The organism is Microcoleus sp. CAWBG58, assembly GCF_020883045.1.
GTDB lineage: Bacteria > Cyanobacteriota > Cyanobacteriia > Cyanobacteriales > Microcoleaceae > Microcoleus.
In genome coordinates this window covers 1-48,089 of sequence record NZ_JAHRFA010000055.1, presented here as the reverse complement: position 1 = coordinate 48,089, position 48,089 = coordinate 1, and the positions used below count along the sequence as shown (strand labels likewise).

The window sequence follows — 48,089 nt, the reverse complement described above, 5'->3', positions numbered from 1 at the left end:
GCTATACTGCCACTAATTATTATACCTTAAAAAAACCTCAAATGATTGCTATACAACCATTTGAGGTTTTAAAAATTATGATCTTTTTGAAAATTAAATCCGATCGAATATCTGCGGAATGTGGGATTTAAACGATTCACCGGATTTTACCCTGAATCAATTCATGTAGATCGGATATATCAAACGCGAGAAAATAGAGCTTGGTGTAAAGAACTCGGCATCAGAATGAACGGCTTTCTTCCAGGAAGACCTCCGAAAAATCCGAGCAAATCAATGAAAAAACAAGCTCGATTAGACGAGGCAATTCGGAACTCAATTGAGGGAAAATTTGGAGAAGCCAAAAGAAGATTCAACCTCGGTAGAGTGATGGCTAAACTTGATAATACTTCTGAAACAAGCATCGCGATAACTTTTCTGGTAATGAATCTTTCTGCCCTGCTACGGCAGGCTTTTTGGCTTTTTTTCGGTCTATTTCAGACCGAAAAACCTTTTTCGATGTTTTTGGGCTTAAATCATTGGTAAAAGTTATGTTGTGCTATCATAAAATTTATAAAATTTATATTACCAAGACGATCTCAAATTCACTCATTTTTACTAAATGCTGTTTTCTGACTTTTTCAGCAAGCCCTACCTAAAAGTCAGAGGATTGGAGTAATGAATAGTCTGATTTTAATTTCTCCCTCAAAGGGAGAGGCTTTCAACCAATTCTTTCTGGTAAAGATGGTGATAAAAAAGACATTTATTCCATCCTCCAAAAACTGTTAGATATCTAACAGAATTACCTCCCAATCCATAAGTCCTGAGTTAGAAATAAGGCAACTTGTGTTGCCACACTCCTCCTAAAACCCCAAATCCACAGCAATTCGATGGGCACAAGCAAACCCAGAAAATGCCACCGCATTTAAACCTTGTCCGGGAAATGTACTATCGCCCACACAATACAAACCAGGCATAGAAGTTCGATTAAACGGCATCCCCAACAAACCCATTAATTTCTGGCGGGGAATCGGCCCGTAAGTTCCATCTTCCCGGCCCAAAAAGCGGCGGTGAGAACGCGCCGTCCCAACTTCCATATAATCCAAACCAGCATCTAAACCCGGAAAAATCTTTTCTAATCTGTCAATAATTCTGCCGCCTGCCTCTTCTTTTTTCTCCTCGTATTCCTGCTGAGAAAGTCCTTCCCATTCTTCCATCCAGCTAGAAGTAAAAGCATGAACGATATGATATCCTGCCGGAGCTAAATCTGGGTCGAGTACCGTTGGAATTGATACTAAAATAGTTCCTTCTGGGGCTTCCATTTTGTCCCAATCTTCTAACAAAATGTGGTGGCAGGCAGTACCAGCAGGGATGACGCTGGCTTCTACTCCTAAATGCAAGCTCAAGAAACTGGGGGCTTTTTGATAGCGCTGCTGCCATTTCTTCTCGCTAGCTGGCATCTCTTCGGCAGGCAACAATTTCTCGAAAGTATCCCAGCGCGTGGCGTTAGAAACTATCCGCTTTGCTCGGTAAACTTCGCCGGTTACTAGCTCGACTCCAACAGCGCGGCCGTTTTCTGTGATAATTTTTTTTGCTTTAGCTTTGTACTGAATTGTCCCGCCACATTTTTCTAATCCTTCTACTAATTTTTGGGCAATTTGACCGACTCCGCCTTTGGGATAATTGATACCGCCGTAATGCCTGTCGGAAAATACCATTCCGGCGTTAATCATGGGGGTTAAGTCTGCGGGTACTACAGACCAGTAGTAGCATTCCATGTCGATAAATTTTAGCAAAGTCGGGTCTTTTATGTAGCGCCGCGCAATGTCGCCAGTATTTTGAGGGAGATATTTTACTAATCCCAAACAGGCTAAGGGATTCTGAAAAAAGACTCGAACTAGATAGCCCGGTTCTTCTAGGGATAGCAATTCCATGCCGTTGAGGCAGTTGAATACGCTCCAGCATTCGCCGTAAAATTTCTGGATGCCTTCGCGCTCGTGAGGAAACCTGTCAATTAATTCTTGCAAGTATTTGTCATAAGGCTGGGGAACTTCCAGATCCAGACCTGAGGGTAAGTGATAGTGAAGCTGTACCGGGTCGGGAATTGTTTCTAGGCTGACGTTGACGGCTTTGAGGGCGCGGGTGAGGAGGTTGGTGGTGCCGCGCTGTCCGAACCCAAATATCATGGAGGCTCCAACATCAAATCTGTAGCCTTCTCGATCGAAATATCCAGCACTACCCCCCGGAATTGTGTAGCTTTCGAGCACCAAAACTTTGGCTTTCTTGGCTGCTAGCTGGGTTGCTGTCACGAGTCCGCCAATGCCGGAACCGATGACTATCACATCAAACTCTTGCTCTGTCGGGCGGGAGTTGGCGGAAAATAACTGGGATTGGGTAGGAGCTGACATTTGGTTAAAAATCTTAATATTTATACAATTTTACAGTCGATCGCTCCAGAAGGAAGAAGGAAGAAGGAAGAAGGAAGAAGGAAGAAACTATGCCCTATGCCCTATGCCCTATGCCCTATGCCCTATGCCCTATGCCCTATGCCCAATTCCCTATGCTCCTACGTCAAAAAAATGCGGGAACAGTCTACCATTGCCGACTGCCCCCGTCTGCCGATCCTTTGAGAGGAGAACACTAAAAATTACTATAGCCTTGTTGCTAATTTATGTCAATACTGTTGAAAAAATATTTCAATAAAGTGACGAAGGTCTACAAACAAAGAGACTTGTAGGATTTGAGATTTTAGATTAAACAATGGAAGATTGTGATAAGTTGCACAGAGCGATCGTTAGCGAAGCCTGCCCTACGGGGGCTACGCCAACGAAAACGATCGCACCGCATCAAATCCTTCAAATCTAGCAATTTCGCCAATTTCCTCATGCCCCTGCAACTGCGCGTTTACGTTCCGCCCCACCCGTTAATTAAACATTGGCTGGCTGTCGCCCGCGACGCCGCCACCCCATCGGTACTTTTTCGTTCTGCGATGACAGAATTGGGACGCTGGCTCGCCTACGAGGCAATTCGAGATTGGCTACCGACAGTGGAAACAACGGTGCAGACGCCTTTGAGCTCATCTCCGGCGACTTTTATCAACCCGGAAGCTCCGTTAGTTGTGGTACCGATTTTGCGGGCGGGTTTGTCACTGCTGGAAGGAATTCAGACGGTTGTGCCGCTGGCTTCGGTTTACCATCTGGGTATGGCGAGGAATGAGGAGACGCTGGAGCCGACTTGCTATTTGAACAAATTGCCGGCGCAGTTTAACCCCCAAACGCGGGTGATAATTAGTGAGCCGATGCTGGCGACTGGCGGGACGATTGTGGCGACGATGCAGGAATTGATTTCACGGGGAATTGACCAGAGTTTGATTCGGATTATTTGTGTGGTGGCTGCTCCTCCGGCTTTGAAACGGCTGAGTACGGAGTACCCGAGTTTGGTTCTTTACACGGCAACGATCGACGAAATAGTCAACGAACAGGGGTTTATTGTACCTGGTTTGGGTGATGCGGGCGATCGAACTTACGGCACTTGAACCAGGGAATTTTGGATTTTGGATTTGAGATTTTGGATTTTGGATTTTGGATTGACAGATAACTGTGGGGCTTCTATCCGTGTTTGGGTGAGGTGAGCAGTTTCTGGAATTGGTTGCGGAATCTCCGGGAAAAAAAGATGGGCCTGGTTTGGTAAAAGCAGGTACAGAGAAAGTTAAAATCCAAAATAGAAGTCAAAAATAAATAGCGTTTAGCACTCATTGCCCGTGAAACTTGATTCTGTACCGCCAAACTTGTCTGATTCTGACTCAGAAACCCCCAATTCTGATTTGCCACCACAAGTACAACTACAAAAACTTAAAGATACTTCTGAGATTTGTGCTGCTTTAACCCCTGAGCAGGCAGAAATTTCAGTGAGTGCAAATCCCGATATCTGTCAGGAAGAAAAGCAACTGAAGCCGAAGCATTGGGCAATTTTTGCTTCGACTTTTGCCACTATTTTTTTTGCGGAAGTTGGAGATAAAACTCAAGTTGCGATTTTGTTGATGACTGCTGAATCTCGGAATCCGTGGATTGTGTTTGCGGGTGCGGGTTCGGCTTTGATTGCAACAAGTTTGTTGGGAGTTTTGCTGGGAAGGTGGCTGGCTACTAGAATCGATCCGAAAACTTTGGAGAAGGCTGCGGGAGTGATTTTGCTGGCGATTTCGGCGGTTTTACTTTGGGAAGTGCTGGGTTAAACGATGTGCGTTTGTAGTGCGGACTTCAGTCCGCTTCGGCGGTTTTACTTTGGGAAGTGCTGGGTTAAACGATGTGCTTTTGTAGTGCGGACTTCAGTCCGCTTTATTATGCTGCGGACTGAAGTCCGCACTACAAACGGTTTTTGTGACGGTAATCAACCGGACACGATCTGACTGATAGTTAACAACATGGGTATGTGGAAAGAAATCGGGTTTCTCGAAGTTTGTGAGTAAGTTGTAAATTTCTAAATACCTAACTAAGAACTAAAAAAAATATGGATTGGCAACTTTTAGGAATAACCTTTATTACGGTGTTTTTGTCAGAATTGGGTGACAAAAGTCAATTAGCTGCGATCGCCCTTGGTAGCAGTTGCAACTCGCCGCGGGCTGTATTTTTCGGTACGGCGTCGGCGCTGCTGCTGGCGAGTTTCCTTGGTGTTTTGGTTGGACAAGGTACGGCGGAGGTGTTACCGGAGAGGTTGGTAAAGACGATCGCTGCGATCGGATTTGCGGTGATGGGCTTGCGCCTGCTGTGGCCAAAATCAGATGAGGCTGAAGCTTCCGAGTAGGATTTGCGATCGGGAAACTTGATATAGTTGACGATCGCTAAAATTCCCAAAAATTAACGGCGGGCGTAAATTCACGCCCGCCGCTACAGATTGAGTTTTTTCTCAATTCAACCTTTGAGGATTGTGTGAATTAAACTTGGTTTTGGTAGCACCAGCCCAGCAGCGTACCGCCGACAGCCAACTTTAGCGCTTCCAAAACAAAATATCCTTGGTGCAGTGAATTCATTCCAGCGGGCACTTCTGCTGCGGAGTCGAACAGATTTAGCTGAATTCCCAAGGCGCTCATTTGAGGTGTGAGGCCGTAGGTGTCAATCAGGGCGATCGCCAGAAGTACCAAAGATAATACGATCGCTGTGCGGCTGCGCTTGCCCGAGTCACCCATTAAATTGCTCAAAACCATCAAACCCGTTGCTACCAAGCCCGAACAGATTAACTCAACGCGGTTGAATCCCCAGAACATTAAATTTCCGGCTGCTGCAAAATCAGAAGATACCATCATGCCAGATACATAGAGACTGGGCATAATAACTAGATCGATAATCAGGCTACCGCTGAGCCAGAAAATTAAGGCTACCATGACAATTGCTTGCCAGCGGGGTCTGATTGATTCCACTCTCGACGATGTAATAGCTGTCATATAAATTAGACCCTCTAAAATTTTCTTCTGCCTTTTCTAGAGCTTAACTAACTTTTTTCTCAAATCGTGTTAAGTATTTTTAAATTAATGGTAACTTTTGTGTAACTGAATTAGAAGAATTGTTAAGCTGGTAGGTGTTTCTGTTGGAAGGCTTCGGTAGCCTGCGATCGCACAGCAATAGTTTAAACGTTGTGGCGATCGCAAACAACTATTGATAATTACTCATAGCAATATACCGATAAAATTTATGTGTTATTATTACAGTTAAATTGCCAAATATCAAAGATATTAGCCAATGATTGAAATAAACAAAATTCTGGAATTGAGTGCGGCAATAGCCAATCAATTTAAGCCAGAAAAAATAATTTTGTTCGGCTCTTACGCCTATGGGAATCCCACGAGCGATTCGGATGTTGATATGTTGGTAATTTTATCTTCAGAAGGTAATAATTTTCGCAAAACTTGGGAAATACTAAGTAAAACTCAACCGAAATTTGCTCTAGATTTATTAGTGCGAACTCCTGCTGAAATAGAACAACGGCTAGCTTGGAATGATTTATTTGTCAGGGAAATTAGCGAAAAAGGAAAGGTGATTTATGAATCCGCTGACACTTGAATTCATCGAAAAGCTTGCAAACAAATACGGTTGAGGTTTGGTTTGACTCGACAATACCTAAATTATGCTTTAATTTTATTTTAATTCTTCAGTCTGCGGAGGCAGACATCGTTTATACATACCTGGTTTCAACCACAGACTCTTATAAATATAGCCTTTCTCAAAAAAGTGATGTATGCCCGCTAATCCTATGCCCTATGCCCTATGCCCTATGCCCTATCCCCATGAGTACCTCATCTTTCTGAGAAAGGCTATAATATATGCCTAAATTTCAATTCTCATCTTGGCTTCCCCGTCTCCCTACTCAAGTGTGGATTCTCGCCGCCGGCAGATTCCTCTCCCAAAGCGGTAGCGGCTTTACTTTATTTTACGCGCCGATCTTTTTTGTCGATCGCGTCGGCTTGTCTGCAACTGCTGTTGGGATTGGTTTGGGTAGCGGTTCAATCTCGGGAATATTCGGCCGCATTTTGGGCGGTTCTTTTTGCGATTCCTTATTTTGGGGAAGGCGGCGAACTTTATTGCTGGCGGCAATGATTTCGGCTGTCGCTTCTTTTCTGTTGGCGGCGACTCATGATTTTCCAGGTTTAGTTGCTGCTAATTTATTGATGGGTTTTGGTGTGGGTTTGTATTGGCCTCCAACCGAAAGTATGGTTGCGGATTTAACTGAGGGCGCACAGCGACAGGAGGCTTTTGCTTTGACGCGGCTGGCTGATAATTTGGGTTTGCAAGTTGGGATTATTTTGGGCGGTGTTTTGATTGCGGTAACGGGGAATTATCGATCGCTCTTTATTATCGATGGTATCTCGTTTTTAGTGCTGTTTGCGGTGGTTTGGGGCGCAATTTCAGAAACCTACAAACCAGCTAACTCAACGGATACAAGCAAAAAAAATCTCAAAAATGGCTGGATGGTGGCGCTGGGCGATCGCACTTTGCTAGTCTATGCTTTAGTCAATACTCTGTTTACTCTCTACATTTCCCAAATTCAAACCACGATGCCGTTGTATTTTAGTAAGTTTGTGCCGGCGGGGACATCGGGAACAGGCTTTTCTACGGGTACAATTACGGTTTTGTTTGCTTTTAGCACATTTTTAACTGTGGCTTTGCAGATGCCGGTGGTTAAGGCTTTGAGGCGGTTTTCTCATCCGCAAGCTTTGATGATTTCGGCGCTGCTGTGGGGAATGGGGTTTATTGCGATCGGCTTGACGGGAATGGCTGCAACTGGCAATCTATTTTTAGCGGTTGTTGGCTTGACTTTTTTGTCGGTTGCTACTGTTGCTTATACGCCTTTTGCTTCGGCTTTGGTGGTAGATTTAGCGCCGGAGTCTTTGCGCGGCGTGTATTTAGCGGTTAATTCTCAGTGTTGGGCTATAGGCTATTTAATCGGCCCGCCACTGGGCGGTTTCGCTTTGGATCGAGGTAAATGGGGGGCGGATAATTTCTGGTTGGGCTTGGCTATTAGTGTGATACTGGCGATCGCAATTTTGCAAAAGGTCGATCGAATGTTAAAAAGTAGCAGTCATTAGTCATTAGTCATTAGTCGTAGGGTGCACCGCCACAAAGAATCCCTTAAAAAAATAGATGAGCTCACAGCGACGCACCTTACCATTAGTTATTATTTGTTGGAAATAACAAATAATTAATCACAAATAACTAATAACAACTAACTCATTTATTTTCTCCGATCGCCCAATTTGCGGTAAACCGCCCTCAAATCAACCTGATGGTGAGCCAAAGCAACCAAAGCGTGATAAAATAAGTCCGCAACTTCCCCGGCGATTCCGTCTTTATCGTCATCTTTGCAAGCCATCACAACTTCCGCCGACTCTTCACCAATCTTCTTGAGAATCTTGTTATCCCCGCCCTCGAACAACTTGCAAGTATAAGAAGTTTCGTTAGGATTGTCGCGTCGATCGCAAATTACGTCAAATAATTGAGATAACATATCCCCCGGCGGCGCCACAATTTCCCCGTCAACTTGGTGAAAACAACTTCTTTCACCCGTGTGACAAGCAATATCTCCCACTTGTTCGACAGTCACCAGCAAAGCATCGCTATCGCAGTCGTAACGCAGCCCTTTGACATTTTGAACGTGTCCCGAAGTCGCCCCTTTCGGCCACAATTCGGCGCGAGAACGACTCCAGAACCACGTTTGACCGGTTTCCATCGTTTTTTGCAGCGACTCCCGATTCATCCACGCCATCATCAACACTGTCCCGTCTAGGTAATCTTGGACGATCGCAGGCACTAAACCGCGATCGTCGTAACGGATCTTTTCAATTGGGATCGATCGGCTCAAACTAGACACATCATTAACAGACATAATTTTATTGCAGCTTTTCATATAAATTAACGCTTTCGTGTCAGATATTTTTTTTAAATTAACCGCAGAGAGCGCAGAGGACACAGAGAGAAGAGAGGAGATTAGGTAAGTGATGGGCAAATTGTCAAGAACTATTTTACAATTTATTACAATTGAGAGCTAGGAGTGCTAGTGCGACAAATCCTAAAAAACCCGAGCTAGTATTGCTACTGATTGGTTTGTATCCTAAAATCTACTACTATAGTTTCCTTGAATCGGCTTAGCCTTTAACCAGAAGTCGCTATATTAAGTATCCTACCAACAACAGACCTTCACTAAGGAGAAAACATTGGTTTCTACAACCTTGAAAACCACCAAATCAGAAGAAATTTTCGCCGCTGCCCAGAAGTTGATGCCCGGTGGCGTCAGTTCCCCCGTGCGCGCCTTCAAATCCGTAGGCGGACAGCCCATCGTCTTTGACAGGGTAAACGGAGCCTACATTTGGGATGTTGACAGCAACCAATACATTGACTATGTAGGTACTTGGGGCCCGGCTATCTGCGGCCACGCCCACCCGGAAGTCATCAAAGCCCTCCACGAATCCTTAGAAAAAGGTACGAGTTTCGGCGCACCCTCGCTGTTGGAAAACGTCCTCGCCGAAATGGTCATCGATGCCGTTCCCAGCATTGAAATGGTGCGATTTGTCAATTCCGGTACCGAAGCTTGTATGGCCGTTTTGCGGCTGATGCGAGCCTTCACCGGGCGCGACAAAGTGATTAAATTTGAAGGCTGCTATCACGGGCACGCCGATATGTTTTTAGTAAAAGCCGGTTCCGGCGTCGCAACTCTCGGGCTTCCAGACTCTCCGGGCGTGCCGAAATCCGTTACCGCCAACACCCTCAACGCTCCTTACAATGATTTGGAAGCAGTCAAAGCTTTATTTGCCGAAAATCCCGGCGAGATATCAGGTGTAATTCTGGAACCAGTTGTAGGAAATGCTGGTTTTATTACTCCAGATGCAGGTTTTCTTGAAGGTTTGCGCGAAATTACCAAAGATAACGGCGCTTTGTTGGTGTTTGACGAAGTAATGACTGGTTTCCGCATCGCCTACGGCGGAGCTCAGGAAAAATTCGGTGTCACCCCAGATTTGACAACTTTGGGTAAGGTTATCGGCGGCGGTTTACCGGTGGGAGCTTACGGCGGAAGGCGCGAGATTATGGGAATGGTAGCTCCCGCAGGCCCGATGTATCAAGCTGGTACGCTTTCGGGAAATCCTTTGGCGATGACTGCTGGGATTAAAACTTTGGAATTGCTCCAAAAACCCGGCACTTACGAACAGTTGGATAAGGTTACAAAAAAACTGTCGGAGGGATTGCTAAAAATTGCCAAGGAAGCGGGACACGCTGTTTGTGGCGGTCAAATTAGCGGGATGTTTGGCTTATTTTTTGCGGCGGGCCCGGTTCACAATTACGAGGATGCGAAGAAGTCAGATTTGACGAAGTTCAGCCGTTTTCATCGCGGAATGTTGGAACACGGTGTTTATCTGGCTCCTTCTCAGTTTGAGGCTGGGTTCACTTCTTTGGCCCATACTGATGAAGATATCGATCGAACTTTAGCAGCCGCGCGCGAAGTGATGGCTAGTATTTAAGGTTTGTAGTCAAGAATGCAAATGCTTAAAACTCAGAGATAAAAATTAAAGTCCTGACTGTTTTTTGCAGTCAGGACTTTAATTTTTAACGCATACCCAATCCGCGTTAAAAACCTCTCGGGGCTGATATCATTTCTGGTTGCACCGTCAGGTGATTTTACCGCAGATAACGCAGAGGACACAGAGAGAGAAAGAGAGATTAATACAGGACGATGCAATCCGATTTAATATGACCAATGACAACTGTCAACTGTCAACTAAAGAGGGCGGGCCCGCACCATCCACCACCCCTACAACTGTCAACTGATTACTTTACTCATTAAGAAATTCACCTTCACAGATAATCGAGTCTCTGTTCTCCAAATCTTCTTGATTCCAAATTGCATTTAATGCTGCCGAACTTAAGGAACTTGAGATCGTATTTAATGTGGTGTTGTAGTATTCCACAGCATTATTAAGTTCCACCTGTGGGGCTTCTTTGAAATAGGAATTAATATCAGGCGTGCAGCGTTGAGCTTGATAGTATAAATAAGCTTCAGCATTAATACACATTACGTGGTAAAAATCCCTATTTGCTGTTGCAATATCTCCCAACTTGTACAGCGCTAAACCCCGGTTGAGATAAGCTTTAACGTAGTTGGGATCGAGTTCCACTGCTTTGTTAAAGTCTTCAATTGCCAGCTCCATTTGTTTTAATTTATAGCGAACGCATCCTCTGTTATAATAGGCATAAACATTGTTGTGGTCGATGCCGAGTGCTGTGTTGTAATCGGCGATCGCCTGGGTGTTGTCTCCTAATTGGTGATAACAGAGTCCGCGATTTATGTAAGCTTTGATATATCTTGGATTTAACCGTAGCGTTTCGTTAAAGTTCTCCGTTGCTGCTTGTTTTTCTCCCAAAAGGTAGTAAGCGCGGCCTCGGTTGTAATAGGTTTTATAATTTTGCGAATTGATAGAGATAGCTCGATCGTAGTCTTCTATTGCTTCTTCGTAATGTCCTAAATTAGCAAGTACGAGTCCTCGGTTGTTGTAGATAGCGTGGCTGTCAGGCTTGTTTACTAAAGCACAGTTGAGATCGTCAATGGCTTTTTCATTTTCTCCGAGATGGCGCCAAGCATTACCGCGATTTAAATATGCCTCGAACAAATTAGGATTGATATCTAGTGCTTGGCTGAGGTCTGCGATCGCCTTTTGGTAATCTTTCATATAATAGTAAACCAAGCCCCGATTGTTGTAAGCTTTGGCATCGGCGGGATTGACTTGCAGTATCTGATGGAAGTCCTCCAGTGCCGCTTCGTAGTTGCCTTGTTTGGCGCTCTGTAACCCGCGCTTATAAACATGGTTGAGCTTCGATTCTTTGATGTTCATAGGTCAACTTTTATTCCTTGCTGGATTCTGGATTGATTCCTTTGCATTCAGTCTTGAGTTGGACAGGGGTTAATCTGTTGACAGAGCATCCACACAGCACCCAAATTAACTCTTAACTGATTCCAGGAAATCTAGCGGAAACAGGATTTTAGGTTTATCTTAACAGGAATTAAATCCTGTTAAAAGAGCCTGTACCTCGGCTGCATTTACTTGGTGAGTTCGATTTTTTACCGGATAGACTTCAATCTAAAATTGAGTTTTTGTTGGCGCTCTCTGTCTCTCGACGGCTGTGCCATACACCGATCGCTAAATTCAACTTGACGCGGCCGCGATCGTACACATCGCTCCACGTAGTTCATCAAGAGTAAAATTTATATCTTGATTGTCAAAATCAGTCTCAGTATTTCCCGCACCCAGTCTCTACAAACTTTTGGTGGGTAATTACCAATTCTAGATTACCAATTAACGATTGATTTCCTCTTCCACATAAACTCTCAATTTCTCCAAATCTGGAAGTTCGACCAATTCTTTTTCCTTTTCCTGAACAGAGATCGGCACCCTCACAGGTGTGCGCTGTTCTATCCAACAACTCGCCAGCGGCAAAGTTTGTTCCAAATCTTCCAAAGGCCTGGGAATTACCATCACGGCGTTCAACTCGCCAATGCGCTCGGCTTCGTACATCCCGGCTTCTACGGCTACTGCGACATCTGCGACTGCACCGCGAATAATTGCCGTGCACAAACCGGCGCCAATTTTCTCGTAGGCGGCCAAGTGTACGTCGGCGGATTTGAGCATAGCATCGCAAGCGCCGACCATTGCCGGAAATCCCCGCGTTTCGAGCAAACCGATCGCCTGATTGCTCAGTCGAGAAAAACTGCCACTTTCCGACAGTTCAGTCAGGCGAAAGCCGATCGGCAAAACCACTTCCAAATTAGCCAAAGGCCGAGGAATCACCAACTTAGAAACAAACTGTCCGAATTGTTCGGCTGTCTGAGCTCCAGCTTCCACAGCCAAACGCACGTCGGAAATTCTGCCCCGGACGATCGCCGTACAGTGACCGGAACCTATTTTCTCGTATCCTACTAAAATGACCCCTGCGGACTTCAGCATCATGTCAGCAGTCCCGACTATTGCCGGAAAACTCTTGGTAGATACCAAACCCAAAGCGGTGTCTTTGAAATATTCCTGGCGCTGCGATCGCTCGGAGTGACTGCTGTTACGATCTATTTGTCCGTCCATCTTCGATTACCCTTAGAAACTTCCAAACATAAAATTTTGTTGATAGTTTTAGTGTCTCAGATGAGAAGACAAACTGCACGAGCTGCAAGATACATATTTATGCTGCAAGACCTTAAAAATTGCTGAGCTACCAATAATATGAGCTTACCTATTTATATTTTTTGATTCTGCCTTCAGCATAGCTGCCTTTTGCACAAATGACCACGCCCCAAAATTAATACCAGCCCGACGCCATTCGTGGAGAGCAAAACAATTTATACCTCAGTTCAACCTCCCAGATGCAATGCTGCAAGTAAATCTCAAATTCTTCAATTCTTCAATTCTTCGATCGACCGATCGCTATCCGGTACCGCCCGAGAGAGTTTGACCGTTTTCCTGCGATCGATTAAAAGCTTGTCGGTGCGGAAACAGCGTCCCCAGCAACTGATTGATGTGAGCTTGACCGTACAGAATTGTTGGGACTTCTCCTGGTTGGGGCGGCGGATTTGCCGCAGTTTCTGGTGATGGATCTGGGGCTGCCTCGGGGGGTGTTTGAGGCTGTGTTTGGTCGGGTTCTGGCGGGTCTATCGGGCGATCGACTGTCGGTTCAACTGGTGGCGTAGTGGCTGTCGTGGTTTCCGGTGCTGCGGTTTGGGCTTCTGCGGTTTCTGCGGTGGGTTCTGCGGTGGGTTCTGCCGCGACTTGGCGGCTGGTATCTCCGATCAGAGAACCTGCGGGCAAAATTTGCATTTGGTCGATCGCAGGATTAATTAGCGTTGTTCCGGCCCCAATACAGGCATTTGCGCCGATCGTCCCCGCACCTACCACCAACACTCCTGCACCCAGCATTGCGCCCGCCTCGATTTCGAGAGTACCTTCACGGGCGTGAAGAATCACTCCCATACCGATACAGGCACCGTTGGCGATCGAGATCCGGCTACCCGGTTCTGCTTGCAGGATGACTCCTGGGGCGATCGCCACACCTTCATTCACAACTACATCGCCACTCATGAAAATCTGAGAGTTGCTACTTAATTGCAGTGGCGATAAATACATTCAACTTCACCTTGAAATGAGCTATGATTTTAGCTAAAAAAATACTTTAATTTATCGTTTTATCTAACGATTGATTTAACTCCATCGATCTAATAAACGATTATTTATTAATAATCAAAAGCTCGATTTAGACTTACACATGACCAGAAAGAATTGGTTGAAAGCCGCAACTATTTTAATGACAACTTAAAATCCGACTATTCATTACTCCAATCTCCTTCCTTCTTTTGTCAACTGTCAACCGTCAACTGTCAACTGTCAACTGATTCTCCCGCTAGCCCAACGCGAGCACTTAACGGGAGAAAGCAGCTAATTACCTGACAAATTATGGGCGTTGGATAATTTCTTCGAGTACCCGGCGCTTGGCCTTGGAGTCGATACCGAGCAAGCGGACGTAATCGCCACTGTGTTCTGTCATACAGCTTTCGAGAGCCGAAATTACTTCGGATTCGCGGCTGGTGGCGATCGGCGCGCAACTGCTCCAAGAACCCGTGCGGAAACGGCGCGCGTCGGCGTGTTCCGTGCCAATTTTGTAGCCTTGGGAGAGCAGGTTGCGGATTTGGTCGATCGTCTTGCCGGTCAACTTGCCACTTCCAGCCGAACCAGTCGTCGTGGCTTTGAATCCTGATGTTGCACCCGGTTTAGCCGATTGAGCCACAGGGCCGTCGGGACGCTGAATCAGTTCTTCAACTACGCGGCGCTTAGCTTTCGGGTCAATCCCGATCAAGCGCACATATTCGCCCGGATATTGGCTCATCACAGATTCTAAAGCGGCGATCGCCTCAGATTCGTTTCTGACTTGCAGCGAAGCCCCGCTTTGCCAAGAACTGGTACGGAAGCGGCGCGCGTCGGCGTGTTCTGTACCCACCTTGAAGCCTTGAGCTAGCAAGCCACGAATTTGAGCCACTGTTTCGGCGCTCAATTTGCTGGATGCAGAACCGCCATTTTGGTAAGCAGCTTGTCCAACTTTACCGTTAGATTTATGAGTTGTGGCGCCGTTACCGTTAGAGCCGTTGTCTCCTGGTCTTTGGACGATTTCTTCGAGTACGCGACGCTTGGCTTTGGTATCAATCCCGATCAAGCGGACGTATTCTCCTTGGTGATCGGCCATACAAGCCGACAAAGCTGCGATTACTTCAGAGTCGCGAGTTGAGGAAATGGGGCCGCAAGTGCGCCAAGAACCGGTACGGAACCGACGGGCGTCGGCATATTCCGCTCCCACACTGTATCCTTGGGCTAGCAAATTGCGGATGCTATCGGCTAGAGAGGAACTCAATTGGGTGCCGGCATAGGTAGAATAATTCATTTGAGTGATATTTGAGTTTTTAGCTTGCTCGTTGCGAATTGGTGCTAGACAAGCGATGTTGTCAGCGCAGCGATAACCCGTTCTCAGAGCGTCATTGATGCCGATGACGTGGGTCGCAAATTTAACATCTGAATCTTGAACGTCAGGCAGGCGATCGGCTTGTTGCTGATTAGTGATGATGGCTCCCGAAGGTATGTACTTACCGGGGGGAATCTCCACATCTTGAATTAATACGTGCATCATGACAATGCAGCCGTTGCCCACTCTGGCATTGAACACCGTAGAGCGAAAGCCGATAAAGCAATCGTCGCCCACGTAGGCCGGGCCGTGAATTAAAGCCATGTGGGTGAGGGAAGTATTTTTCCCCACCCAAACGGAATAGGAGTTGTTGTCGTCGCCTGTGACTCGGCCTTGTTCTAGGCCGTGAATCACTACTCCGTCTTGAATGTTGCTTTGTTGTCCGATATGAAACGGAGTGCCTTCATCAGCGCGGATAGATGTCCCGGGGGCAATCATCACATTTGAACCGATATGCACATCCCCAATAATGTTAGAAAAGGAATGTACGTAAGCGGTGTCGTGAATTTTGGGCTCAGCCAAGTTTTTCGACCAAGGCGTCGGGGGAGCCGCAACGCTGCGGACTGCCATAAATTAAGTTCTCCTAAACTGAAATTTTTTTGTTAGTTGTTAGTTGTTAGTTGTTAGTTGTTCACTGTCAACTGCTCTCGGAGTCAACTGCCAACTGTCAACTGCTTTCTGAGTTAACTGTTAACTGTCAACTGTCAACTGTCAACTGTCAACTATCAACTGCTTTCCTAGCGGTACGGGTCGTCTTTTTTACTGTAAATGAGGCGATTTTCTACATTGACAGTATCTATAATGCCTACTACTAGAGCATCTATCGGACGGTCTTCGCTCCCGGGCGCGATCCGGGCTCCGCTGCCGCGGGTGACTAAAACCCATTCATCTATACCAGCGCCCACACAGTCAGCGGCTACTTCATAGCCGGGAACTGTCGAACCTTCCTCATTGATGAATTGCAGCAGTAGAAATTTCGATCCTCTCAGCGTCGGCTCTTTTTGGGTACTGACAACTGTGCCGAGAACTTTGGCCATTTGCATTTTAGGTAATTGGTAATTGGTAATTGGTAATTGTCATTTTTTTACCAGAAAGAATTGGTTGAAAGCCCGCCCGCCCGATCGGGAGAAATTAAAATCAGACTATTTAATTTATTACTCCAATTCTCGGACTTAAGGGTAGAGGTCAACTGTCAACTGTCAACTGTTGAAAGTCACTTGTCTTTTTTAAACTAGGTTTATTCAGTCCCATGTCTTAATTGTAGAGTTTTTCGTCTAGTAACTAATGACTAATGACTAATGACTAATGACTCGTGACTTATGACTAATAACCAATATCCCATGCTTACCTCAATTAAAAATTAAAAATGCTAAATCAAAAACATCGCGATTTTGATTTTTTGATTTTTAATTTTTAATTACCAAACCCCCCAAACAGCCTTGAGCTTATCTTAAGATCTGTTGAGAGGACGAATGCCGCTCACGCCTTCGCGGAATTGTTCTACAGCTTCGGTGTAGCGAATTGGTAGGACGTACTCCAAGTTTTCGTGAGGACGGGCGATAATGTGGGTGGACATTACTTGTCCGCCGTTAACGCGCTTCACTGATTCTACTCCTGCGGCTACGGAAGCTTGCACTTCCGAGACATCTCCTCTTACAATGACAGTAACGCGAGCGCTACCGATTTTTTCGTATCCTACCAAGGTGACGCGGGCTGCTTTGACCATCGCGTCAGCGGCTTCTACGACTGCGGGGAAGCCTAAGGTTTCGATCATGCCAACTGCAATTGCCATTGGTTTTACTCCTAGTTAAATATTTGGGGAACTAAACTGTTAATTTTTGACGATCGCGCTGCTTTTCGTCAAACGTTTCGTCAAACGAGTTTTCAGCGCACTAAGAACTTAATAGCCTCGGAACTGCTCTACTGCTTCTGTATAACGAATTGGTAGAACGTATTCTAGGTTTTCGTGGGGGCGAGCGATGATGTGGGTAGAGACGACTTCTCCGCCGTTCACCCGCTTGACGGATTCCACTCCTGCTGCAACTGAGGCTTGGACTTCCGACACGTTGCCGCGCACAATTACGGTGACGCGAGCGCTGCCGATTTTTTCATAGCCCACGAGGGTAACGCGAGCAGCTTTGACCATAGCGTCGGCAGCTTCCACAACAGCGGGAAAACCTTTTGTCTCAATCATTCCCACGGCAATTGACATTTTTGAATCTCCAAGTTGAGGATTAGCGGAATTACCGTAACAAATCTTTGAGAAATCTAAAAATTTGGACGGGGAGGCCCACATTATTTAGGAATGCAGTCTAAAGCTTCCTATCCTTATAGAATAGGGGAAGCTGTCCACCTTGACAATATAAACTAACATCATAATGTTTAATAACAAAAATTAAATTTTTTTATGTTACTTATAATAATTTAATATTTATTTAATAATCTTAATATAAAGCGGAGCAGATGCGAACAGCGAGCTGGAAGCGAAGTAAGTATAAATACCTTTAAACTAGAGTTCGGTGGGTGGGGCTGGGGATCTGGAGTGTCAGTCAACTTGAGGATTTCCCAGGAGGGATCGCGGGTAAATAGATAAAAAAGACAGTCTTGGCCGAGATGCGGGCTTTTTTTTTTGAGTGCCGACCCCCAGCAACATTTAATTTTGTATTCAGAAAATACTAAGTTTTGGTGCTTTAATGTATAGTGAATTTTGGGTGCAAATTATTTTGCTAAAGCTATACGATCGGGTTTAGTCAAAGTTTTACGGTGTGGCGCGATCGCCCGGAACTGCCTTTGTATAAAGGTAGCCGGTAATTTGAAGTTTAATGGAATAAATTAAGTCAGTAACTCAGCCCTAAAGGGACTGAGCTTGTAAGAGAAATCGACCAAGCTGTGCTGACCAGCCTAAGACCTTAGAGGTCTACGTTATTTGAGTCACGACACCGGCGAATGCGACGCTAGTTTTGGGCTCTGTCATCTGCAATTAAACAGTATTAAAGTCACTGATACAGTGTTGCAGGTCTAAAAAGCTCTTATAACATTGGCGAAGCGAACATTACCCCGAAAGGGAGGCTCCACCAGAGCAAACATTATGCGTACAGGGTTGTGAGATTTGAGGTGGTAACTGTCCCGCCGAAAGTACATTACAAAAGTACACCAAGTCAAGCAACTCCAAGGCGGTAATGGATAAAAAAAAGATTCAAGGCGGTTGAAACCACCGGGTCGTTTCCCTCTCAGGTCTGAAGACACTGAGTTTCCCACTTACCGACTTTATTTTTATGACAGAATTTCTCCTCCAAACCTGTTGGTGGATACCTTTATATGGCTTAATAGGCGCCATTCTAACTTTGCCGTGGTCTACGGGAACGGTTCGCACAACAGGGCCAAGACCTGCGGCTTACTTCAATTTAATGATGAGCGTGCTGGCTTTCATCCACGGGTCAGTCATTTTTACAGCAACTTGGGATAGAGCACCCCAACATTTGCTCCTCCACTGGGTGCAAGCAGCAGATTTAGATTTGTCTTTTGCCATAGAAATCTCCGCGACCAGCGTCGGAGCAATGGAGCTAGTGACTGTTCTGAGTTTGCTAGCACAAATTTACGCACTGGGCTACATGGAAAAAGACTGGGCGCTAGCTCGATTTTTTGGGCTGCTCGGTTTTTTTGAAGCGGCAATTAGCGGGATTGCGATTAGTGACTCGCTGCTGCTAACTTACGGTTTGCTGGAAGTGCTGACGCTTTCAACTTATTTGCTAGTCGGATTTTGGTACGCTCAACCGCTGGTAGTGACGGCGGCTAGAGATGCGTTTTTAACTAAGCGTGTAGGAGATGTACCGCTGTTGATGGGAGTAGTAACGCTTTCAACTTTAGCCGGAAGTTTAAATTTTTCGGATTTAGAAGAATGGGCGGAAACTGCAACTTTATCTCCTTTAGTAGCGACTCTTTTAGGCTTGGCTTTAATTGCCGCACCTACAGCCAAATGCGCTCAATTTCCGTTCCACTTGTGGCTCGACGAGGCGATGGAAGGGCCCAACCCGGCTTCGATTATGCGGAATACCGTAGTTGTGGGTGGTGGGGCTTATGTTTTGATTAAACTTCAGCCTGTTTTAGCGCTGTCGCCGGTGACTGGTGTGGTGCTGGTGGTTTTGGGTGCGGTGACGGCGGTTGGGGCTTCCTTAGTGGCGATCGCCCAAATCGATATCAAAAGAGCACTATCGCATTCTACCAGTGCTTCTATGGGTTTAGTGTTTATCGCGGTGGGGCAGAATCACGTTGACATTGCATTGCTGCTGCTGTTCGCGCACTCGATCGCCAAAGGACTATTATTCATGAGCATAGGCTCAGTAATTGTCACAACTAACACTCAAGATTTAACAGAAATGGGTGGGTTGTGGTCAAAGATGCCCGCCACAACAATGGCTTATTTAGTAGGCGCTGCGGGGATGGTAGCCCTATTACCGATGGGCAACTTCTGGGTAATGCGACGGTGGCTGAACGGTTTTTGGACAGTGCCATTGTGGTTGGTAGTTGTGCTGCTGTTAGTTAACGGTTTAACTGCGCTCAATTTAACTCGCGTATTCGCCTTAGTATTTGTCGGAAAACCGCAGCCCAAAACTCGCAGAGCTCCCGAAGTCGGTTGGCCGATGGCTTTGCCGATGGTAATTTTGACGGTGATTGGGCTGTTGGTGCCTTGGATGTTGCAGCAGTGGCAACTTTTAATTAGTTGGACTGGGCCTTGGGCAGAAACTGGGGATTTTGATACTTTAAATTTGCTGCTGAAGACTCTAGATATTCCGCTGTTGGTGTTATCTGGCTTGATTGGGGTTGGCGTTGGCGTGGCGATTTATTGGTACAACGTTTTACCTCGACCGGTACGACTGCCGGTGCCAGCGGTGCAGGATTTGTTTGCTTACGACTTTTATATCGATCGAGTTTACCGCTTGACTGTGGTTTGGGCCGTGGCTTCTATTGCGAAAATCAGCGCTTGGACTGATAAGTATGTAGTAGACGGGGTGGTGAATTTGTTTGGTTTTGCCACAATTTTCAGCGGTGAAGGTTTGAAGTACAGCGGCACGGGTCAATCGCAGTTTTATGTGTTGACTATTGCTGCGGGAGTTGCTGGGTTGCTGGCGCTGATTATTTGGCAATTCTAAACCGCAGGTGTTGGTGGATAGACGGGGATTAATGCAGATAAATTGTTTTTGGTTTGTCTGCTTTGTCTCTAGTTTTATTCAAAGTCGATCGGCCACAATTCAATAACCGGAACTTCCCAACCGGGTAAAAGTTCTGGTATTGAAATCGTGTCGCCGTCTCTCAATACAACTGGCTCGGCTTTCGGACTGTAAATCGTTACTGTGCGTTTGTCGGGGTCGATTAATATTCCTACTTTTGCTCCCATTTCGATAAATGATATAATTTTGTCTCGGAGTGGTTTTAGGCGATCGGACTGAGACTTGATTTCTACTACTAAGTCTGGAACCAGTTCGGCAAAATACCGCTTGCTTTGTTTGAGACGTTCCGCTACCACAAAAGAAACATCTGGTGCTGTCAGATTTGAATTAGGAAGAATAAACCCCCCGCTGGACTCAAAAACTCGTCCAAGTTTCCGGGGTTTAACCCAATTTAGTAACAGTCTGCCAAATTCGAGTCCAATTTCGCTAGATATAATGTCTGATGGGCCCATAACAATAATCTTCCCGTCAACCAGTTCGAGTTGGTAGTCTAGATGTGCTTCCGAGAGTATAGCTTGCACTTGTTCCAAGCGAGCAACTGTTAGCCGCGTGGAAGGAGAAATCGATTTAATTTGCAAATCTTCTCGATCGGTAATAATTGAGGTCATAGGAGGATTCCAAAGACATTTGCATCTATGTTAACAAGAAAATTGGCCGATCGCTTTTTTATGCAGTGGCTTTGCGTTAATCTTAAATATAGTTCTAAATATTGTGTAATAAGGGAAAGTTTTAATTAATGCTCAGTGCTTTAATCTGGATACCAATGTTGGTCGCCGCCCTGATTGGGTTTTGGCCCGGTGCGATCGCCTCTAAAATAGTTCGGAATGCCGCGATCGCCATTGCGGGTGTAACTTTTATTCTATCGGTGTTTGTGGCAGCTCAGTTTGATGCCAACAGCAGCCAATTACAGTTTTCGGAATTTATTCCTTGGATCGATGATTTGGGATTTAATTACAATCTCGGCATTGATGGTTTGTCTCTGCCCTTGGTAATTTTAAATACCCTACTTACAGGTGTAGCGATTTACGCTACGGATGAGGCGATCCGCAGACCTCGACTTTATTATTCTTTGATGCTGTTAATTAGTGGTGGCGTCACGGGAGCTTTTTTATCTCAAAACTTGCTGCTATTTTTCCTGTTTTTCGAGGTAGAACTAATTCCGCTTTACCTGTTAATTGCAATTTGGGGAGGCGAGCGCCGAGGCTATGCAGCGACTAAGTTTTTAATCTATACGGCATTTTCGGGAATAGTATTGCTGGCTGCTTTCTTGGGTGTAGTTTGGCTGAGCGGTGCTTCTAGTTTTGATATGGTTGGTGCAGCCGGTGCATCGCATTTGGAAGGAGGCTCGCCGTTGCCTTTGGTCAGACAAATTGTATTGCTGGCTGGGATATTGCTGGCCTTTGGGATTAAAATTCCCTTAGTGCCTTTTCATACTTGGCTTCCGGATGCTCACGTAGAAGCTTCGACTCCGGTTTCAGTGCTGCTGGCGGGGGTACTTTTGAAGCTGGGAACCTACGGGATGCTGCGCTTTGGTATGGGTTTGTTCCCGGATGCGTGGGCGGTGGCTGCGCCTTGGTTGGCGAGTTGGGCGGTGGTGAGTGTGCTTTACGGGGCTAGTTGCGCGATCGCCCAAAAAGACATGAAAAAAATTGTAGCGTACAGTTCGATCGCGCACATGGGCTACATTTTGCTAGCTAGCGCCGCAGCTACTGAGATTAGTATGATAGGAACTGTGTTGCAAATGGTTAGCCACGGTTTAATTTCAGGGCTGCTATTTTTGAGTGTCGGGATTGTTTACAAAAAATCCGGCAGCCGCAACATAGATGTGCTCAAAGGTTTGTTCAATCCAGATCGCGGTTTGCCTGTAATTGGCAGTTTAATGATTGTCGGTGTAATGGCGAGTGCCGGCATTCCCGGGTTGTCGGGATTTATTGCTGAATTTTTGATATTTAGGGGCAGTTTACCAGTGTTTCCCATCCAAACTTTGCTCTGCATGATCGGGACTGGTTTGACTTCAGTTTACTTCTTAATTATGGTCAACCGTGCCTTTTTCGGCCGCCTTTCCGATTTGGTAGTCAATTTACCGCAAGTGCGCTGGGGCGATCGCATTCCTTCGCTAGTTTTAGCAGTAATCATCGCCATCATGGGAATACAGCCCGGAGTTTTAGTGGCTTTGAGTGAGAAAACTGCGATCTGCTTAGTATCGACAGTACCCGCACAAGTTCAACAAGTTGCTCAAAACTTGGAGTGATATCTTCCATAGGTTCGTAGTGAGGACTTCAGTCCTCTTCATAGGTTCGTAGTGAGGACTTCAGTCCTCTTCATAGGTTCGTAGTGAGGACTTTAGTCCTCTTCATAGGTTCGTAGTGAGGACTTCAGTCCTCTTCATAGGTTCGTAGTGAGGACTTTAGTCCTCTTCATAGGTTCGTAGTGAGGACTTTAGTCCTCTTCATAGGTTCGTAGTGAGGACTTCAGTCCTCTTCAAATTCTGAGGACTGAAGTCCTCACTACGAACCTTTCTCTGGATTCTGAATTTCTCGGCAATAAAACAGTTATTCAATTAAGGTTCAAATCAAATGACAAGTACCGTATTAAAACCATCTTCCCATCCTCTAGCAGCCTACATTGACATCTTGGAATCAGGCAAAGCTTTGCTTCCAGAATCTACCGAAAATGTAGTAGAAGTTGTCGGCGTTCTCAAAAGTTATGGCGTAGTTCTAGATGCCTATTCTCGCAATTTAAACTACATCGCTGAAGAACAATTTTTAGTGCTTTTTCCATTTTTCAAATATTTCAACGGAGAAGTGACTGCGCCGAAATTAATGCGCTATTTGTGGCACGATCGCATAAATTTTGAGTATGCCGAATATTGCATGAGAACCATGATGTGGCACGGCGGCGGCGGTTTGGACAGTTATTTGGATACTCCAGAATTTAGCAATTTGGCCGAAAAGGCGATCGCAGCTAAACTCAAAGGTAACTTTTTGATGCAGGGACTGCACAAAGCATTCCCCGAGTTTTTGCCCGAACAAGTGCGGATGTTGGCTTATTACACGGGTTTGGGGCAGTTTTGGCGGGTAATGAGCGATTTGTTTATCGATTTGTCCGATCGCTACGAAGCCGGTACAATTAAGTCGATCGCAGAGATAGTAGATTTCGTCTTAGCCGGTTTAGTAAGCGCCGCAGCGTTACCAATCACCTACAGCGTCAAGATTCGTGGCGAAGTCTACGATATTCTGCCCGCATCTGCCAACTTAACCTTTTTAGCAGATGTAGCAGTACCTTATGTAGAAGCAGTTTTCTTTAGAGGAACAGCTTTTTTTGGCACAGTTTCCTACAACGCGCAAGCACATCAAATCCCAGAAGAACAAAAAGAATTTGCCTACGGGGCTTTGTTTGCAGATCCTTTACCCATAGGAGGTGCAGGAATTCCGCCAACTCAATTGATGCAAGATATGCGGCATTATCTCCCCGATTATTTGCACGAAATTTACCGCACTAGCTGTCGCGGCGAAGACGATTTGCGCGTGCAAATTTGCCAAAGTTTTCAGAAGTCAATGTTTTGCGTAACAACAGCGACTATTTTCGGTTTAGCACCTCATCCCATGAACACCTCCGATCCTGAGGAAAGAAAGGCTAATCGGGCTTATTTAGAAGGTTGGATGGATAGATTTGGCACTTCTCGCTTAGATTGGGCAAATCAGCCAACTATCAGGGCTTGTCAGTTGTTCCCGGAAAGATGAAAGAGGCTGGGTGTCTGTTGCGACGATCGGGAGCGGAGGCAATCTCGATCGCACTCCAGCACGCCACATCTATCAAAGGCTGAGGTTCTTGCTGTTAGCTCTTCTTGAACCTCTAGATTCACCTTGCCAAAGGTTGTAGCATTGATTAGTATGATAATACAGTCATACTCGTCAGTCGCATGAACTTAATAAGTTATGAGCAAAAAAGTCAGTATTACTTTGGATGACACAATTCTAGATTTTGTCGATCGGCTAGCAAGCAATCGTAGTAGTTTCATAAATGAAATTCTCTGGAAGGAAAAAAGGAGGATTATGATGGAAGAGCTGGAAAATGCTTATAAAGAGCAGGCTAACGATCCTGATTTTCAAGAAGAGATTTCTGTTTGGGATGTTGCGGTAGGCGATGGTTTAAATGCCTAACGGGACATTAACTTATAAACGAGGAGAAATATGGTGGATCGATCTAGAACCCACGACCGGTCATGAAACCGGTAAGCAGCGTCCTTGTCTAATTTTGCAGAATGATGTTGGCAATCAAAATGGGACAACTACAATAGTTGCCCCTTTATTGCCTGGGAACAAAACTTTTCCATTCGTTGTGAATGTTGTTCCAACCCCGCAAAATGGACTAAACGGAGAACGGCACATAAACTTAAGTCAAATGAGAGCTGTAGATGCTCTGAGAATTAAAAACAAACAGGGAGTTTTAGAAGATTTTTATTGGGAAGAAATTGAGAAGGCTGTCGGTATTGAGCTGGGTTTTAGTTGGGTATTTAAAGAGGGATGATTGAGGTTTCGTTTTCTCGCTCGTTTAGGAATGAGAATTAAATAACTTACCATTTGATGATTATTGTGGGATGGGCGTCCCGCCCGTCCTCATCTGGACGGGCGGGACGCCCATCCCACTTTCAAAAGTATAAATTATTTAATTTGCGATTCTAAGTAGTCAAGTTATTAATTTTTTTTCCTAACCAAGGTTTGTAGTGCGGACTTCAGTCCGCTTTATGCTGCGGACTGAAGTCCGCACTACAAACGACTGCTTCTCCGCAGTGAGGGCAGTCATAAAATAGATACCAAACAAGTCGTTTGTCAAAGACAGACTGACCGAAAAACATCTGTATGTCTTTGCCGCAATTCCCGCACAGTCCGTATAAATCGCAATTTATAATTTCCAAATTATCTAAATTCGGACAAGAAGACTCAGGCCGTGAGAATCAGTTCCACAAGTTCCCAGCAAACCATGGGTTTCAGCTAAATCTTTGACTAAAGCAGTTTGTTTGGGACTCGGTTTCCAAGGATTAGGATTACCGTAAGCATAGTAAATTTCTACGCCGTCAATGCCAAGACGGGCTGCTTCTGGAATTAGTTGATCTGCGATCGATCGATACCGGCAAGGATGCGCTAAAACTGCTAAACCTCCTGCTTCGTGAATCGATTCAATTACCCTGGCTGCGGAATAAGAAGCGTGGCCTTCAGTACCTTTACCTCGCAAGTAAGGTGTGAGACTAGGATGTTCAGGATCGAAGGCGTAAGCGAGAATGTGTACGTCGTTTTTGAGCAATTCAGCGTTAATTTCAGCGCCCGTCCAAAGAGTCGGCGCTGCGGTACTCCTGTCGGGATGCTTTAATTTCCAGTTATCCAGCCAAATTTGAGCTTGAACGTAGCCTTTGGTGCTGTGGTGATCGGTGATAGCGAAGCCTTTGAGGCCGCCTGCTATGGCTAGTTCCATCAACTTCTCTGGCTGCAATCGACCGTCGGAGTAGACTGTGTGCATATGGAAGTTATAGGAACCCGGACAGCTACCGGCATCAATTGTCTGCCAGACTTGTTTGAGTGCCGAGATATTCTGGGATTCTGGTTTGAGGCTAGAACTTGTTGAGGGAGCGAGATTGACTGTCATAAGCATTATTATAAAAAAAACTAGCTTTGTTAACTATATCTAATTTTTTCTTTAAATGTTGGGGGCGAATCCCCGCAGGTACTTTCAACAGTTGACAGTTGAGAGTTGACAGTTGAGAGTTGACAGTTGAGAGTTGACAGTTGAGAGTTTGAGAGAAACCTCTACCCTTAAGTCTGAGGATTGAAGTAATGAACAGTCTGAGTTTAATTTTTCCCGGGCGGGCGGGCTTTCAACCAATTCTTTCTGGTAAAGCATTAGTCGCACTTTAAACCTGCGGCGGTGGCTGTCGGAAATTCGATCGGCACAAACGTCACACCAAATTGTTCTCTAGGACACGGAACAATGTGCGCTAAAGCTTTAGGAGGGTTTTTTCGATTTCCCGTTGTCAAGTCAAACTCAATTATACCCGTGGCACCGTCAGCTTTAAAGTCTGGAGATGCTAGGGTTTTTTGCATTCCTTCACGGCTGGGTTCTGGCTGTAATTCTAGGGATTTAATCAGCGTTTTAGCTGCATCGTAGGTTAAAGCCGATCGAGTATTGACTGGGCCTCCCCACAATTTTTCAGCATTAACTGGAAACTTTTTATCAAAACTGATTAACGGATGCCAAAACACGGATACGGCGAGTTTTTTTACAGACTTTAGCTGTTTTGCTGCTTCTAAAGTTCGCGGATCGTACAGAGTCCAAGGGCCAACAATCCACTTGAGATCGTCGTTGATTTTTATCGTATCGAGGGCGTGTTCGAGAGAATTAGTGACTTGACCGTCGGGAAAGAGAGCTATGGCTGTTATTTTGGCTTTTTCAACTTCTTTGATTGCTGCTTCGGCGTTAAAATCATTTTTAGATAAATCGAAATTACTGGATCTAAAAGTCGAACCTCCTTCGGCTTCAAATTGCTTTTTAAATTCTTCCCACAAGGAAGCGCTAAACGGACTATTGGGATTGTAAAAAACCGCAACTCTTTTTTGACCGACTTTAATCAGTTGATTGGCTAAGCCTTCAGCTTCTTTGCTAGTTGTTGGGGCTGTCCGAAAGAAAAATTTCCGAGGTTTGCGCGTTAGTTCTTCTGTTGTGCTTCCCGGAGAAATGGCGACCAGTTTATTTTGATTGTAAATATCTACTGTTTCTACCGTCATGTCACTGGTGTAGTGTCCGATGACTGCTAGAATATTTGGTTGAGTGACTAGGTAATTTGCCCTTTGAACTGCGTAGGATTTGATATTGGCGTCATCAGCAATGATTACTTTGAGACCTTTTCCTTTAATCGATTTTGCTTCGAGAAATCCTTGACCGGGAAAATCTCGCTCGCTGTTATTTCCAGACAGGAGACCTAAATTAACTTCGGTTTGAGCTTGACCAATACCGCGCAGCAGTTCTTCGGCTAAACTTGCATTGACTATAGTTCCCGTCCCGTCCCGATCTCGGCGAATGGGAACAACAATTGCGATCGTATAATACTCTGCACCTATCGCCTCCAGCAGAGCATTGTTGGTGTAAATTAAAGTTTCTGGATCTCTGCGGTCTTCCCGCCAGGACTGTTTGAACAATTTTAAAGCTTCAGGATAATTTCCGCCGGCAAATTCATTTATTGCTCTTTGTTTTGACCAAAGGGCGGAGGTTTCTACTAGGAGTCTTTCGCCGGAACTTACACGTGGGGAGGGTGTAGGTGAGGATGTAGGTAGGGTTGGTTGCGGCGAATTTGTCTGGATTATGGGAAATTTTTTGATGTTTGAAATTACGATCGCCCCTGCCGCCATTACCGCAACACCCAACAGCAGCCAGCGAAAGCGCGATCGCCCCTGCGGCGGAGTTTTGCCTGACTCGGGTTGTTGGCTGGGTGGTAAATTCGGGTTTGGCGAAACTTCAGTAGCATCAGACGAGATCGAATTCGGCTGAGGTTCGGGTAATAGAGGCGATCGCATATCATCTAAGTCTTGCAAAACCTCCGTTACAGATTGATATCGATTTATATAGTGGAAGCGAACCATGCGATCGAGAATATTTTTAAAATTATCGCTCACTGGTAGCGGAGTGCGATCGCACGTCGAGTCATGCCAGATTATTTCACCAGCACGATCGTAGTTTTTGAACTCTGTGGGATGCTTTCCGGTGAGAGCTTGAATCACGATCATCCCTACAGAGTAAATATCATTACAAGCATGGGCAGTACGTCCATTTGATTGTTCGGGAGACATATAACCGCTGGTGCCGATCGCCTGCGATGTGAATATTTTACCTGTAGAGTCAGCAGTAAAAGTGCTGATTTCTTTGACAGCCCCAAAATCAATTAAAACAATTTTGTTATCTGTTGTGCGCCGAATTAAGTTAGAAGGTGTAATATCGCGATGAATAATATTTTGTTTATGAACGAACTTTAAAATTTCCAGAATTTCCAGCAACAAGGCGATCGCCCGATCCTCTTCCCAGTGTGTATCTGGAGTGAGTTCTTCCTTGAGCTGATGTCCTTCAATGTATTCTTGAACCAAGTAAAAATGGTCATTTTCTTCAAAGTAAGCGAATAATTTGGGAATGCACGGGTGATTGCCGAGACAGCCCAAAGCACTAGCTTCCTTGTTAAATTGCGTCCTTGCCTTCTCCAAGACGTGCAGAGCGTTCGATGAAGGAAAAGAAATTTCCTTAACAACGCACTCGGGATTTCCGGGTTTGGCTAGATCCTTAGCCTTGTAAGTAATCCCAAACCCTCCCAGTCCCAATTGCTGGATAATTTGGTACCTTTCGTGAAGGATATACCCTGGGTCTAGACACATATATTTTTCAGCACCTGTTGACTGGCTCCGGTCTTTGATGTTGATTATACGCTTTTTTGTTCCTAGATACACTGTGGCAACATATCAAGTTCGTCTCTGCCCATATCAAAAACATGATAACTTTCAGCAATTTCTCATTTCCAGTTGTCACTGACCAATCAATAATGATAATTGATAACTAATGACTAATAACTAATGACTAACACAATACCGTTTACTGATATAGCGTCCTGGGGGGAAATTTCTATGAAAAATAGATACTGCAATTGCTTCGTTCCTCTCTTCGGACAATCTTAAGTAAACCGTATTGATGACTGACAAGGATCTATTCGATGCAACTTCATAGAAAAATAGTATCAGTCACACCTCATCTTTTGGAGAAAAGCTATAGCCTTTCTCCAAAAGATGAGGTATAATATACAGCTTGCAAAACCACTAAACTCAGAGGGCTCAAGCCCAACAACGTACCTCATCTTTTGGATAAAAGCTATATATCAAATCCAGTATCTATATTCTCTCTGTGTCCTCTGTGTTCTCTGCGGTTAAATTGTTTTCATATGACCGCAAACGATATTACCTGTTCGATCGTCTAAATATGATAATAATTAATCGCAAAAATAAATTCCCAGGCATGACCTGGGAAGGAAAAACTTTAATAAAAATAATGTTGTTTTAATAAATTGAATTTGCCAGAAAGCGGCGATAATTTGGGTAATAATTGAGCAGCGTTGGTAGATTTGAGAGCGGACTGCGGGGCGGGCATTCCGGTTCCGGTGCCGCACCCGATCGCATTTTCCAATCTCAATAAAACACTTGCGTTCATGTTGGATCACCCGTTATGCTTGGCTGCTGTTGCGAGTCTGGCTTGCCAGATCCAACAGTTGTGCCCAACGTTTTTGGACTTGTTTGGGGGTGCAGTTGAGTGCAGTGGCGATCGCCTTGTCGCATTCTTGATTCCGCTTCATTGCTAACAGTTGTTGTTGTTCGGGCGACAGTTGAGCGCGAAATGTTTCCCATTTGTCGGAAGTCATGCCCAGTTTTTGATCGACATCAGCACCCAGCCATTCGTGGACGAGTTTCCAGTTTTGAGTGCGGGCAAATTTTTCGACGTGGTACTTAAACCGTTGTTGCAAGTAGTCGCGCTGGCGGGAGGACAAACCGAGAACGCGATCGATTTCCGAAGCTGAAAGATCTTGCAATTTTAAAGTCAAGTAGTTGACGCATTCTGGCTGATTTTGGGATTCCAGATAGGCGATCAATTCGGTGACTACTCGATCGCGCAGCACAGCATCAGCCGGATCGACAGTTTCCGAAACCATTTGTTCGCGCACTTGTTGCAGCGCCGGAGAGCGGCTGTACATTTCTGCATCTTCTCCCTTGCCGGATTCTACAGCCATTTCAATGTCGATCGCAGTTTCGGGAGGTTGGCCCTTAGCAAATCCTTGAGCGCGAAGCACGATCAGGCGTTGGCGGTTGCGGCCCGGCAAACCGATTTGGCGCTTGGCGTATTGTTCGGTAAAAGCCATGTACTCAGCCAATTCAATCTGAGTGCGGGGCTGGTAGGTGGCGTCGAGTTGGTGTTCGCGGCGGAAAGCGCGCAGAGATTCGATGTAAAAGCCTTGCAAAAAGTCTTCAATCATGTTGTAGCGAGCTTGGAAGTTCAAGTTCGATCGGAAAGAAGCAACATGACGGTAAATCATCGATGCGAGGTGAGAGTGCAGTTGGACGCGGCCTTGTTTGGAACCGAGGCGATAGAATTCGAGAGTTTTTTGCAACCGGTGCTCGGCTAAGGTGATTTGCCAAGCTTCAACTTCACCGGAAATTTGGATGCGATCGCTTTTTTGGCAAATCCGTTCGACTTCCTTAGCAATTCGCATCGCCACTGCTTGAGCGCTGCGGCTGGCAGTTTTCATTTCTGCTTCCAACTCTTTGAGGGCGAATTCAGCCAAAGCCAGGACATCGATGCTGGAAACTGTATTGATTTCGGCGGTTTGTTCGGTGGAGGTAGCCGGAATGAAGTTGAGGTTAGAAACAGTGTTGCAGTTGACGGGGTTGGTGGCAGTTGTGACAGTCATGGCGTTTATCGGGTGGTAGCGCACAGCGTGCGAGGACATTTTTCAGGGAGCGAGGCGGCAGTTGCTGGCGGTTTCGCTTGGCACGGCTGATTCAACTCTCTATGTATTGAATATAGGGAAATACAGATAGGCACAGTGATGCCAGTGTTCCACTCTCTCATGCAACATTTTTTGGCTGCCGAATCTGATTTTAAGCGGTGGCTGTTGAGGATTGATTTTATTGCCTTCAAAGCCTGACTGTACAAGCATTCTGAGCTGTTATGCGGGTGTGGCGATCGCGACAAAGATTGACGGTGTTCTGGGGCCACTGAGTGGACAATTTAGCAACTGGCCTTTTGAGGGGGTTTTCGGCGTCGGAGATTGCGGAATTGAGACTCGGCAGAATGTAGCGAACTTTAATATCTTCAGAACCTACGCTACAGCAGTTGGGAAACCCGGTCAATTTATAAATTTTCTTTTAAAAGGGGCAACGGCTTTTTTTGAACGAACCGCGAAGACGCAAAGGACGCAAAGGAAGACAATAGAAGAGTATTCACCCTGCTTCTCTCTCCAACACCAAAGTCACCGGGCCGTCATTATCTATAGATACTTGCATCATGGCTCCAAACAAGCCTGTTTCGACTTTTAAGTCGCTCTGGCGCAACTTTTCGACAAATTTTGCATAAAGTTTTTCGGCGGTTTCTGGGGCGGCAGAGCGATCGAACGAAGGGCGCCGACCTTTGCGACAGTCGCCGTAGAGCGTAAACTGACTGACAACGAGCAACTCGCCGCCGATGTCTTGTACGGATTTGTCCCAGCGGCCGCCGTCCCCGGCTGAGTCGGGAAACAAACGCAATTCCAGGCATTTCCGAGCCATCCAGTCGATTTCTGTTTCGGTGTCGGTACCGGCAATACCTACAAGCAAGTTGAGTCCGCAGCCGATTTTGCCGATAATTCGATCGTTCACTTGGACTTGAGACGATTTGACTCGCTGGATTATGACTCGCATGGGAAATTTAAAACAGTCCTGGACATATATAAGAATGAATTCTTAGGTACGTAGTTGCGCTTAAGCGCTCTTTCCGATATCCCGGAAAGAGCGCTTAAGCGCAACTACATACCTGATTTCAAAAGCGAAGACAGCGCAACTACGTACCTGGATTTAATGTGACAGTTGCGTCCAGGTTAGTTTTTCCCAAAACCTTGGCCGCGATTGGTTGAAGGCATACAGAGACAATTTTCGATTTGCGATCGCAAAGTCTCGGTATCCAAACCCTGACCAATGAGAACAAGTTGGTTTTTTGGCTCACCTTTCCACTCGTCGTCATCCATTGAAAATCGCTTGCCGCTCAAGTGGAAAATATGCCGTTTCGGACTTTCTTCAAACCACATAATCCCTTTCGCGCGAAACACGTTTGTTGGCATTTGATGGTCTAAGAAATATTGAAATTTCCTCAGAGAAAACGGCTTGTCGCTTTGGAAAGAAATTGAGGTGAATCCGTCATTGTCTAAATGGCCGGAGTGCTCGTGATGGGCATGATCGTGATGGGCATGATCGTGATGGGCATGATCGTGATGGGCATGATCGTGATGGGCATGATCGTGATGGGCATGATCGTGATCGTCATGATCGTGATGGGCATGATCGTGATGGGCATGATCGTGATGGGCACGATCGTGATGGGCACGATCGTGATCGTCGTGACTGCTAGCAGTTTCCTCAGATTGGAAATATTTGTCAGATTCAAACAATCCGACGCTAAGGACTAGGGGTAGGGGAACTTGCGATTTTACTGTTCGCAAAATTCGAGCACCTTCTTTGACATCGCGAATCTTAACTTCCAACAAATCTAAATCTGCTTCTTCAACCAAATCTGTTTTGTTGAGAATAATAATATCGCCGTAAGCTATTTGACTGTAGGCTGCTTCTGAGTTGAACAAATCTAAGCTGTAGTTGGCTGCGTCTACTACTGTAACTATTGAATCTAGACGGGTCATGTCGCGCAGTTCTGTGCCTAAAAAAGTCAGAGCTACTGGCAGCGGGTCGGCGAGTCCGGTGGTCTCGACTACTAGATAGTCGAGCTTTTCTTGACGTTCTAAAACTTTGTAAACTGCATTAACCAAATCTTCGTTAATCGTGCAGCAGATGCAGCCGTTGTTCAGCTCGACCATGTTGTCGTCTGTAGTAACAATCAGTTCGTTGTCGATGCCGATTTCACCAAATTCATTGACTAAAACTGCTGTTTTCAAACCTTGCTGGTTGGTCAGGATGTGGTTGAGCAGGGTTGTTTTGCCACTGCCGAGAAATCCTGTAATGATTGTAACGGGCAATCCGTGTTTGGGAGCGTCCATCGCCGTTTCTGTCTCGGACTGAGTTGTAGATTGCATAACTTGACTGTCAAATAATGTCGATCGCACTTTCCTTGTGGTTCTTATTGTATCTTATTTAAGCTCAGCCCCCATCAACCCGGTTTCTGGGAGAAATTTTGGGTTTGGCGGCATGGCATCTACGCATCAACCGCAAATAAGCTTCAGAGTACGAATGCTATTGGCTTACAGCCTGTTTTTCCGGTAAATCCAGCGGCGACAAATTTGGGGCAGACAATCGCTTCCTGCGATCGACCAATTCCCCCTGCTCTATAATGGTTTTTGCGATCGCGCTACTTAATTCAGTTGACAGTTGACAGTTGACAGCGACCTCTGCCTAAAAAGAAGAGGATTGGAGCAATGAATAGTCTGATTTTAATTTCTCCCTACAAGGGTTCAGGCTTTCAACCAATTCTTTATAGTAAAATATTTAGTTTTTAACTATCAATTAAAATCGGGCGGTGGCTAACAACAGCCACCGCCCTCAAGATAGTATTATTGCACTATCTAAATCTCTGCTTACGCAGGAAGCAAGACTGTATCGATGATGTGGATGACGCCATTATCAGCAGCAACATCGGCTGTGGTAACGGTAGAATCATTGATTTTGACGCCATTGGAAGCATCAATTTTGACTTCTGAACCTTCAACTGTCTTGGCAGATTTCAGCTTGACTACATCAGCAGCCATAACTTTGCCAGCAACGACATGATAAGTCAAGATTTTTTTGAGCTTAGGAATATCCTTAAGCAGTCCTTCTACAGTACCTGCGGGAAGCTTAGCAAAAGCTTCGTCTGTAGGTGCGAAAACTGTGAAGGGCCCGGTGCCTTTGAGAGTATCGACTAAACCAGCAGCTTTGACGGCAGCAACCAGAGTTGTAAAAGAGCCTGCCGAAACGGCGGTATCAACGATGTCAGCCAAGTGAGTCACCTAGGTTTTGTATTCCATATATCAATATAACGCTTAAAAGTTAATTTAGCTACCTATTTTTTTCTTTTATTTGTTCAGTTATTCTTGGCTAAAATAGCAAAACATTTTTTGAAAAATAACTTATAAAATACCTATCTAAAGATAGATGAAAATATCGAGATTTTATTGTACTCTAATGCAAAATAAGCTGTTCCTAAATATATTCAGCCGATCGCACAATTTGCGATCGCCCAGGCGCAGTATGAAATGTAAACGCAGAGCGATCGACATGAATGGCTGAGTTGGCAACACCTTCAAGATCGATCTTTGCCAAAAGCGCACAACAACTTTCTGCGTGCTGAGGGCATTGGTTGTCATAAAAATTGCGTTACACTTATATAGGTATCTTTACAAAACAACATACAAACATGACAGTTGCCTATCCCCGCAAGCTTCGCAACGGCATGGGAGCGCGCGAGATATTAAGTCAAGTGGTGCGCGATCGCGAAATCCACTTAATTACCCTCAACCGCTACCGCTACAGCGAACAGCGCAGTTGCAAAGACCTCACCGACTTGATCGAGCAGCTAGACGGCGAACCGGCCGAACTCGTGCGGGATCTTTCCCGGCACATCTCGGACGAAGCGCGACACGCCATGTGGCTTACGGACTTGCTTGTAGACATCGGTGAGAAGGTGGGAACGCCGCCAGGAGTTTCCTACATTGACGAATTTGAAAGGTTGCTCGACAGCGACCAAAAAGACCCTACCAAAGACCGCGAAGATTTTGTAATTTCTTCCCTAGCGGCGATTAACGTCACCGAGAAGCGGGGATGCGAGTATTTCTCAGCGCACATCCACGCCCTGAAAAATGCTCCTCAAACCGACGAAAACGTCAAAATCCGCGAAACCATCGAAAAGATTTTTCCCGAAGAAGCTGGTCACGTCCGCTGGGGCAACCGCTGGCTGGGTAAAATTGCTGCGAAGAGTCCGGGACACCGCGAGAAGGTGGAACAGGCGAAACGCAAGTATGCGGCGATCGAACAAGCAGCATTTGCATCGGGAATGGATATCATGCTGGGAGCAGAACTCCGTCGCGTCACCCGTCTCGTGGACATTGCCAACACGATGCCGATGTGGGAACGCCCGCAATATCTGATGGAACGCTTGCCGGCCACCCTGCTCGCCCCCGATTTGCAAATGACCAGAGTCGATGTGGCTCAACGGGCCTGGAACCGAGATCCGCAAGCATTTGTGGAGAAATTTGTGCCGATGTTCCTCAATGGATTAAAACCGATTGAGAAGAAGTCGGCAGCCGCTAAGCCCAAGGCTTAGATACAGGCGAGGGAGAGCCTCAGGATATGGGTTCTCAGGCACAGCCTGGGAACCAGTGATTATTTAAGTCATAGCCAATTCTTTAATCTAAAATCCAAAATCTAAAATCCAATCAGTCGTATTTTGGTAAGTCCTAAATACGAAGTAAACTGTATTGGTAAAGATTATTGGAACACTTTTCCGTTTAAATATTAATCATGACTAACAGCGAGCCAAACCCACAAACAGCTTCGGCAGAAAGCCTATCTAGCGAAAGCGCGATCGCCTCCGAGCAGGTCGAACAAGCCACAGCAGTGAGCTATGCCGAAGAAATTGAAACTGTGATTGCCAGCATGGCCGTAGACCAAAAAGTGATGGTCGGTCAAAATGAAGCTGGCGGACATCTTTGGAAATTCAAGTACGGCAGCGTTGAAGTGTTCGTGCAACTCACGGGCGAAACCGAAAATGATACTTTGACTGTTTGGGCCTTTGTGCTTCAGTTGCCGGCAAAGAATGAAGCTAAATTAATGCGGAAACTGCTAGAAATGAATTGGCTGGCTACTTTAGAATCTCATTTTGCGATCGTTGACAACCAAGTTGCCGTAATATCAACTCGGACGATCGCCGAAATCTCTGCTGGGGAAATGTCACGCGCTATTACTATTGTAGCCACCATCGCCGATGACAACGATGACTTGCTGCAAGCAGAATTTGGTAATTAGGGCTTGCTGAATAAAAGTAGAAAGCTTACCAGACAAGGGGTTTAAGCTTTTTTTGCTTGAATGAGTGCAAGTTATAGGATTATAGAGGCTCAAAACCCTTGCAATGAAAGTTGTTAATTTCTGGCGAAATTTGGGAATGCCAGCAATAAACCTACTATTTTTTAAGCTGTGTAGTCTCGTTTTTCCACTACGTACACTTTTTCAGCAAGCCCTAATTAGTCATTAGTCATTAGTCATTAGTCATTAGCGCGAGCGTCCCCGCTCGCGAACGTTATCAGTCATTAGTCATTAGTCATCACTGCGAGCGTCCCTGCTCGCGAACGTTATTAGTCATTGGTAATTTGAACCAACTGTCAACTGTCAACTGTCAACTGTCAACTAATATGCAGGCCCTGCGATCCAAGAAATCGCGATTCCCAGCCCCAAACCGACGAACACTTGAAAAGGAGTGTGTCCCAGCAACTCTTTCAGGCGAGCCTCATTAAAGTTGTGGTCTTCCTCAAAAAACTCGTCGATAATTTGGTTGAGGATTTGAGCTTGTTTGCCTGCTGCTTGGCGGACTCCAGCAGCGTCGTACATGACAATAATTGCAAAGATGGCTGCGATCGCAAATTCTGGACTTTCCCATCCCATCGTTTGTCCGACTCCCGCAGCCAAAGCGCCCACAAAAGATGAGTGAGAGCTGGGCATTCCGCCCGTTGTTACCAAATACCGCAGATTAAACTTGCGATTTTTGATTAATTCGATCGGCAATTTAATGACTTGAGCCGACAGACAAGCGATCAAAGCAACTATCAGTACATGATTGTTTAAGATGCCGCTGCAAATTTCCTGCATATTCTTTAGTATTTCTAGTTACTGCGGCTGGTAATAAAATCGGCGATCGCCAATAGCGGTTGGGCTTTACTTCCAAACACTGCCAATTGAGCCTTAGCATCAGCAACAAGCTCTTTGGCTTGGCGCCGAGACTCCTCAATTCCGCACAAACTCGGATAAGTTACCTTTCCGGCTTGAACATCTTTGCCAGCGGTTTTGCCCAATTCTTCTTGAGTAGCAGTAATATCCAGAATGTCATCAATTATCTGGAAAGCCAGCCCAATATTCTTGGCAAAACGAGACAAACGTTGCAAATCCGCAGCAGCAACCCCACCCAGAATTGCCCCACAAACCACACACGCTTCTAAGACTGCGCCAGTTTTGTGAGCATGAATGTAATTCAAAGTTTCTAGAGAAACATTTTTTAATCCTTCTGATTCTAAGTCAACCACCTGACCGCCTACAATTCCACAAGCGCCCGATGCCCGGGCTAAATGACCTATTGTCTGCAACACTTGCTGGGGTGGTACATTCTCAGTTTTAGTGGCAATAAATTCAAAGGCATAGCTCAACAAACCATCGCCAGCCAAAATTGCGATATCTTCGCCGTAGACTTTGTGGTTAGTCAGTTTACCGCGCCGATAGTCGTCATTGTCCATTGCTGGCAAATCATCGTGAATCAGCGACATGGTGTGAATCATTTCCACAGCGCAAGCCGTGGGCATTGCCATTTCGGCAGTACCACCAGCCAATTCGCAACTAGCCAAACAGAGGATGGGGCGCAGCCTCTTGCCACCTGCTAGCAGCGAGTAGCGCATCGCTTCGTAAATTTTCTCTGGGTAGATGACGGGTAGGGCATTATCGAGAGCTACCTCGATCGCCTTTTTTTGTTTGATTAGGTAAGTAGATAAGTCGAAAGTGGATTCTGGTTGGGACGAATCCATTTCTGTTGCTGCAAATATCATCCCTTGCTCTCTTATACTTGGTATTACTTGGGATACTTTGATTTATTCGGGTCGATCAAACCAACTTGGACAGTAGCGATCGCCAGAAATCTAAATTTAATTTAATCATTGTCTGGGTGCGATCGCACAGAAACTTATAATATTGGATTATTTGTTGCATAACTAACAAAGTGGAGGACTAACTCGTGACCTATTCTAGTGATTCCAGAGAAGATGTGAATTCTAATGGGCAGACACTAGCGGAACAGTCGAGCCTGAGTACTCGGGCAGCGAAGCAGTTGGCCACAACCGCCAAGACCGCTCCGCAGATGCAGGGCATCACCTCACGCTGGATCAGCAACCTGCTGCCTTGGGTGCAGCTGCGCGGCGGCTCTTATCGCGTCAACCGCCGCTTGACCTATGCGCTGGGTGATGGTCGCGTCACCTTTACGAACGTCGGGTCAACGATTCGGGTAATTCCCCAGGAGCTGCGCGAGCTGGCCTTTCTGCGCGACTTTGAAGACGAAACCGTCTTGAACGCGTTGGCCGACCGCTTTGTGCAGCAGGAGTTTCAACCCGGTGATGTGCTGGTAGAGAAGGGAACCCCCGCCGACCAGATTGTGCTGATTGCTCACGGCAAAGTGAGCAAGATCGGTACGGGCAAGTATGGCGATGAGGTGGAATTGGGTGTGTTGATCGATGGCGACCACTTTACCTATCAGGCCATTCTCGAATCCGAAGACGTATGGGACTTCACCATCAAGGCGATCACGCGCTGTACGGTCTTGGCGCTGACACAAAGCTCTTTTGAAGAACTGGTCAACTCCTCAGAATCGCTTCAGGCGCACATCGAGGCGTTTGAAGCCCAACCCCCCAAGCCTCACGATCGGCACGGTCAGGCCGCCATCGAGCTGGCCGCTGGCCACAGCGGCGAACCCGTGCTGCCCACGACCTTTGTCGATTACGAAACCTCTCCGCGTGAATATGAGTTGAGCCTGGTACAGACGGTGCTGCGTGTTCACACCCGCGTTGCCGATCTCTACAACGATCCGATGAACCAGATTGCGGAACAACTCAAGCTAACGGTGCACGAGTTGCGCGAGCGCCAGGAGTACGAGTTGGTCAACAACCAAGAGTTCGGTCTGTTGCACAACGCCGACCTGGGCCAGCGCTTCCCCACCCGCAATGGCCCGCCCACGCCAGATGATTTTGATGAGCTGATCACCCGCCGCCGCAATGCGCAGTACATTTTTGCCCACCCGCGTGCCATTGCCGCCTTTGGCCGCGAGTGCAGCAAGCTGGGTCTCTACCCCGACAGCCATGATATGGGGGGCGAACGAGTCATGGCGTGGCGCAACATCCCGATTTTGCCCTGCAACAAGATTCCCATCAGCAACACCCAGACCAGTTCCGTGATCGTTGTCCGTACCGGTGAGGACAATCAGGGCGTGGTGGGTCTTCGACCCGCAGAGTTGCCCGATCAGCACGAGCCGGGGTTGAACGTGCGCTTTATGGGCATCAACGAGAAAGCCATCATCTCCTACCTCGTCAGCAACTACTTCTCTGCTGCCATCCTCGTACCCGATGCCGTCGGCGTACTCGAAGATGTCGAGCTAGGACGCTAGTAAATTCCGGCGGAGATACCTGAACAGTCAACTGTCAGCATCTTCAGCATACACTCATTGAAACACCTATTGACGAGTAACGCATTCTATGACCATGCCTCAAACTATCACTGCCGACAATGTTTTGCGCAGTGAATATCAGAAGTCAGTTGCCAACTATTGGAACCAAGAAAAGAATCCCGTTAATCTGCTGCTCGGCCACGTTGACGGCTATTACCACCACCACTACGGGATCGGCGATGTCGATTGGTCGGTGTTGGAAGCCCCCGAAGGTGAGCGCGACGATCGGATTATTCGCGAGTTGCACCGGCTCGAACACGCCCAGGGGGCGTTCCTGCTCGACCATCTGGGCGACATCAAGCCTGATGACCGCGTGATGGATGGCGGTTCCGGTCGCGGCGGCACCAGCTTCATGGTCAATGAACGCTTTGGTTGTCAGGTCGACGGAGTGTCAATCTCAGAATCTCAGGTCGAGTTTGCCAACGACCAGGCTGCGCAGCGCGGCGTGGCCGACAAGGTCAAGTTCCACTTTCGCAACATGCTCGATACTGGCTTCGAGACGGGAGCCATGCGCAGCATTTGGACGAATGAGACCACCATGTATGTAGATCTGTTCAAGCTGTTCGCCGAGTTTGCACGCCTGTTGCAGGATGGTGGTCGCTACGCATGCATCACGGGTTGCTACAACGACGTTACGGGGGGGCGCTCGCGGGCGGTCAGCCAGATCGATGCGCATTACATCTGTAACATCCATCCGCGCAGTCAATATTTCAAGGCACTGGCGGCGAACAACCTCGTCCCGATTACCGTCACCGACCTGACTCCCCTAACGATTCCCTACTGGGAACTGCGAGCCAAGTCTTCGCTCGTCACCGGGGTCGAGGATTACTTCCTTACGGCATACAAAGAGGGCAGCTTCCACTACCTGCTCATCGTCGCCGATCGTATCATTCGGTAAGGCTTATCCAAAACACAAACCGCACCATGGTGTGGTGCGTAGCGCGCATACCGCACACGCACCACACACCACCACTCTGATACAGGGATAAGACTGTCACGTACCCCCGGCTAAAGCACGGGGGCTTGAATAAGCTCAAGCCATAGGGCGAACTTCAAGACTAAACACGAGACTAGCTAGGTTCTTCGGAACAACTGAAGGTTAAGAGCGCGTGGCAGCGCACCCGACGTTAGAGACACCTCCCTAATCCCTAACCTCTCGGAACCTCAGTAGCGAAGGGAAGTACACATTCAGGCTTACCGCCATGCAATCCGTCCCAGTCATCGATAACAATCAACATCCTTTGATGCCGACCACTGCGGCACGTGCCAAGCGCTGGATTCATTCTGGGAAGGCTACCCCATTCTGGAAGCGCGGTGTCTTCTGCGTTCGCTTGAACGTAGAACCATCATCGCGATTCACTCAACCCATTGCGGTTGGGATCCATCCGGGTTCCAAGCGTGAAGCATTCACGGTCAAGTCTGGGACTTGCACTTATCTCAATATGCAAACTCATGCCGTTGATTGGGTGAAAGATGCAGAAGAAACAAGTACCAATATGCGACGGGCAAGACGATTCCGTAAGACTCCATGTCGCAAACCTCGTCTCAATCGCCAACGAGGCGGACTCCCTCCTAGCACGAAAGCGCGGTGGCAGTGGAAGTTGCGCGTCTGCTCCTGGTTGTCGAAGCTGTTTCCCATCACCGCTTTTGTGGTGGAAGACATCAAAGCGAGAACCTTTAAGAACGGACGCAAGTGGAACGTCATGTTTTCCCCGCTCGAAGTAGGCAAGAAATGGTTCTACTCTGAGCTAGAACGAATTGCTCCCGTTCACCTCCAACAAGGATTTGAGACAAAAGAACTTCGAGATCGACACGGACTGAAGAAATCAAAGCAGAAGCTATCAGACAAATTTGAGGCCCATTGCGTTGATTCTTGGGTGCTAGCGAATTGGTTCACCGAGGGACACGACAAACCGGATAGCACTCGGTTGATTGTGGTCATTCCACTTCGGTTCCATCGCCGTCAGTTGCACCGATTTCAACCGAGTAAGGGCGGGATTCGCTCTCCTTACGGTGGAACGATGTCCGAAGGGTTCAAGCGCGGCGGCATTGCCAAACATCCAAAGTACGGCGTTGTCTATATCGGCGGTGCGTCGAAGGGTGAGAAACTGTAACCAAAATCCTACTCACCTCTCATCATTTCTTCACCCAATGAGGAGGGATTGAATCAGTATATAGCGTGAACAAAAGCGCGATCGAGAGGTAAAAATGCTGTTAGGCTTCAAAACCGAATTGAAATTGAACGATCGGCAGCGCACAATGCTAGCCAAGCATTGTGGAGTAGCGCGTCATGCGTGGAATTGGGGATTGTGGTTGACCAAAAATATACTCGACCACAATAAAACCAACGAGAGTGAAAAGCTCAAATTCCCCACAGCTATTGACTTGCACAAACTGTTAGTAGCAGGAGTGAAATCAAAAAATCCTTGGTACTATGAATGCAGCAAGTCTACACCGCAGATCGCATTAATGGCATTGCGCGAAGCTTGGAAGCGGTGTTTCAACAAAACTGCGGGAGTGCCGAGATTTAAGAAGAAAGGGCAACGCGACAATTTTACTTTAGAAGGAGCTGTCAAAATTATTGAGAATTGTAAAATTCAAGTCCCTAAAATTGGTGTTCTAAAGACATACGAACGACTTCCCCAAGGGAAGCCAAAATCAGTTACGATATCCCGTAAAGCCGATAGATGGTTTATCAGTTTCAGGTTTGACGTAAAACAGCAAGAATCATGCCAAACAAGTATTGTAGGAGTTGACCTCGGTGTTAAGTCATTAGCTACTTTCAGCACAGGTGAAGTGATAGCTGGATCTAAATCCTACAAAAAATATGCAGCCTCATTAAGCAGAATGCAGCGCTTGAATCGCCATAAAGTCATCGGTTCAACCAACGGTCAAAAGGCACAACTCAAAATAGCTAGACTGCATAGAAAAATAGCTAACATCCGTAAAGATACGTTACACAAGTTAACGACATTGCTTGCCAAAAACCACGGTGTAATTGTCATAGAGGACTTGAACGTAAGCGGGATGATGGCGTTGCATAAGTTGGCTGCGTCTTTTGCTGATATGGGTTTCTTTGAGTTTCGCCGCCAGTTAACCTACAAGTGTGAGTTGTATGGTTCAAAACTTGTGGTTGCTGACCGTTGGTTCCCATCAACCAAGACTTGCTCTAATTGTGGAATCAAAAAAGAAACACTTTCCTTGAGTGAGCGAGTGTTTGAATGCGGTCATTGCGGTTTTGTTATTGACCGCGATTTAAACGCAGCGATTAATTTGTCAAAAACCGTCAGTTAGGCGGGGTTAGCCTGTGGACTGGTGAGTGCCGACACCGCCAGGATGAAACAGGAAGTAAGCTTCACAATACTACTGAGTAGAGTTGTCTAGTCATGAGTAGACGTGAGTAGGTCTTATGTAACGGAAAGGTGAGCCTTCATTCTGTGGCAACAGGCAAGCGGTTAACGCAACACGCGAAGCCTTCAGATCCCAAATTTTTATCCTTTAACTCATGGAGAACTGTAAATGCTGCAAATCGGTAGGCAGATAAATCCGCTCGCGTCGCTTTTCCTCCCAGGTCTGAAGACGCTGGGTTTCCAAGCTCCCGGAGGTTCCACATGAAAGATACCAACCTGGATGATACGAGTACCGCATTTTTATTCGGTCCGACTGGCCTCGGTACATCCGCCGCTCGCTTTGTGAGCGAGCTAGCCAAGGCTGCTCGTGCCGGTAACCTGGATTCACGGCCGCTCCAGGCAGACCTCGCCCCGGCGGGGGACCTCGATCCGGCCTATGCAGAGAGATCCTGGGGCGATGGGACTGCCTCGCCACTCTACTGCCCCATTACCGAGCGATTCAACGAGCCGTTGGCGGACGAGGTAGACGATCGGCTGGCGGCCTGGGCACGGTCGTGCGGGTTCGATGAGGACGAGGTGGAGAAGATTCGCAAGGTACGGTTCGGACGGCTGGTTATGCTGGCCCACCCGGACTGCGACGACCCAGATCGGCTGTTGATCGGTGCCAAGCTGAACATGGCCTGGTGGGCCGCCGACGACTACTACGCTGACGACAGCGAGCTCGGTGCGGATCCAATGTTGCTCCCCCCACGTCTCCTCTTGGCGATGACCGCCATGGACCCGCCACCCCCGGCGGGGGAATTTACCCCACCGCTGGAGGAAGCGATAGCCGAAGAGCGCGTGCTGGTGGCCCTCGGTAGGGGCATCGACTATTTGGGTCAGTACGCCACGCCGGAGCAAGTCCAGCGTACCTGTTACGCCACCTTCTCCATGTTCGTCTCTTGGGGGGCCTACGCGGCGTGGCGCTACACTGGCGAGTACCCGCCAGCTTGGAAGTATCTGGCCGCACGCCAGCACGACAGCTTCTACACCTCCATGACGCTAATCGACCCCATCGGAGGGTACGTCCTCCCAGCGGATCTTTTCTTCGAGCCGCGCGTCCGTCACGCAGCGTTCCTAGCCGGGACGGCTGTCGTCCTTGTCAACGATCTTCTTTCGGTCGCCAAAGATCTGGCAGATAAGCAGCCACCAGTCAACATGGTGCTACAGATTGCGGCGGATCGGGGCTGCTCTATTGAAGAGGCGACGGAGATCACCGTCAAGTTTCACAACGACCTGGTTCATGACTTTCGGGAACGCCACCAGAAGCTCCAGGCAGTGCCCAACGTGGAGCTTCAGCGGTTCCTGCGCGGATTGCGGGGGTGGATGGGCGGGGCGTTCGAATGGCACAACAGCAACCCGCGCTACAAGAACAGCAACAGTACCCCGCAGGTAGATTCACAATCATCAACCTAACCATAGAAGCATAAATGGTTCAACGGGATTTCATATGGTTGAATAAACCAGATCGTGTGTACATAGAAATCGAGGTGAAAGATGACCGAAGACTTTAACCCCAATGGGCAGATGCTAGCAGAGCAGTCGAGCTTGAGTACAGATGCGGCGCGCAAGTTAGCCACAACCGCGAAGACTGCTCCGCAGATGCAGGGCATCAGCTCGCGCTGGATCAGCCGCCTGTTGCCCTGGGTGGAGCTGCGCGGCGGCTCCTACCGGGTCAACCAGCGTTTGACCTATGCGCTGGGCGATGGCCGAGTGACCTTTACCAATGTGGGGTCCACCATACGAGCGATCCCGCAAGAGTTGCGCGAAATGGCCCTGTTGCGCGAGTTTGACGAGGAAATGGTGTTGAACACGTTGGCAGATCGCTTTGTGCAGCAGGAGTTTCAACCCGGTGATGTGCTGGTGGAAAAGGGAACCCCCGCCGACCAGATTGTGCTGATTGCCCACGGCAAGGTCAGGAAGATCGGTACGGGCAAGTATGGCGATGAGGTGGAGCTTGCGGTGTTGGGCGATGGCGACCACTTCACCTACCAGGCGATCGTGGAATCCGGCGATCTCTGGGACTTCACCATGAAGGCGGTTACGCGCTGCACGGTGTTGGTGCTGACGCAGCGGGCGTTTGAAGAGGTGGCGGCTTCCTCTGAATCGCTGCAAGCCCACATCGAAGAATTCAAAGCCCGCCCGCCAAAAGCCCAAGATACACACGGTCAGGCCGCCATTGCGTTAGCTGCCGGTCATACAGGCGAACCCGTGCTGCCCACGACCTTTGTCGATTACGAGACCTCTCCACGCGAATACGAGTTGAGCCTGGTGCAGGCGGTGCTGCGTGTCCATACCCGCGTTGCCGATCTCTACAACGAGCCAATGAACCAGATCGAACAACAGCTCAAATTGACTGTACATGAGTTGCGCGAGCGCCAGGAGCACGAATTGGTCAATAATCAAGAGTTCGGCCTGCTGCACAACGCCGACCTCAGCCAACGCTTCCCCACCCGCAACGGCCCGCCTCACCCGGATGACATAGACGAGCTGATCGCCCGGCGGCGCAATTCACAGTACATTTTTGCCCACCCGCGTGCCATCGCCGCCTTTGCGCGTCAGTGCAACAGAATGGGTCTCTACCTGGAAAGTATCGATGTGGGTGGAAACCGCATTCCGGCCTGGCGCGGCATCCCCATCTATCCCTGTGGCAAAATCCCCATCGACAGAAGGACCCAGACCACGTCGATCATCGTCATGCGTACCGGTGAGGACAATCAGGGCGTGGTGGGTCTTCAGCCTGCGGACTTACCGGATCAATATGAGCCAGGGTTGAACGTGCGCTTTATGGGCATCAACGAAAAGGCGATCATCTCCTATCTGGTCAGCAACTACTTCTCTGCCGCTATCCTTGTCCCGGACGCCGTCGGCATTCTCGAGGATGTCGAGATCGGGCGGTAGGAGGTCGGTAGGACAGAACGGTAGAAAAGCAGTAATGACGGCTAAAAAATTAGTTAAGTTCGCGAGTACTGCTCGCGAATAAAAGTTAGGGCTATGAAACTGAATCGCATTACTTTTACCGGAGATTGGCACACCGGCTGTCTCTCCCAAACCCCGTGGAAAGTCTCCGGGCTGGCAAGCTGGGAACAAACGTACTAAAAAAACTCGTTATCCCGTGGTGAAAAAAGGGAAAACACCACACAAAAAACGGACTAAACCAGCCGCTTAATCTCTATTTTTTCTCTGAAAGTTCTTCTTTCTCAGCTTTGAGTTGCATAAGTAGGGTGAAGCGGCGATCGCATTGTCTACATCCCATAGTCCAGAAACTCCATTGCCAGGGACTTTCGTGGGTTACGAACTGTCTCCCCGTGAATATCCGTTAAGCATTGCCCAGACTGTTTTGCGCATCAATAAGCTGTTAGTCATCTGACCTACCGTGTACACACAAGTCAAAGTAAACTAGAAAAAAGATGTGACAGAGGTATAAACCGTGGACAATCCGATACTGATTCACGCAGAACAGAAGGAAGGAACAGCCTTTGGAGACCCAAGGTTGGTAAAAAGGGGGCGGCATTATATGAAGCAATGGGTCAGCATCAATCGGTAAATATTCGTCAAATCAGCCTAAATCGAGCTCAACAAGTAGGATACTATCGTTTTTTGGAGAATGAAAACGTGACCGTATCGGAATTAGTGCAAAGCCTATCGGAGCATTGCCAAAAAAATATAGAAGGACGGCACGTATTAGCCGTCAGTGATAGCAGTGAAATCAATTTGCAGTCCCACTCCGGCCGATTAAAACCCGAACAATTAGGGGTGGTTGGCAACAATACAGATCTGGGTTTTTATATACATCCTACATTAGTTTTGGATGCTGAAAATGGCTTTCCATTAGGGTTAAGCACGGTGCAACTGTGGAGTCGAGATTTAGAACATCAGAATAAGCATGAACGCAATTATCAAAATCTGCCAATAGAGCAAAAAGAATCATACAAATGGTTGGCATCCGCCGAGCGCAGTCAGCGGTGTTTCACTAAGGGTGGTGCCGTGATGGTCACTCACATTGGTGACCGCGAAAGTGACTTATATGAGGAATGGGCGACCGTGCCCGACCAACATAATCACTTATTGGTGCGTGTTCGTCAAGACCGTCGGTTACTGGGACAATCCCAATCGCTTTATACCTATTTAACAAAACAGCCCTGTGAAGGGGTTTGTACTATTAATGTACCAGCAGACCCACGCATTGGTCGGACGGCGAGAGAAGCATTGCTGATGATTCGGTGTGTTAGTGTGAAGATTCGGCGTCCCGATCGCTTGAAGGCACAAGATTATCCACCCAGTATCACTCTTTATGCAGTCGAAGCAATAGAAGTTAATCCTCCGGCAGGGCAAGAGGCGATTCATTGGCGATTACTCACAACTCACAAGGTGGTTTGTTTAGAACAAGCACTACAAGTTATCCAATGGTATCGATGGCGATGGCGCATTGAACAACTTTTTGCCACATTGAAACAAGCAGGATTAAATCTTGAAGCTACACAGTTAGAGTCCGTAGTGGCTATTCAAAAACTCACTGTCTTGGCTTTAGGGGTTGCCGTGCGAACCCTACAAATGGTTGAAGGGCGCGATAATTCTGACTTACCTGTTTCCCTGACTTTCTCTGATGCTCAACAGCAATGCTTGTCTGTGATTGAACCATCTCTTCAAGGGCGCACGAAAAAATTGCAAAACCCCTATCCTCCCACTTCCTTACCTTGGGCTACTTGGCTGATTGCTCGACTTGGGGGTTGGTCTGGTTATCGTTCTCAGAGACCTCCCGGAATGCCTACCCTTGTTCATGGACTTCGACAGTTTGAATCCATCTTTGTGGGATGGAAACTGGCTCAGAATCAACTTGTGTGTACACGGTAGGTCATCTGACGGGGTGACAGGTCGCCCGAAAAGCATACAGGGAGATAACTCTAGACAAATCGCCTCAAAAAAGATAGGGTAAGAAAGCTTCTTACCCAAAAAACAATTAAATGATACCAGAATTATATCATGCCCATTTGTCAGAAAAGCTGACACGTTCTAATTACTTATTGGCAATTTTATTGATTCAAGTAGTGCAATCGATTAAAGAAGTCACGTAAGGATTCAGGTCAAAAAAAATTCAATGGCAGCATCTGGTAAAATAAACAAATGAAAAAGCCCGCACCCCCCAGAGAACAGAAAAAAACCGAAATCGAGCAGTTGAGCCAAGCTGAACTGGTAGAAATGGTACTGGGGCTGCAAAAAATTATTGAAGAATTGCAAGAAAAATTAGC

General features: G+C 47.0%; 45 protein-coding genes and 1 pseudogene. 24 read left to right on the top strand and 22 right to left on the bottom strand.

From position 1 onward, the window contains the following. Nucleotides 1-126: 126 nt before the first annotated feature. Nucleotides 127-522, top strand: a pseudogene (locus QZ918_RS22395) (transposase); the annotation flags it as partial. 317 nt (nt 523-839) lie between these two features. On the opposite strand, the gene crtH reads toward QZ918_RS22395, so the two are convergent. Further along, nucleotides 840-2,384, bottom strand: a complete 1,545-nt coding sequence (gene crtH / locus QZ918_RS22390) for a carotenoid isomerase (RefSeq protein WP_293150678.1) — start codon at nt 2,382-2,384, stop codon at nt 840-842. Between the two features lie 476 nt (nt 2,385-2,860). Between crtH and upp the strand changes: the two genes are divergently transcribed. The 3 genes from upp to QZ918_RS22375 all read left to right on the top strand — a co-directional run bounded on the left by upp (nt 2,861) and on the right by QZ918_RS22375 (nt 4,776). After that, a complete protein-coding gene (upp, locus tag QZ918_RS22385) occupies nt 2,861-3,511 on the top strand; it encodes a uracil phosphoribosyltransferase (RefSeq protein ID WP_293338469.1) in 651 nt (216 codons plus the stop codon). Between the two features lie 225 nt (nt 3,512-3,736). Further along, nucleotides 3,737-4,207, top strand: a complete 471-nt coding sequence (locus QZ918_RS22380) for a TMEM165/GDT1 family protein (RefSeq protein WP_293338465.1) — start codon at nt 3,737-3,739, stop codon at nt 4,205-4,207. Nucleotides 4,208-4,482: 275 nt separating this feature from the next. Further along, complete coding sequence (locus QZ918_RS22375; protein ID WP_293133962.1) at nt 4,483-4,776, top strand: TMEM165/GDT1 family protein; 294 nt, start codon at nt 4,483-4,485, stop codon at nt 4,774-4,776. 130 nt (nt 4,777-4,906) lie between these two features. On the opposite strand, the gene QZ918_RS22370 is transcribed toward QZ918_RS22375, so the two are convergent. Then, nucleotides 4,907-5,413, bottom strand: a complete 507-nt coding sequence (locus tag QZ918_RS22370; protein ID WP_293338463.1) for a DUF4149 domain-containing protein — start codon at nt 5,411-5,413, stop codon at nt 4,907-4,909. A gap of 295 nt (nt 5,414-5,708) precedes the next feature. On the opposite strand from QZ918_RS22370, the gene QZ918_RS22365 reads away from it, so the two are divergent. Continuing rightward, nucleotides 5,709-6,029 (top strand): nucleotidyltransferase domain-containing protein, encoded by a 321-nt coding sequence (locus QZ918_RS22365; protein ID WP_293338461.1) that lies wholly within the window; start codon nt 5,709-5,711, stop codon nt 6,027-6,029. A 260-nt stretch (nt 6,030-6,289) separates the two neighbouring features. After that, the gene (locus tag QZ918_RS22360; RefSeq protein ID WP_293338459.1) at nt 6,290-7,552 is read left to right on the top strand and encodes an MFS transporter; all 1,263 of its coding nucleotides are present in this window, start codon (nt 6,290-6,292) and stop codon (nt 7,550-7,552) included. A 146-nt stretch (nt 7,553-7,698) separates the two neighbouring features. Here the strand turns inward: QZ918_RS22360 and hisIE are convergent, their stop codons facing one another. Then, a complete protein-coding gene (gene hisIE / locus QZ918_RS22355; protein ID WP_293150663.1) occupies nt 7,699-8,349 on the bottom strand; it encodes a bifunctional phosphoribosyl-AMP cyclohydrolase/phosphoribosyl-ATP diphosphatase HisIE in 651 nt (216 codons plus the stop codon). A gap of 328 nt (nt 8,350-8,677) precedes the next feature. Between hisIE and hemL the strand changes: the two genes are divergently transcribed. Then, nucleotides 8,678-9,976 carry a glutamate-1-semialdehyde 2,1-aminomutase gene (hemL, locus tag QZ918_RS22350; protein ID WP_293338457.1) on the top strand — a complete coding sequence of 433 codons (1,299 nt, stop codon included), beginning with the start codon at nt 8,678-8,680 and terminating at the stop codon, nt 9,974-9,976. A gap of 312 nt (nt 9,977-10,288) precedes the next feature. Here hemL and QZ918_RS22345 read toward each other — a convergent pair whose 3' ends face one another. The 3 genes from QZ918_RS22345 to ccmN all read right to left on the bottom strand — a co-directional run bounded on the left by QZ918_RS22345 (nt 10,289) and on the right by ccmN (nt 13,618). Beyond that, the gene (locus QZ918_RS22345) at nt 10,289-11,344 is read right to left on the bottom strand and encodes a tetratricopeptide repeat protein (protein ID WP_293338455.1); all 1,056 of its coding nucleotides are present in this window, start codon (nt 11,342-11,344) and stop codon (nt 10,289-10,291) included. Nucleotides 11,345-11,806: 462 nt separating this feature from the next. Next, on the bottom strand, nt 11,807-12,583 hold the full coding sequence (ccmO, locus tag QZ918_RS22340; RefSeq protein ID WP_293338453.1) for a beta-carboxysome assembly protein CcmO: 777 nt from the start codon (nt 12,581-12,583) through the stop codon (nt 11,807-11,809). A 339-nt stretch (nt 12,584-12,922) separates the two neighbouring features. Continuing rightward, nucleotides 12,923-13,618 (bottom strand): beta-carboxysome scaffolding protein CcmN, encoded by a 696-nt coding sequence (gene ccmN, locus QZ918_RS22335; protein ID WP_293338451.1) that lies wholly within the window; start codon nt 13,616-13,618, stop codon nt 12,923-12,925. Between the two features lie 153 nt (nt 13,619-13,771). Here ccmN and QZ918_RS22330 point away from each other — a divergent pair, with 153 nt between their 5' ends. After that, the gene (locus tag QZ918_RS22330) at nt 13,772-13,939 is read left to right on the top strand and encodes a hypothetical protein (RefSeq protein WP_293338449.1); all 168 of its coding nucleotides are present in this window, start codon (nt 13,772-13,774) and stop codon (nt 13,937-13,939) included. A gap of 4 nt (nt 13,940-13,943) precedes the next feature. On the opposite strand, the gene ccmM is transcribed toward QZ918_RS22330, so the two are convergent. After that, on the bottom strand, nt 13,944-15,572 hold the full coding sequence (gene ccmM, locus QZ918_RS22325) for a beta-carboxysome scaffolding protein CcmM (RefSeq protein WP_293338447.1): 1,629 nt from the start codon (nt 15,570-15,572) through the stop codon (nt 13,944-13,946). Between the two features lie 167 nt (nt 15,573-15,739). Next, on the bottom strand, nt 15,740-16,045 hold the full coding sequence (gene ccmL, locus QZ918_RS22320; protein WP_293338445.1) for a beta-carboxysome shell vertex protein CcmL: 306 nt from the start codon (nt 16,043-16,045) through the stop codon (nt 15,740-15,742). 30 nt (nt 16,046-16,075) lie between these two features. Here ccmL and QZ918_RS22315 point away from each other — a divergent pair, with 30 nt between their 5' ends. Then, complete coding sequence (locus QZ918_RS22315) at nt 16,076-16,237, top strand: hypothetical protein (protein ID WP_293338443.1); 162 nt, start codon at nt 16,076-16,078, stop codon at nt 16,235-16,237. 215 nt (nt 16,238-16,452) lie between these two features. On the opposite strand, the gene QZ918_RS22310 is transcribed toward QZ918_RS22315, so the two are convergent. Then, the gene (locus QZ918_RS22310; RefSeq protein WP_006635058.1) at nt 16,453-16,794 is read right to left on the bottom strand and encodes a carbon dioxide-concentrating mechanism protein CcmK; all 342 of its coding nucleotides are present in this window, start codon (nt 16,792-16,794) and stop codon (nt 16,453-16,455) included. 108 nt (nt 16,795-16,902) lie between these two features. Further along, nucleotides 16,903-17,214, bottom strand: coding sequence for a carbon dioxide-concentrating mechanism protein CcmK (locus QZ918_RS22305; RefSeq protein ID WP_006635059.1), 312 nt, complete (start codon nt 17,212-17,214; stop codon nt 16,903-16,905). Between the two features lie 1,063 nt (nt 17,215-18,277). Between QZ918_RS22305 and QZ918_RS22300 the strand changes: the two genes are divergently transcribed. Continuing rightward, complete coding sequence (locus QZ918_RS22300; protein ID WP_293338441.1) at nt 18,278-20,152, top strand: NAD(P)H-quinone oxidoreductase subunit F; 1,875 nt, start codon at nt 18,278-18,280, stop codon at nt 20,150-20,152. 74 nt (nt 20,153-20,226) lie between these two features. On the opposite strand, the gene QZ918_RS22295 is transcribed toward QZ918_RS22300, so the two are convergent. After that, a complete protein-coding gene (locus QZ918_RS22295) occupies nt 20,227-20,838 on the bottom strand; it encodes a Uma2 family endonuclease (protein WP_293338439.1) in 612 nt (203 codons plus the stop codon). Nucleotides 20,839-20,966: 128 nt separating this feature from the next. On the opposite strand from QZ918_RS22295, the gene QZ918_RS22290 reads away from it, so the two are divergent. The 4 genes from QZ918_RS22290 to QZ918_RS22275 all read left to right on the top strand — a co-directional run bounded on the left by QZ918_RS22290 (nt 20,967) and on the right by QZ918_RS22275 (nt 24,760). After that, entirely contained in the window at nt 20,967-22,481 is a 1,515-nt protein-coding gene (locus QZ918_RS22290) for an NADH-quinone oxidoreductase subunit M (protein WP_293338437.1), read from the top strand. A gap of 325 nt (nt 22,482-22,806) precedes the next feature. Further along, nucleotides 22,807-23,973: a CO2 hydration protein CupB gene (gene cupB / locus QZ918_RS22285; RefSeq protein ID WP_293338435.1), complete on the top strand. Its 1,167-nt coding sequence runs from the start codon at nt 22,807-22,809 to the stop codon at nt 23,971-23,973. A gap of 195 nt (nt 23,974-24,168) precedes the next feature. Further along, nucleotides 24,169-24,393, top strand: coding sequence for a type II toxin-antitoxin system MazE family antitoxin (gene mazE / locus QZ918_RS22280; protein ID WP_293338432.1), 225 nt, complete (start codon nt 24,169-24,171; stop codon nt 24,391-24,393). Beyond that, the gene (locus tag QZ918_RS22275) at nt 24,386-24,760 is read left to right on the top strand and encodes a type II toxin-antitoxin system PemK/MazF family toxin (protein ID WP_293338430.1); all 375 of its coding nucleotides are present in this window, start codon (nt 24,386-24,388) and stop codon (nt 24,758-24,760) included. The genes mazE and QZ918_RS22275 overlap by 8 nt, the downstream gene beginning before the upstream one ends. Nucleotides 24,761-25,153: 393 nt before the next feature. On the opposite strand, the gene QZ918_RS22270 is transcribed toward QZ918_RS22275, so the two are convergent. The 9 genes from QZ918_RS22270 to cupS form a co-directional block, all read right to left on the bottom strand. Then, the gene (locus tag QZ918_RS22270; RefSeq protein WP_293338428.1) at nt 25,154-25,873 is read right to left on the bottom strand and encodes a PHP domain-containing protein; all 720 of its coding nucleotides are present in this window, start codon (nt 25,871-25,873) and stop codon (nt 25,154-25,156) included. A gap of 84 nt (nt 25,874-25,957) precedes the next feature. Further along, nucleotides 25,958-26,128 carry a hypothetical protein gene (locus QZ918_RS22265; RefSeq protein WP_293150629.1) on the bottom strand — a complete coding sequence of 57 codons (171 nt, stop codon included), beginning with the start codon at nt 26,126-26,128 and terminating at the stop codon, nt 25,958-25,960. Next, on the bottom strand, nt 26,128-28,641 hold the full coding sequence (locus QZ918_RS22260) for a bifunctional serine/threonine-protein kinase/ABC transporter substrate-binding protein (protein WP_293338426.1): 2,514 nt from the start codon (nt 28,639-28,641) through the stop codon (nt 26,128-26,130). The genes QZ918_RS22265 and QZ918_RS22260 overlap by 1 nt, the downstream gene beginning before the upstream one ends. 652 nt (nt 28,642-29,293) lie before the next feature. Beyond that, a complete protein-coding gene (locus QZ918_RS22255) occupies nt 29,294-29,464 on the bottom strand; it encodes a hypothetical protein (RefSeq protein WP_293338424.1) in 171 nt (56 codons plus the stop codon). A 13-nt stretch (nt 29,465-29,477) separates the two neighbouring features. After that, the gene (locus tag QZ918_RS22250; protein WP_293338422.1) at nt 29,478-30,716 is read right to left on the bottom strand and encodes a HetZ-related protein; all 1,239 of its coding nucleotides are present in this window, start codon (nt 30,714-30,716) and stop codon (nt 29,478-29,480) included. Between the two features lie 226 nt (nt 30,717-30,942). Further along, nucleotides 30,943-31,158, bottom strand: coding sequence for a hypothetical protein (locus QZ918_RS22245; protein ID WP_293338420.1), 216 nt, complete (start codon nt 31,156-31,158; stop codon nt 30,943-30,945). 90 nt (nt 31,159-31,248) lie between these two features. Beyond that, the gene (dtd, locus tag QZ918_RS22240) at nt 31,249-31,704 is read right to left on the bottom strand and encodes a D-aminoacyl-tRNA deacylase (protein WP_293338418.1); all 456 of its coding nucleotides are present in this window, start codon (nt 31,702-31,704) and stop codon (nt 31,249-31,251) included. A gap of 176 nt (nt 31,705-31,880) precedes the next feature. Beyond that, nucleotides 31,881-33,083, bottom strand: a complete 1,203-nt coding sequence (locus QZ918_RS22235) for a CobW family GTP-binding protein (protein ID WP_293338467.1) — start codon at nt 33,081-33,083, stop codon at nt 31,881-31,883. A gap of 498 nt (nt 33,084-33,581) precedes the next feature. Beyond that, nucleotides 33,582-33,983 carry a CO2 hydration-associated protein CupS gene (gene cupS, locus QZ918_RS22230; RefSeq protein ID WP_293145682.1) on the bottom strand — a complete coding sequence of 134 codons (402 nt, stop codon included), beginning with the start codon at nt 33,981-33,983 and terminating at the stop codon, nt 33,582-33,584. Nucleotides 33,984-34,399: 416 nt separating this feature from the next. Between cupS and QZ918_RS22225 the strand changes: the two genes are divergently transcribed. Both QZ918_RS22225 and QZ918_RS22220 read left to right on the top strand, forming a co-directional pair. Then, nucleotides 34,400-35,305 carry a ferritin-like domain-containing protein gene (locus QZ918_RS22225; protein ID WP_293338416.1) on the top strand — a complete coding sequence of 302 codons (906 nt, stop codon included), beginning with the start codon at nt 34,400-34,402 and terminating at the stop codon, nt 35,303-35,305. 197 nt (nt 35,306-35,502) lie between these two features. Continuing rightward, nucleotides 35,503-36,006, top strand: a complete 504-nt coding sequence (locus tag QZ918_RS22220; protein ID WP_293145206.1) for a YbjN domain-containing protein — start codon at nt 35,503-35,505, stop codon at nt 36,004-36,006. A 378-nt stretch (nt 36,007-36,384) separates the two neighbouring features. Here the strand turns inward: QZ918_RS22220 and QZ918_RS22215 are convergent, their stop codons facing one another. After that, on the bottom strand, nt 36,385-36,843 hold the full coding sequence (locus tag QZ918_RS22215; RefSeq protein WP_293145209.1) for a divergent PAP2 family protein: 459 nt from the start codon (nt 36,841-36,843) through the stop codon (nt 36,385-36,387). A 14-nt stretch (nt 36,844-36,857) separates the two neighbouring features. Then, nucleotides 36,858-37,766, bottom strand: a complete 909-nt coding sequence (gene crtE / locus QZ918_RS22210) for a geranylgeranyl diphosphate synthase CrtE (protein WP_293338414.1) — start codon at nt 37,764-37,766, stop codon at nt 36,858-36,860. Between the two features lie 206 nt (nt 37,767-37,972). Here crtE and QZ918_RS22205 point away from each other — a divergent pair, with 206 nt between their 5' ends. The 8 genes from QZ918_RS22205 (at nt 37,973) to QZ918_RS22175 (ending at nt 47,694) form a co-directional block, all read left to right on the top strand. After that, nucleotides 37,973-39,391 carry a family 2B encapsulin nanocompartment shell protein gene (locus QZ918_RS22205; protein WP_293338412.1) on the top strand — a complete coding sequence of 473 codons (1,419 nt, stop codon included), beginning with the start codon at nt 37,973-37,975 and terminating at the stop codon, nt 39,389-39,391. An 88-nt stretch (nt 39,392-39,479) separates the two neighbouring features. Continuing rightward, on the top strand, nt 39,480-40,349 hold the full coding sequence (locus QZ918_RS22200) for a geranyl diphosphate 2-C-methyltransferase (protein WP_293338410.1): 870 nt from the start codon (nt 39,480-39,482) through the stop codon (nt 40,347-40,349). Between the two features lie 304 nt (nt 40,350-40,653). Next, nucleotides 40,654-41,565, top strand: a complete 912-nt coding sequence (locus QZ918_RS22195; protein ID WP_293338408.1) for an RRXRR domain-containing protein — start codon at nt 40,654-40,656, stop codon at nt 41,563-41,565. 94 nt (nt 41,566-41,659) lie between these two features. Then, nucleotides 41,660-42,745 carry an RNA-guided endonuclease InsQ/TnpB family protein gene (locus QZ918_RS22190; RefSeq protein WP_293338406.1) on the top strand — a complete coding sequence of 362 codons (1,086 nt, stop codon included), beginning with the start codon at nt 41,660-41,662 and terminating at the stop codon, nt 42,743-42,745. Between the two features lie 317 nt (nt 42,746-43,062). Further along, on the top strand, nt 43,063-44,256 hold the full coding sequence (locus QZ918_RS22185) for a family 2 encapsulin nanocompartment cargo protein terpene cyclase (protein WP_293338404.1): 1,194 nt from the start codon (nt 43,063-43,065) through the stop codon (nt 44,254-44,256). A gap of 81 nt (nt 44,257-44,337) precedes the next feature. Next, nucleotides 44,338-45,741: a family 2B encapsulin nanocompartment shell protein gene (locus tag QZ918_RS22180; protein WP_293338402.1), complete on the top strand. Its 1,404-nt coding sequence runs from the start codon at nt 44,338-44,340 to the stop codon at nt 45,739-45,741. Nucleotides 45,742-46,075: 334 nt separating this feature from the next. Continuing rightward, nucleotides 46,076-46,210, top strand: coding sequence for a hypothetical protein (locus tag QZ918_RS33165; RefSeq protein ID WP_367275412.1), 135 nt, complete (start codon nt 46,076-46,078; stop codon nt 46,208-46,210). 155 nt (nt 46,211-46,365) lie between these two features. Beyond that, entirely contained in the window at nt 46,366-47,694 is a 1,329-nt protein-coding gene (locus QZ918_RS22175) for an IS4 family transposase (RefSeq protein ID WP_293338400.1), read from the top strand. Nucleotides 47,695-48,089 lie beyond the last annotated feature (395 nt).

Bases quoted from the DNA above. Each gene is read 5' to 3' on its own strand.
- crtH (WP_293150678.1), bottom strand. From the start codon at position 2,384: ATGTCAGCTCCTACCCAATCCCAGTTATTTTCCGCCAACTCCCGCCCG.
- upp (WP_293338469.1), top strand. From the start codon at position 2,861: ATGCCCCTGCAACTGCGCGTTTACGTTCCGCCCCACCCGTTAATTAAA.
- QZ918_RS22375 (WP_293133962.1), top strand. From the start codon at position 4,483: ATGGATTGGCAACTTTTAGGAATAACCTTTATTACGGTGTTTTTGTCA.
- QZ918_RS22370 (WP_293338463.1), bottom strand. From the start codon at position 5,413: ATGACAGCTATTACATCGTCGAGAGTGGAATCAATCAGACCCCGCTGG.
- QZ918_RS22365 (WP_293338461.1), top strand. From the start codon at position 5,709: ATGATTGAAATAAACAAAATTCTGGAATTGAGTGCGGCAATAGCCAAT.
- QZ918_RS22360 (WP_293338459.1), top strand. From the start codon at position 6,290: ATGCCTAAATTTCAATTCTCATCTTGGCTTCCCCGTCTCCCTACTCAA.
- hisIE (WP_293150663.1), bottom strand. From the start codon at position 8,349: ATGTCTGTTAATGATGTGTCTAGTTTGAGCCGATCGATCCCAATTGAA.
- QZ918_RS22345 (WP_293338455.1), bottom strand. From the start codon at position 11,344: ATGAACATCAAAGAATCGAAGCTCAACCATGTTTATAAGCGCGGGTTA.
- ccmO (WP_293338453.1), bottom strand. From the start codon at position 12,583: ATGGACGGACAAATAGATCGTAACAGCAGTCACTCCGAGCGATCGCAG.
- ccmN (WP_293338451.1), bottom strand. From the start codon at position 13,618: ATGTATTTATCGCCACTGCAATTAAGTAGCAACTCTCAGATTTTCATG.
- ccmM (WP_293338447.1), bottom strand. From the start codon at position 15,572: ATGGCAGTCCGCAGCGTTGCGGCTCCCCCGACGCCTTGGTCGAAAAAC.
- ccmL (WP_293338445.1), bottom strand. From the start codon at position 16,045: ATGCAAATGGCCAAAGTTCTCGGCACAGTTGTCAGTACCCAAAAAGAG.
- QZ918_RS22310 (WP_006635058.1), bottom strand. From the start codon at position 16,794: ATGGCAATTGCAGTTGGCATGATCGAAACCTTAGGCTTCCCCGCAGTC.
- QZ918_RS22305 (WP_006635059.1), bottom strand. From the start codon at position 17,214: ATGTCAATTGCCGTGGGAATGATTGAGACAAAAGGTTTTCCCGCTGTT.
- QZ918_RS22300 (WP_293338441.1), top strand. From the start codon at position 18,278: ATGACAGAATTTCTCCTCCAAACCTGTTGGTGGATACCTTTATATGGC.
- QZ918_RS22295 (WP_293338439.1), bottom strand. From the start codon at position 20,838: ATGACCTCAATTATTACCGATCGAGAAGATTTGCAAATTAAATCGATT.
- QZ918_RS22290 (WP_293338437.1), top strand. From the start codon at position 20,967: ATGCTCAGTGCTTTAATCTGGATACCAATGTTGGTCGCCGCCCTGATT.
- cupB (WP_293338435.1), top strand. From the start codon at position 22,807: ATGACAAGTACCGTATTAAAACCATCTTCCCATCCTCTAGCAGCCTAC.
- mazE (WP_293338432.1), top strand. From the start codon at position 24,169: ATGAGCAAAAAAGTCAGTATTACTTTGGATGACACAATTCTAGATTTT.
- QZ918_RS22275 (WP_293338430.1), top strand. From the start codon at position 24,386: ATGCCTAACGGGACATTAACTTATAAACGAGGAGAAATATGGTGGATC.
- QZ918_RS22270 (WP_293338428.1), bottom strand. From the start codon at position 25,873: ATGACAGTCAATCTCGCTCCCTCAACAAGTTCTAGCCTCAAACCAGAA.
- QZ918_RS22265 (WP_293150629.1), bottom strand. From the start codon at position 26,128: ATGCTTTACCAGAAAGAATTGGTTGAAAGCCCGCCCGCCCGGGAAAAA.
- QZ918_RS22260 (WP_293338426.1), bottom strand. From the start codon at position 28,641: ATGTGTCTAGACCCAGGGTATATCCTTCACGAAAGGTACCAAATTATC.
- QZ918_RS22255 (WP_293338424.1), bottom strand. From the start codon at position 29,464: ATGAACGCAAGTGTTTTATTGAGATTGGAAAATGCGATCGGGTGCGGC.
- QZ918_RS22250 (WP_293338422.1), bottom strand. From the start codon at position 30,716: ATGACTGTCACAACTGCCACCAACCCCGTCAACTGCAACACTGTTTCT.
- dtd (WP_293338418.1), bottom strand. From the start codon at position 31,704: ATGCGAGTCATAATCCAGCGAGTCAAATCGTCTCAAGTCCAAGTGAAC.
- QZ918_RS22235 (WP_293338467.1), bottom strand. From the start codon at position 33,083: ATGCAATCTACAACTCAGTCCGAGACAGAAACGGCGATGGACGCTCCC.
- QZ918_RS22225 (WP_293338416.1), top strand. From the start codon at position 34,400: ATGACAGTTGCCTATCCCCGCAAGCTTCGCAACGGCATGGGAGCGCGC.
- QZ918_RS22220 (WP_293145206.1), top strand. From the start codon at position 35,503: ATGACTAACAGCGAGCCAAACCCACAAACAGCTTCGGCAGAAAGCCTA.
- QZ918_RS22215 (WP_293145209.1), bottom strand. From the start codon at position 36,843: ATGCAGGAAATTTGCAGCGGCATCTTAAACAATCATGTACTGATAGTT.
- crtE (WP_293338414.1), bottom strand. From the start codon at position 37,766: ATGGATTCGTCCCAACCAGAATCCACTTTCGACTTATCTACTTACCTA.
- QZ918_RS22200 (WP_293338410.1), top strand. From the start codon at position 39,480: ATGACCATGCCTCAAACTATCACTGCCGACAATGTTTTGCGCAGTGAA.
- QZ918_RS22195 (WP_293338408.1), top strand. From the start codon at position 40,654: ATGCAATCCGTCCCAGTCATCGATAACAATCAACATCCTTTGATGCCG.
- QZ918_RS22190 (WP_293338406.1), top strand. From the start codon at position 41,660: ATGCTGTTAGGCTTCAAAACCGAATTGAAATTGAACGATCGGCAGCGC.
- QZ918_RS22185 (WP_293338404.1), top strand. From the start codon at position 43,063: ATGAAAGATACCAACCTGGATGATACGAGTACCGCATTTTTATTCGGT.
- QZ918_RS22180 (WP_293338402.1), top strand. From the start codon at position 44,338: ATGACCGAAGACTTTAACCCCAATGGGCAGATGCTAGCAGAGCAGTCG.
- QZ918_RS22175 (WP_293338400.1), top strand. From the start codon at position 46,366: ATGGGTCAGCATCAATCGGTAAATATTCGTCAAATCAGCCTAAATCGA.